Consider the following 57671-nt stretch of genomic DNA (forward strand, 5'->3'; position numbering starts at 1 on the left):
ACATCGGCACAGCGGCGCCTTGGTCAGAACCCTCAGAGACAAGCAGTAAGCTAACGAATTAACCAGACGGGACACTACGCTACCGCCGTTCCACTTCGCCACCCCGAGACCGTCGCCCCATGTCCCAAACCGGCCTTTTCCCCCTGCGCCTGCCGGCGGTCGACCGTCGTCTTTGGGCCCTGGCCTGGCCGTTGATGCTGACCAATCTCACGGTGCCCCTGCTGGGGCTGGTGGATACCGCCGTGCTCGGCCATCTGGACCAGCCCGACTACCTTGGTGCGGTGGCCATCGGCGCCAACCTGTTCACCCTGCTGTACTGGACCTTCGGCTTCATGCGGATGGGCACCACCGGGCTGGCAGCCCAGGCCTACGGCCGCCGCGATGACTTTGAGCAGACTGCGCTGCTGGTACGTTCACTGGTGCTGGCACTGACCATTGGCGGCCTGCTGATCCTGCTGCATCAGCCGCTGATCCGGCTTGGTCTGTGGCTGATGAACCCCAGTCCGGAGGTCACCGAACTGGCCCGCGACTACGCCGCCATCCGCATCTGGAGCGCCCCGGCAGTGCTGTGCCAGTACACCCTGGTGGGCTGGCTGATCGGCACCCAGTACCCTCGCGGGCCAATGCTGATGCTGATTGCCGCCAATACCCTCAACATCCTGCTGGATCTGCTGTTCGTGACGGTTCTGGGCTGGTACAGCAACGGCGTGGCCCTGGCCACCGTGGCAGCGGAGTACACCGCCTCCGGCCTCGGCTTCTGGCTGGTGCTGCGACGGGTGCCGGCAGGCCAGCGACTGGGCCGGGCGCTGCTGGGCCGACTGGCGGACTACCGCCGCATCCTCCAGGTCAACCGCTATATCCTGGTGCGCACCGTCACCCTGCTGCTGGTGCTGGCGTTCTTTACCGCCCAGGGCGCCCGCCAGGGCGATGTGGTCCTCGCCGCCAACGCGGTACTGATCACCTTCCTGATGGTCATCTCCAACGGCCTGGACGGCTTCGCCAACGCCGCCGAGGCGATGGTCGGGGAACGGGTGGGGCAGGGCGATCGCGACGGTTTCTACACCGTCTGCCGCAGCGCGCTGCGCTGGACCTTATGGGGGTCGGTGCTGTTTACCGTGGTGTTCGTGGCCGCCGGCCCCTGGCTGATCAGCCTGCTCACCAGCATCGATTCCGTGCGCCACACCGCCTGGCACTACCTGCCCTGGCTCTGGTGTCTGCCGCTTGCTGCCATGGGCGGGTTCCTGCTGGACGGCATCTTCATTGGCGCCACCCGCACCCGGGAGATGCAGAACACCATGCTGTTCTCGGCCCTGGTGGTGTTTCTGCCGCTGTGGTGGCTGACCACCGACTGGGGCAACCATGGGCTGTGGTTTGCGCTCATTGGTCTGATGCTGGCCCGGGCCGGCAGCATGGCCTGGCTGTTCCATCGGCATCACCAAAATGAAACCTGGTTCACATAAACCGCCGCGACAGGCAGTTTGGTGAAAACCAACTACACTTGCTTCAGGAGGCCAGCAACCAGTTCTGGAAACGGCCCGACGGCAGGCATGACGTGGTAGCCAGCCCGTTCGCCTGGAGCATCGACAGCACCGAACAAGGGGAGGCGCCTTGCGACCCTACTCCGTTCAGTTAACGGCATCTCCTGATATGACACCAGCAGTAGTGCTCGACATCATTGACCAGGCGCGTCGGCAGGAAGCCCGTTCCGGTGAGTTTTTCCGGCTTTTGAGACTCAAGGCGGAAGAGCTGCCTGACAGCATCGCGGTGGAGGGTTACCAGCCCGCCACCTGCCTGTTCCAGTTCGCCCTGGAGTACATCGAGATGGCGCCCCGGCTGATCGACTTCGTCGATACCTGCGCCAGCGATGCCGGCTGTGCCGATCTGTTCGTCCCGTTCATCGACGCCGCCACCCGGTACTTCACCCAGCCGTCGCCGCTGTTGGCCCGCTACGAGGGCCTGGACAGCCTGCTGGTGCGCTCCTATCTGTGCCACCGGCTGATGGAGGAAATGTATGAGAACAATCGTTCCACCCGCTCCAGCCAGCTGGTGGACATGGAGGCCACCCGGGCCAACCTGTTGGTACATCAGCTGATTGGGGAGCCATTCTCCAACGAGCTGGATCAGTCCATCGTGGTGACGGTGATGCAGATTGCCGGCACCCCGGATTACTACGAGCTGGACCTCAATCCCTTCGTCCAGCAGGCCCGCCAGGACGCCTGGGACTGGATGCGGGACTACTGGGAGAACCTGTTGGTCCGCAACCACATCCGCTTCTCCCTGGGAACGCTCTGACCCCCGGTCCCGACAGGAAGCCGACGGCCATGACACCACCGCCCATGCGCACCAGCCGATGCGGCCTCTTGCTCCTGTGCTGGCTGTTGTTGGCAGCTACCTGGTCGGCCACGGCACTGGCCAGTGGTCTGACCCTGCGCTTTGTCGACGCCGGCAGCGGTGAACCGGTGTCGGACGTGGTGGTGGTCGCGGTCTCACCGTCGGAACCCAACCCGGTCAAGGCCGAAATCGAGCAGCGCGACCGCCAGTTCCGGCCCGGAGTGCTCACCGTACCGGTCGGATCAACCGTGGACTTTCCCAACCGCGACGACACCCAACACCACGTCTACTCCTTCTCACCCGCCAAACCGTTCGAACTGAAACTGTACGCCGACCGGCCCGAGGCCCCCATCCGCTTCGATACTACCGGCGTGGTGGAGCTGGGCTGCAACATTCACGACCACATGCAGGGGTTTGTGCTGGTGACCGAGGCCGCTCAGTCCTGGCGCTCCGGCGCCGCCGGGCTGGTCACCCTGCCCAGCCCCAAGGCACCGCTGACCCTGCGCTACTGGCATCGGCGGCTGCCGGACAACACCCGGTTCCAGCCACTCACCCTGGGTGAACCGTTGCCCGCCCACCATCGGATCGCCCTGGAACTGCAACCACCGCCCCCGGCCAACAACGCTCTCGACCGGCTGCAACAGCGGTTCCGGGAGCTGTAGATGCTGAGGGTGGGGGAGATCGGATTCCGCGGCCGTCTGGTACTGACGCTGACCACCCTGGTTATCCTGGTGGGGTTGTCCATTGGCGTGCTGACGATGGTGCAGCTGTTTGAAGATGAGAAGCAGCGGGCCATCGCCCAATTGACCGTTGCCGAGCGGGTGGTGAAGGCGGTGCTGGAGAACCGCGCCGACACCCTCCAGAACCAGCTTGAACTGGTGAGCCAGGACTTCGGCTTCCGTGCAGCGATAGCCAGTGGCGAACGTGCCACCCTCGACAGCGCGCTGGCCAACCACAGCCAACGCGCCGGTGCCGATCTTGCCCTGGTGCTGGACCGCAACAACCGGCTGCTGGCAGCCACCCAGGCCCTTGGCGCGGAACTGCCGGCGCCCTTCCTGACGCTGTTGGACGCCACCGTGCCTCCGGCAAACAATCGCGGCTTTCTGGCCTGGGGCGGCGACGGCTACGAGATGCTGCTGATCCCCATTGAAGCGGCCGGACTGCGGGCCCGACTGCTGGCGGGTTTCAAGCTCAATGCCGCACTCACCAGCAACATTCGCCGGCTGGCCGGCACCGACATCGCCTTTCGCCACCATGACCACTCAACCGGCATCGATCAACTGCTCGCCAGCAGCCTGGCCAACCCACCACCATTGCTGCACAGTCACGAGCGCGACCTGCCCCACAACGACATCCATTTCTTCCAACGGCTGATTCATCTGGGACAGACCGGGGATGAGGACTTTGACGCCATTCTGATGATCGATCGGCGGGACGCCCTGAACAGCTATCGCCAGCAGGCCATCAAGATCTCGGCACTGATCGGCACCAGTCTGCTGCTGGCCATTGTGATTGCGGTGCTGGCGGCCCGGGCACTGGGTAAGCCGATTCTGTCCCTGGCCCACTACGCCGCCGACATTGGCGACAACCTCAACCCACGGGCACCGGCCACCCCAAGCTACGGTGAACTGGCGGTACTGGAAGACACCCTGGAGAAGATGCAGCGCAAGATCCTGCAGCGGGAACAGCGCATCGAATTTGCCGCCAGCCATGACGAGATCACCGGCCTGCTCAACCGACTGGCCATGGTGCAGGCGCTGCGCAAACGCCTGGAAAGAGGCGATGAGGTCACGGTGGTGGGCATGTCGGTACAGGCCCTGAGCGAGATCAACGACACCCTGGGGCTGAGTTTCGGTGACAAAGTGCTGACAGCTACCGGACTGCGCCTGCAAAGCCAGGTGCCACCCCCGGCAATCTTTGCCCGCACCGGGGCCAACGAGTTCGTCGCGCTGCAGGAGCGGCTCGACGGCCACCGTCTGGAAAACCTGATCAAGGCTCTCAAAGCCAATGCCGAACAGCCGCTGCAGATCGAGCAGACCCCGTTCTCGGTGCAGTGCCGGTTTGCGGTGCTCCAGGTCCCACGGGATGCCACCACCGTGGATGAAATTCGCCGCCGGCTCAACCTGACCCTGGAAGCCGCCGGCCATCGCAGCGACCGGGTGGCCTTCTACACCCCCGGCGAGGACGAGTTCCGGCTGCGGGAGCTGCGGCTGATCCAGGAGCTGCAAAGCGCCATCCGCAACGACGGCCTGCACATGCATTACCAGCCCAAGGTGGCATTCGACAGTGGCGAGCTGGTGCAGGTGGAGGCGCTGGTACGGTGGGTGCACCCGGAATATGGCTTCATCTCACCGGACGAGTTCATCCTGCTGGCGGAACGGTCCGGCCAGATTCACGAGCTGACCCGCTACATCCTCGGCCAGATTGCCCGCGATGCCAGCCAGTGGTGGTATCGCGGCCTGCAGATCGGCCCTGCCATCAACCTGTCGGCACTGGACCTGTCCCGTCCCGAACTGGTGGACGACGTGCTGGCCATATTCGCCAACTATCCCGGCGGGCTGTCGTCCGTGACCATGGAAGTCACCGAAAGCGCGGTGATGGAGGACACCGTCACCGCCCTGGAAACCCTCACCCGGCTGCGCAAGGCCGGGGTGAAACTGTCCATCGACGATTTCGGCACCGGGCATTCCTCGCTGTCCCAGTTACGCAAGCTACCGGTACAGGAGCTGAAGATCGACAAATCCTTTGTGCTCGATCTGCAGGAAGACGATCAGGATCAGTGGATTGTCCGCTCCACCATCAACATGGCCCACGGCCTGGGGCTGCGGGTAGTGGCGGAGGGTATTGAGAACCTGACCAGCTGGCAGCTGCTGCAAAGCTGGGGCTGTGACCTGGGGCAGGGCTATTTCCTGGCCCGCCCCATGCCGGCGGATGAGCTGGCCGGCTGGGTACGAACCCTGGCGGAGAGCCGCGATGCCCTGATCCCCCACACCAACACCGAGCCGACGGAGTCCGACTCATGACGGCCTTTCGCCTGGTGCTTGCCTGCCTGACCCTGCTGCTGAGCACCGCCGGTCAGGCCAGTCCGGGCAGCCGGCTGTGGGCCACCGGGGGCGTCACCACCATTGACGGCAGTGCCGGCGGTGGCCTGGTGCCCTGGGCCCTGCTCAGCGGTTACGCCAGTGATCGGGAATGGGGCGGTACTCTGGCGTTGTCCCGGCTGGAAAGCGACGACTACAGCCTCGATGTGGCCGCCGCCTCATTCAACTGGCGTAACCGCCTGGAGCTGAGCATCGGTCGCCAGACCCTGGACCTGGACAGCCTGGTCTTCGCCCTCAAGGAGGATTTCGGCCTGGAGCAGGACCAGCTGCGCCAGGACATCGTCGGTGCCAAACTGAGGCTTTGGGGAGACGTGCTCTACAGCCCTCTGGGGCAATGGTCCCTGGGCCTGCAGCACAAACGCAACCGGACCTTCCTGGTGCCCGAAGCCATCGGCGCCCGGGACGACCAGGGAACCGATGTCTACCTCAGCGCCAGCAAACTGCTGTTTGCCGCGGTGCTTGATCGCAACCTGCTGCTCAACGCTACGGTGCGGGCCACGCGGGCCAATCAGGGCGGTCTGCTGGGGTTTGGCGGTGACCGTAACAACGACCATGAACTGATGGCCGAGGCCAGCGTCGGGGTGTTCCTGAACCGGCACTGGCTGGTGGGCCTGGAATATCGCCAGAAGCCCGACAACCTGACGTTCGCCGACGAGCAGGACTGGTGGGACCTGTTCCTGGCCTGGGTGCCGGACCGCCGGCTGGCGGTCACCGCCGCCTGGGTCGACCTCGGTGACATTGCCGGCCTGCAGCACCAGCAAGGTGCCTATGTGTCGCTGCAGGTCAGCTTCTGACCGCCACCAAGCAGGAGGACGCCATGACCCCCATTCGCCCCTGGCTGCTGATCCTGATACTGGCCGTCACGGCAGGCTGCCAGACACCGGTCGCAGCGCCGGACGACACCCTCTACCAGGATCTGGGTGCCCGCAGCGGCATCGCCGACGTGGTGGAGGAGTTGCTGTACCTGATCGTTGACGACGACCGCATCAACCGCCAGTTCCGCGGCCTCGACGTGGTCAGCTTCCACCGCCACCTCACCGACCAGTTGTGTCAGCTCGCCGGCGGCCCCTGTACCTACAGCGGTCGCGCCATGCGCCCCCTGCACGCCGAGATGGCCATCACCGACACCGAGTTCAACGCGCTGACGGAGAACCTAGTACTGGCGATGGAACGCAACGGCATAGCCACCGGCGTCCAGAACCGGCTGCTGGCGCGGCTGATAGCGCTGTATCCGGAGGTTCGTAATCTTTGACAGCCAAGACGCCCGCGGTAAGCTAGACAGGTCTATAACCCTTCACTGCGCCGCCGTCACTAGGAGACCCCCTTGCTGGATAACGCCGATCTGGGAAAACTGATCATTCGCCTGACCCTGGGCTGCCTGCTGCTGTTCCACGGCATTGCCAAGCTGCTCAACGGTGTTGGTTTCATCGAAGGCCAACTGGCCAGCCATGGTCTGCCGACCGTGCTTGCCTACGGCGTCTATATTGGCGAGATCCTGGCGCCGTTGATGGTGATCCTGGGCTACCAGACCCGCATCGGGGCACTGATCATCGTGTTCAACATGCTGGTAGCCATCGCGCTGGTCCACACCCATGAGCTGCTGGCGCTGAGTCGCAGCGGGGGCTGGGCGCTGGAGCTGCAGGGCTTCTTCCTGTTCACTGCATTGGCGGTGATTTTCCTCGGCCCCGGTCGCTACAAACTTAAGAACTGAGCAAGGCCATCATATTATGACCCCATCCGTCGCCATCGGCCGCTACCGCCACTATAAGGGCCGGGATTACGAAGTGCTGGGCGTGGCCCGTCACAGCGAAACCGAAGAGCCACTGGTGGTCTACCGCTGCCTCTACGGTGACAACAGCCTGTGGGTCCGCCCGCTGTCGATGTTCCGGGAAACCGTGGAAGTCGCCGGCGAACTGGTGCCACGATTCGCTTACCAGGGGCCCATGCTGAACCCCAACGCCGACTGAAGCGTCCACCGCCCCCGCTTTGACTCGCGGGGGCAAATCCTGCACATTACCGCCCCGTCACTTTTGTCCACGGGGCCCGCCGGCACGGCCAAGGCTCCGACCAACACCCGGAGTCTGCCATGAATGCCGTTGTTGCCGCGGTCGGGATCATGCTCGTACTGAGCCTGTGCCGCATTCACGTCGTCGTTGCCCTGATCATCGGCGCCATTGCCGGTGGCCTGATCAGCGGCCTGTCTCTCGAAGCCACCATTGACGCCTTCAACAGTGGTCTCGGCGGTGGCGCCACAGTGGCGCTGTCCTACGCCACCCTGGGCGCGTTCGCCGTGGCCATCGGCAAGTCCGGTCTGGCCCACGCCCTGGCCGATAAAGCCCTGGCGCTGGTGGGCCGACAGGACGACGGCAAGGCCGTTACCGGTATCCGCCTGCTGATCGTGGGCCTGCTGATCGCCGTGGCGATGTCGTCCCAGAACATTCTGCCGATCCACATTGCCTTTATTCCGTTGGTGGTGCCGCCGCTGCTGTACGTGATGGCGAAACTGCGGATGGATCGCCGGCTGGTGGCCTGTGTCCTGACCTTCGGCCTGATCACCCCCTACATGTTCCTGCCGGTGGGTTTCGGTGGCATCTATCTGAATGAGATCCTGCTGGCCAACGTCAACGACAACGGTGTTGCCACCGACGGCCTCAATGTCATGTCCGCCATGGCGCTGCCGGCCCTGGGCATGCTCACCGGCCTGCTGGTGGCGGTGTTTGTCAGCTACCGCGGCAACCGCGACTACGACCTGGAGGCCATTGGCCAGACCGAGCGGGTAGACGTCAGTTACAGCGGCCGCACCCTGGTGATGGCACTGGTGGCCATTGTCGCCGCGTTCGTGGTGCAACTGTGGCTGGGCTCCATGATCCTCGGCGCGCTGACCGGCTTTGTGCTGTTCAACCTGTCCGGCGTGGTGAAGTGGAAGGAGGCCGACGACCTGTTCACCGAAGGCATGAAGATGCTGGCGATGATCGGTTTCATCATGATCGCCGCTTCCGGCTTTGCCGAAGTGATGCGGGAAACCGGCGAAATCGCCTCACTGGTGGAAGGCTCGGTCGCAGCCATTGGTGACAACAAGGCGCTGGCTGCCTTGCTGATGCTGGTGGTGGGGCTGCTGATCACCATGGGGATCGGCTCGTCGTTCTCCACCATTCCCATCATCGCCGCCCTGTACGTGCCGCTGGCCCTGGAGATGGGCTTCAGCCCGCTCGCCATCCTGGCACTGGTGGGCACCGCAGGCGCCCTGGGGGATGCCGGTTCCCCGGCGTCGGACTCCACCCTCGGCCCCACCGCCGGCCTCAACGTCGACGGCCAGCACAACCACATCTGGGACACCGTGGTGCCCACGTTCCTGCACTACAACCTGCCGCTGCTGGTGTTTGGCTGGCTCGCGGCAATGGTGCTCTGACGCGCCAGTGTCCCGATGGCACTGGCGGTGGATCGCCGTCAGTGCCAGTAGGACCAGCTGTCCATGTAGTAGTCGTGGATGGTGGGGCTGTCCAGGGAGCTGACCGCCACCGATCCCGTCGGCCTCAGGTCCCGCTCGAAGGTCAAAGCTTCTGCCACGGTGGTCTGATCCAGGTAGCGGGTTTCTACCTCAATGGGTTTTGGCGTCAACGAACCCTCAGCGACCCGAGCGTAAACAAAGCCCCATTCACCAAACGACGGCACCTGCACGTGGTAAGGCACCACCTGGGGATAGCCGGCAGCGTCCAGTGACGCCTTCACCGACCAGAACGCCTTGGTGGCGAAATACGGGCTGGTGGCCTGGGTGGTGAAGATGCCTCCCGGCGCCAGATGCTGGCGCACCAGGCGATAGAATTCCCGGCTGTAGAGTCGGGCCAGGGACACGTTGTTGGGGTCTGGCAGGTCCGCCAGAATCACATCGAAGCGCTGCTGACCGCGGTCTAGGTACACCATGGCGTCCTCCGCCACCGTCGTCACCCGGGGGTCATTCAGGCTGTTACCATTGAGCGCCCGCAGCCGCAGGTCCTGCCGCGCCAGCGCCACCATCGCCGGGTCCAGGTCCACCAGGGTGATGGTCTCCACCGCAGGGTATTTCAGCAGCTCACGCACCGCCAGGCCGTCTCCGGCCCCCAGCAGCAGCACCCGCTTGGGCGCCGGATGCTGGGACAGCGGCACGTGGACCAGGGCTTCGTGGTAGCGATACTCATCGATGGAAGAGAACTGCAGGTTGCCGTTGAGGAACAACCGCAGGTCTTCCTTGTAGCGGGTCATCACGATGGTCTGGTACGGGGTCTGTTCGCGGTAGACAATGCGATCGCCGTAGAGGCTGTTGGACCACTGATCCAGCAGCCCCTTGGAGAACACCAGCAGCAGCACCAGGAACGCCGTCACGGTCAGACCAGAGAGCCCAAGGATACGACGTCGGGGCAACGCCAGCTGGGGCGCGAAATACCACAGGTTCAGCAGACCCAGGGCGATGTTGAGCAGGCCAAACACCAGCGACGACTGGAACACGCCCATCCACGGCAACACCAGAAACGGAAACGCCAGGGTGGCCAGCAGGGCCCCCAGGTAATCCAGCGACAGCACGTTGGACAGGTTCTTCGCCAGGATGTCCTGGTTCTCCAGAATCCGCGTCAGCAGCGGCACCTCCAGCCCGGTCAGGGTACCCACAAGGACAATCAGCAGGATCATGGTGGGCTGGATCAGATCGGTAAAAGCATAGGCCAGGTACATGAACGGCACCGACAGGCCACCGATCAGCCCCAGCACCAGTTCCACTGCAATGAACGCCAGTAACAGATTGCCGTTGATCCAGCGCGACAGCCAGGACCCCAGGCCCATCGCCGCCATGTACAGGCCGATGGTGATGGAGAACTGACGGATGCTGTCACCGAGAAAGTAGGACGCGGTGGTACTGATCAGCAGCTCGTAGATGATCGAGCACAGCCCGGCAATCAGGATCGAGCCAATCAGCACCCGCTTCTGCCGCAGCAGCGCCTGGTCGGAGGTGGTCACGCTGGTCATTTGCCGTAGTGAATGCCGCTGCCGCGGTCACCGGGACCGCCCAGACTCTGGTTGCGGATACTCTGATTGGTGTAGTAGTGGCGTGGCCCGCCGAAGTACCACATCGAGGGGCCGTTATGGTAACCGCCGTAGCCGGCATAGCCGTAGCCATGGCTGCTGCAACTGAACAGTCCCAGATAGATAACGGCCAGCAGGGCCAGCGCGACACCGGTTTTCAAAGGCATGGTTTACATCCGTGTCGGTTAGTATTCGGAGATCATTTCTTGCAACTGGGCGCGGTGACGCAGCACCAGCAGCACCACCAGCAGGACAATGGCAATGATCGCACCTACCCGGTGGGGTATGGCACTCATGCCACGGGTGTCCGCCTCAACATCGAGGTAACGGCCGGCGCGCTGGCGCTCACTCAGATTGTCCTCGGTGGTGACCTGCAGGTAGTACTCACCAGGGCTGGGGACAGTGATCTTGGCGTCGTAGCGGGAATACGCCTCGCGCCAGTAATAACCCTCGGAATCCACCCCTTCCTCGAACCACAGGCTGTCGCCAAACCCGGTCAGGTAGCGCTTGTCCTGATCCAGCAGGCCTAGCGTCACCGAGCTCCAGCTGTTGATGGGCAGGTCGGCGGCCACCGAGGTGTGCAGCACGGTGTTATGGTCATCGATGTGGATCGGCCCGACCAGGCCGCCATTGAGGGACAGCTGTTCACGCTGGTGCTGATCCCCCGGCAGCCAGCCAATGACCAGCGAGGTGATCAGGCAGAGGACGCCGAACAGCAGCAGCAGTCGGGCCAGCGGCAGGTCTTCTAGAATTGAACGCATGGACTCACCCGATCATGAAGAAAAGAACTGTGGCAAAACTCACCGCCAGGGTGCACTCCAGCAAGCCGGCGCCGGCGTTGCGATCCTCGGCGATTTCCTTGTTGAGGTCGTCGTGGCTGATCACCACCCGATCGAAGAAACAGCGGACCAGGAACAGGTACAGGAACACCCCCAGCAGGTTGATGCCAAGCCAGCCCAAGTTGTAACTCCAACTGACAAAGTCACCGTTGAGGGACGCCAGAATCACCAGTCCGATGGCCACCATGCTGCCGCCAAACCCGAGGCCAGCGGCCAGGTTGCCGTCACCGATTTCCCGGTGGATGGAGTAGGGGGTCAGACGCTCATAGAGACGGCTGAACAGCAGCAACGCCAGTTGACCGACCAGGTAGAACACCAGCGCCGTCAGCACACCGCCGTCCTCGCCGTGGACCGCGCCGGCCACCACCAGGCCGGACGCCACGTAATTGGCCCCCTGGATCACTCCGGCAGAGACGTTGTGGTGGTCACGGATGGCCGTCACCATGGAGAAGCCGCGGAACACCAGACGATCGTTGAGAATCCGCGACAGGTTCAGCAGCGCCATCCCCAGCAGGGTGTAGCCGGCCACCGCCAGCAGATCCCACAACAGCCCGGCACTGGGGCCCAGATAGGCACCACAGAACACCGCGGTAAAGCCGATGTAATAGCCCGCCAGACTGGTGGCCTGGGCCAGGTTGTCCTTGCCGGTAAGCTGATGTTCCAGGTTATAGGGGGTGAGGAAGCGTTTCAGGTACTTCGCCACCAGAAACATCAGCAGGAACAGCGCCAGCATGGCCGCACTGCGGAAAAACGGGGTCACGAAAGGGGCAATAGACAGGGTCAGATCCAGATCCATGGGCTTTACTCCGGGTGGCTGGTTCGATAGACCCGAATACGCTCGGGGGACAGGCGCTGGGACAGGTAGACCCGATACTCCTGGTCCCAGCGTTCAATGCTCAGATCGTGGCGATCGTCCTCGCCCTCCAGATCCCAGAACACCAGGGTCTCCGCGCGGGCACTGTCGCCATTGGGCAGGAACCGGGCCCGGCCCTGTTCCCCCAGGTGAAAAACGCGGCCGTCGAACTCGACCCGCGCCCCCGGCTTCAGCTGTTCCACCGCCTCCGCCGCCAGTCCGATTTCGTCCAGTCGCAGGCGCTTCAGGGTCACACTGGTTTCCAGCTCGTCGTCCCGTTCCACGTCCAGCCACACGGTGCCGGAACCGCTCTGGCCCTCCAGTTCGTACCAGCGGTAACCGTCCTGGTCGTAAACATGGCGGGCGGTGACCTCGACGTCCCGCGGGTCGAGGTCGTCGCCGAAGGGGGGCAACTGGATCACCCCACCCACACCGACCTGCTCAATCCCACCGGGGCCGGTCGGGGCCGGTGCCGAGACACCGCCCCCCTGATTCGACCATTGTCGATAGGCCACGTACGCCAGCACCACCAGGACAGCCAGCAGCAACAGTTCCAGCACCATGACGATCAGGCCCCCGAATCCGTCTTACCGGATGAGGCCGCCATCTCCGCTTTCAGCTTGGCCAGGGCATCGCTGCCGGAGGCACTGCCGCCAAGAGCCTGGTCAATCTCGTCATCCAGCGAACGGGAGCTGCCGATCATGCTGCCGTAGGATTCCGCCAGAGCCTCCTCTTCCTCCACCTTGGAGCGCATTTTCTCCAGGGTGGCAATGGTGGAGGAGGAGTCCACCTGGGCCATCTGGCGGTTGATCTTCTTGGTGGCACTGCTGACCTTGGCACGGGCCTTCAGGGTCTTGAGCTCGTTCTCCCACTGGCCGATCTGGCCCTTGAGATCCTGGATCTTGTGCTCCAGGTCAGCGGCCAGACGGTCGTACTTGTCTTTCTCACCACGCTGGCGTTCCGCCTGTTGCTGAGCCTGGCCCTGCTGCTCCAGCGCCCGGGACGCCAGGCGGTCGGCCTCGGCCTGGTCGAGTTCGCCGCTGGCCGCTTTCTGTACCAGCGTCATCGCCTTGACCTTGTAGTCCTCAGCCTCGGCGGTGGCGGTTTCCAGCTCACGGCGACTGCGGATCGCAATGGCCTTGACCTCGGCCAGGCTCTGAATGCTCTTGTCCAGGTCCCGCTTCAGGTCGCGGATGGCCTGCTCGCTCATCTTGATCGGGTCCTCAAGCTGATCGAGGGCGGAATGGGCTTCGGCAGAGCCGAACTTGAACAGACGTTTGAACAGGTTCATGCGACCTCTCCTCCTTGGCGGGCGTAACGGATCAGCTGGTCGGCGTGTTCCGCCAGCATCAGGCTCAGGGCGTTGATGGAGCCTTCGAGTTCGTTCAGGTCCAGGTTTTCCAGTTGCAGGGTATCCCGGAAAATCAGCCGGGTACCGGCTTCATCCAGGCACAGCGCGCCGTGGACCAGCTCACGATTGATCTGCAGCAGGGTGCGGTAACAGTCGGCATCCGCCGCCGGCAGATCGGCGATGACCTGCTCGATCACCAGAATGTCGTCCTCGCAGTCCAGCACCAGGTGATGGACACCCTGGCGCGGGGCCTCAACGACCACCAGCTGGTCATCGGCGTCTTCACTCACTACCGTAACCGGCAGTTGCTGCAGGTACTGCTTAACGGTCTCAAACGGGGTTGTCATGGATCAGTCGCTCCTTGGTTGATCAGGGGTAGCGGTCAAGTCGGCGAGGGCCTCGCGAACCTGGTGCGCCGTGGGTATGGCTTCCTCCCGCACCATCAGGATCAGTGCGCTGGCACTGAAACGATGGTCCGGTGCCGGATGGCACTCAACATGGCCGGTATCAGTGACATAGGCCATCAGCGTGCCCATGCCAGCGGTGAGCAGCTGGCATGCCACGTCAGACCACTGCACCTGATGCAGCGTCACCGGGTAGCGCATGGTGTGATCGTCGTGGTGGGTGAACAGGTTTTCCAGGATTTTTTCCGCCCCCGGCGCCACCAGCGCCCGCACCAGGATCTCCGGATAGGCACGGACCGGTCGCAGGGTGGTGTTGGCACCGGCCGCTTCGGCCCGCCGGCGATTGTCCTCTTCCACACTCTCCGCCACGGTGTAGGGCAGACGCTGGTGGCACAGGTCGTTCAGCTGCATCAGCACATCCAGGGTGACACTGTCGGATACCCGGCTGTACTCGTCCTGGGCCAGCACGATGATGGCACGGGCGTCCGCCGGGTCCACCGCCGCCAGTGACGCCCGATCCGAGGATTCACCGTGGTAGTGAACCACACCCTGTTCCCGCAGCCTCGCCGGCAGGCCATCCGGAAAGGCGTCGGTCAGAATCAGCACCGGCCGGTCGGCAAACTGGTCGGTGGCCCGGAGCTGGTCCACCAAGCGCTGGAAATAGACCGCGGGGTTGCGCGCAGGGCTGTTCACGATCAGTACATGGTCTTTCATACGCCATCTCCACAGGCCTTTGATCATGTAGTCTTTTTGCTTGAGACGGTAATCGATGTAGTCGCTGGCCAACTGCGCCAACAGGGTAATACCGGCGAAATAGAGCAGAACGGTGGTGGCCAGACGGCCGGCAGGGGTGGCGGCCGACAGATCGCCGTAGCCAACCGTGGTCAGCGTGGTCAGGGTCAGCCACAGGGCATCCCCCGGCGTCAGTCCTTCGAGCAGGACCATAGCCAGCACATGCAGTCCCGACAGCCCCAGCAACCAGGCCAGGGCGCGCTGCAGCCGCACCTTCATGTTGCGGTCCAGATGGCGGGTGATGTTTACGTGAGCCCGTCGGCGAAGCAAGAGACGAAGGAACATGTTGACTGACACACCCAATCCCTGAGTGCTGCTGACTCCTGTCTGACATCCTGTCGTGGTGATCCATTGGTAGCGGGCAATATCCGGCCCGATGCGCGGGCCTATACTAACGCGTGCAATCCAGGTTTGCTACGGGGGAACATCAGCCACACCCGTAGTCCGGAATAAAAGGGCTCCCTAGTCCTCCTGGCCGGCCTTAAAGAACACCACCTGTTTGACAGTGTGATCGTCGCGGTTGCTGCGCTGGTTGACCCGGGTGTCGAGTTCGGCGACCTCGGCCTCACCCTGTTTGTCGTGGTAGCCGCAGGCTACGCATTCGCGGAACTGGCCGTCGTCGTTGCTGTACATCACGATCTTGTCCATCTCCGCACAGCGGGGACAGACCGCGCCGGCGATGAATCGTTTGGGGCTCGCCATCAGTCTGCTCTCATCAATTGGTGTGGTCTGCCCGGGCCCGGCACCAAGGCCGGGCCCGGAATCTCAGGCGGCGTCGCCGGTGATGCCGGACTGCCGCAGCAGGGCGTCCACTTCCGGCTCGCGACCGCGGAACGCCTTGAACAGGGCCATCGGTTCCTGTGACCCGCCTTTTTCCAGAATGTTCGCCAGGAACGAGTGGCCGGTCTCCGGATCGAAGATGCCGTGCTCCTCGAACAGCGAGAAGGCGTCCGCCGCCAGCACTTCCGCCCACTTGTAGCTGTAGTAGCCGGCCGCGTAGCCGCCGGCAAAAATGTGGGAAAAGCTGTTGGGGAAGCGGTTGAAGGCCGGGGACTCCACCACCGCGATCTCACGACGCACCTGACGGTGCACTTCCAGTGGCTGCACCGGCGACTGCGGATCAAACTCGGCATGGAGCCGGAAATCGAACAGCGAGAATTCCAACTGCCGCACCATCTGCATGCCGGACTGGAAATTCTTCGCCGCCAACAGCTTGTCCAGCAGTGCCTGGGGCAGGGGCTCACCGGTCTCGTGGTGGCTGGCAATCAGTGCCAGGGACTGCTGATCCCAGCACCAGTTCTCCAGGAACTGGCTGGGCAGTTCCACCGCGTCCCAGGCGACGCCGTTGATACCGGATACGTCCGCCACTTCCACCTGGGTCAGCATGTGGTGCAGGCCGTGGCCAAATTCGTGGAACAGGGTGGTGACCTCGTCGTGGGTCAGCAGCGACGGCTTGCCATCCACCGGCGGGGTAAAGTTGCAGGTCAGGAAGGCCACCGGCAGCTGCAGGTGGCCCTGCTGGTTGCGCCAGCGGACCCGGCAATCGGCCATCCAGGCACCACCGCGTTTGCCCTGACGGGCGAACAGGTCAAGGTAGAACCAGGCGATGGGCTGACCGTCGCGGCTGATGCGGTAGGCGTGAACGTCCGGGTGCCAGGTTTCCACTTCGGGCTGGGCCTCAATCTGCACACCGAACAGCTTCTCAGCCACCGCGAACAGGCCCGGCACCACCTTGTCCACCGGGAACCAGGGCCGCAGGGTTTCCTGGGAGATGTCGTAACGCTGCTGACGCAGCTTCTCGCTGTAGTAGCCGATGTCCCAGGCTTCCAGTTCCTCCACCCCGTAGGTGTCACGAACAAACGCCTTCAGCGCCGCCACGTCCTGCTCCGCCACCGGCTTGGAGCGGGCCGCCAGCTGGTTGAGAAAGTCCATGACTTCGTCAACGCTACGGGCCATTTTGGTGGCCAGCGAGCGTTCGGCGTAGTTGTTGAACCCCAACAGCTGGGACTGGGTGTGGCGGCGCTTGAGAATTTCCGCCATCACCTGGGAGTTGTCCCACTTGCCAGCGTCCGGTCCCATGTCGGAAGCGCGGGTAACAAAGGCCTCGTAGACGCGACGACGCAGATCACGGTTATCACCGTAGGTCATCACCGGATAGAAACTGGGGAAATCCAGGGTGATGACGTAGCCGTCCAGGTCGCGCTGACGGGCCGCCTGACGGGCACCCTCGATGGCGGTTTCCGGCACCCCGGCCAGCTCTTCCACGTCGGTAATGTGGCAGTACCAGTGCTGGGTGGCGTCGAGAACGTTGTCACTGAACTTGTTGGACAGCTCCGCCAGTTCCCGCGACAGGTGGGCGTAACGCTGCTTCTGCTCGTCCGGCAGATCGACACCGCCAAGACGGAAATCCCGCAGGGTGTTCTCAATCGCCTTGCGCTGGTCCGGGTGCAGCTCGGCAAAATCCTCCCGCGCGGCCAGGGCCTTGTAGGCGCCACACAGCTCGGTGTTCTGGCTCAGCTCGGTGCCGTACTCGGTGATCTTCTCGAGGCAGTTCTTGTAGGCCTGGCGGGTGTCATCGCTGTTCATCACCGCATTGAGGTGGGAGATCACCGCCCAGGCGTTGTTGAGGCGATCATCGAGCGCCTGCATCGGCTGGGCCAGGGTGTCCCAGGTCGGCTCCTGCTGTTGCGCCAGATCCTGGATCTGCATCCGGTTGTCACTGAGAATCTGGTCGATTGCCGGCTCCATATGCTCGGTGCGGATGCGGCCAAAGGCTGGCAGCAGGTCGTCGGTCAGCAGTGGGTTAGTCATAGGTCCCCTTCTCAGTGCTCGCATTGTCAGGTAATTTGATTGCCATCCGGCCACCCGTTTCCGGGGCGCCCGACTCCACAGGAATACAGAGGTATATGTAATGGCGAATGTCCGTTCTCACAAGGGTACCACGCCACAGTTTGGCGCACGCACCTGGGTCGATCCCAGTGCGGTGGTGATCGGCGATGTGGTGTTGGGGGACGATTGCTCGGTGTGGCCGATGACGGTGATTCGCGGTGATATGCACCAGATTCGCGTCGGCAACCGCTGTAGTCTGCAGGATGGTTCCGTGCTGCACATTACCCACGCCAGCGACTACAACCCCGGGGGCTGGCCGCTGATTCTGGGTGATGACGTCACCGTTGGCCACAAGGCCCTGCTGCATGGCTGCACCATCGGCAGCCGGGTGCTGGTGGGCATGGCCGCGACCATCATGGACGGCGCGGTGGTGGAGGACGAAGTGATTGTGGCGGCTGGCTGCCTGGTGCCACCGGGCAAGCGCCTGGCCTCCGGCTACCTGTACGTCGGCTCCCCCTGCAAGCAGGCCCGGGCACTGACGGACAAGGAGCGTTCCTTTTTCAAATACACCGCCGCCAACTACGTCAAACTGAAGGACGAGTACCTCGCCGACGGCGAGACCCCATCCTTCGGATAAAACCACGGGGTGAGTAACCACCCCGCGTTCATTCCGTTACTCCCCGTCTGCTTCCGGGGCCGGACGGTGGCTCATGGCGTCAATCCATATCGGGTTGGAGAACGCCTGTTTGCCCTCGCTGTCTTCCACCACGACGGCGTAGAAGGTGTCGCCATCGACGGTGATATCGAACTCAGCCCGGGCCTGGGTCGGCGCATCGTCAAACTCACGCTCGGCCACCACCTGGCCACCGTCACCAATCAGCTGGATCGTCGCCAGGCCGTTGGCGGCCGCCAGATCAAAGCCCAACGTGGTCTGCTCGCCCTCAGGGTAGGTCAGATCCTCGCCGAACAGGTGATCCGGATACACCAGCGGACCAAAGGTCACGAAGGCATGGCCGTCCCGCAACGACGCCACAAAGCTCTCCGCACTCACTTCACCAGCCACCTGGGCATAGGCCCGCACCGAACCGGAACGGTGCTGCCAGACGTCGTGGACATCGGAGCCGGCGCTGAGGTAAACCCGCTCACCATGGCTCCAGTGGTCCCAGGCCTTGCGCAAGGTCTTCTCATACTCGCCTTCGGCGTTGATCTCCATCAGGTCAAAACGGGGGAAGTAACCACCGGTGGCGGTGCCGTTTTCCAGATTGGTGTAGTAGCCGTACTTGATGTACGGATGGTTGACCTGAATGGCGTCGGCACCCAGCGCGTCACGCTGGGCAATGATGTCCTGGATCGGCGCTTCACCGGAATTGATCTGGTAGTCCGCGTTCGGGTCGATGGGGTAGGGATTGAAGTGGCCCCAGGACGCCGAGATCTCGATCGACGGGATGAACGGCACACCACGGGCGGCCGTCAGACGTGCGGCCTCAGCCAGGTTGCGGGTGGTGTCGTGGTCCAGCAGCAGTACCAGGTCCAGGCCGGCGGACAGCTCGGAGCGGATGGCGTACTCCGGCGGCGTGAAACCGTCCAGCACATCGGAGTGGTGGTGCATGTCGGCGGAGTACCAGTCACGGCGGTTGGGTGCGGTGTTCTGGTGAATGTCCACCACCTCCTTGGCGGTCTCTCCGGAGCTGACCTGCACCTGCGCGCGGGTGGCCTGGCTGAGGAAGTTCTCACCGTGGGCGACCTCAAACACATAGTCCCCCGGCGCAATGGCCACTTCCCGCTGGCCAACCTCGTTGAGCTCGGTGAAGTAGGTGGTCTTGCCCAGGAAGCCCACCAGTGGCATCTGGCCCTCGCGGATGGTCAGGCGCGCGTCCCGCGGCTCGCCGCTGGCGCTGTCCTGAACCTGGAACCGCACCTTGCCCGGCGCTTGCACGTCGTTGAAATCCACCTGCTGCCGGCCATCGGCGGTCACCGTGATCGCCACCGGTGTGCTGTCGGCGTGACTGCGCGCGGTGGCGTAGAGCTGATAGTCGCCAACCGGCAGCTGCAGCTGATAACGGCCCTGATCCCCCAGAGCCCAGGCATAGGGCTGGCCATCACGTTCCACCACGATCACCGGGGTGGTCACCGGATCACCGCTGGCGGTTTCCACCTGGCCAGACACCTGACCGGCCGGCAGTGCCTTGCGTTCCACCTCGGCGGCAACGGCGCGGGCAATACTGCCATCCGGCAGCACCTGAACCCAGCCTTCAAAAGTGCGGGACGCTCCCGGAGCCAGATCGTGCTGCAGGTACAGGTCGCGGGCGTCGTAATCGATGTGGCTCATGTAGGGGGCGTGCAGGACAAAACCCCAGTCCTCATCGTAAGCGGCGGACCAGTCGGCGAAAGCCTGATCGGTCGGACCTTCCTCGGCGCCGTGCATGCCTGCCGGGCCGAACAGGTGACCACCGTCCGGCCACATCACGTAACCCGAGAGGATGTCGTCGTAGGCCTTGTCACCGTCGTTGGCCATTTCGGTGACCACGTGGATGCGGTCCGACCCGGCCGCCAGGGTGTAGGTGGTGGTCAGCTGGACGCCTTCCCAGTCACGGCGAACTTCCACCACGCCCCGCTCAGGGCCGTCCTCGACGATAGTGAATTCCTGGTAGGTGGTGGGCCAGCTGGACCAGTTGTTGGGGATGAAATCAATCAGCGACACCTTGTCCCGGGCCGGCTCGCCGTTGTGCACCGGCGCCGCATCGATAATGCCACCCGGTGCCACGCCCCAGGGCGGAGCCGAATCAACGGCGATGGACGCCACCAGGTGGTCGTTGCGGAGCTGGATATCGGTGCTGGCGGTGGCATCACCACTGCGCAGGGGCGTGGGTCCGCGTTCAACCGAAACTCCGGCCAAGGTCTGGCAGCCGGCAAGGGAAAGACCCAGGGTCACACTCAGGGTTCTCGCCGTCGACTTGAATGCTGTCTGCATGAAATCTTCTCCTAGCCTACGTGTGTTGGCGGGCCGTGTTGGCATCGTTGTTATTGCTTGGTGGCAGCCCGAACGACAGGCAGGGTACGAGGCATTGAACGGTCGTTCAATGTTGACAAACGGAAATATTGATTAATCGTTCAATCAAAATAAGAGTAGATTAGTGCATTTTCGACGCAGAACCATTCCTTGATGTCGATCAAATATCAGCCATTGAAAAGTCCGCAAACCGCTCCTATAACCCCCTTAGACACGGTTCACGGAGTCCGTCCAGTAGGCGCCACTGTGATGGGGCTGTTCCGGGAACGAAGCTGATGTCTGACACACCGATTTCAGATTCGTAGGAGGAGTTTCATTATGAGCAACATTACCCGCTGGAACCCGATGGGCGAGTTCGAAGACCTGTTCGACCGCTACCATCGCTACTTCAACCTGCCCCGCACCAACGGCGAACGCGAAGGTATGTTCAGCCGCAGTGACTGGGCACCGGCGGTGGACATCAAGGAAACCGAGTCCGCCTTCACCATTGAGGCCGAGCTGCCCGGCATGAGCCGGGAGGACGTCAAGGTTACGGTCCACGATGGGGTACTGACGATCCAGGGCGAACGCCGCAAGGAAGAGGAGACCGGTGACAAGAAGCACCACCGGGTGGAACGGGTGTTTGGCAGCTTCACCCGACGGTTCACGCTGCCGGACAACGTCGATCAGGGCAACATTGGCGCCAGCTTCAAGGACGGTGTGCTGACGCTGACCCTAAACAAGGTGGAACCGCCCGAGCCCAGGGCCATCGAGGTGGACGTGCACTGATCCACCACGGACCGGGGAGCCCCTGCGGGCTCCCCATCGATTCGATCAGACGTCGGCCAGCTGTGCCGATGTCTTCGCTCCAGCCTGCTTCAGTGAGGCTACATAGGCGGCACTGCGTCGGTGTTCGGCAATATGGTCGAGAATGGTCTGACCTTCGCGGTTACGGGCGTTCAGGTCCCGGCCAGCATCGACAAAGAACGCCACCAGGCGCTCGAAATCCCCTTCCCGCAGGGCCTGGTAGGCCCGGATCAGTACAAAAAAGTCGGCGTTGTCCTGGCTGTCGTAGGGGCTCAGGTCGAGAAACCCGCGAATGCGCTCGTCGCTCAGTTCCTCACCAATGACCTTGGGTTGCTCGGGTCCACTCATGGATACTCTCTATCAGCTGTCGTGTTCGATTGGCGGCTGCATCTCATTGTGCAGTATGAAAATACCAGGGGCGACAGTATACCGGCCAGCTGCGGGTGGGGTTATATGAATTGCGTCTGAGCACCTGACCGGGAGTCATAAGTAGCGTTGCCGTCAGGGCAGAATCTCCACCGGCAGATCGTCAGTGGCCACGCTGTCCGAGCAGGTGGGGTTACGGATGGAGATTTCCACCCGGCGGTTCTTGGCGCGGTTTTCCGGGGAGTCGTTGGGGGCCAGGGGATTGGTCTCGGCGCGCCCCGCCGCGGTGACCCGCTCGGCTTCCACCTCCTGGCTCAGCACCAGCTCATGCACCACCGACACCGCCCGGGCGGCGGACAGATCCCAGTTGGAGCGGAACCGGCTGCTGTTGATCGGGCGGTCATCGGTATAACCCGCCACCAGTACTTCGCCGGTGCAACCCGACAGCACCCGCACCACCTTGTCGATGATGGGGATCATGCTGGGCTTGATCTCGGCTTCCGCCGACCGGAAGGTGGCTTCCTCGGCAAAGCGGATCACCACTTGCTGACTGTCGTAACTGACGTTGAGGTCTTCCGCCAACACCTGGGGCTCCAACTGCTGGATCAGACGACCGGCCAGGTCCACCACCCCGGCCGGTACCGTGGTGGGCGCCTCACCCTGATCGCGATCATCGATCAGCTCCGGCTGCTGGATGGCGGTGTCGGAGGGCTCTGGCAGGGACACTGTATCGGTTTCGATCAGGGTCAGGGGGGAACCGCCAACGCCGTCGTCGAGCACGTTGTTGCTGCCAAACGCCACCGCCATCGACTGGGCCATCATGCGGTATTTCTCGGCATCCATTTCAGCAAACGACAGCAGCAGGATGAAGAAGGTCAGCAACAGGGTGGCCAGATCGGCAAAGGTGGTCATCCAGGCCGGGGAACCGCCCCCCGCCTTCTTCCTGGTTGCAGGCTTCTTCAGCACCGGACTCAGGCCTCCCGTTCGGGAATCAGGCCCTGGCGTTTTTCCGGAGCCACGAAGGACGACAACAGCTCGGTCATGACCCGCGGGTTCTCGCCGCGCATGATGCTGCGCATGCTGGTGGCAATCAGCAACTGGTTACGCTGCTCGTCCTCGGCCTTGAGCTGCAGCTTGTCCGCCAGGGGCAGGGCGATCAGTTGGGCCAGGAAGGCACCGTAGAGGGTGGTCAGCAGGGCGATTGCCATGGCCGGGCCGATGGATGACGGATCATCCAGGGTATTGAGCATCTGCACCAGCCCCACCAGCGTCCCCAGCATGCCGATCGCCGGCGCCGATTCACCGATACCGCGGAACACCCGCTCGGAGACTTCGTAGCGTTCGGCGCACTGCTGGATTTCCTGGGCCAGGGCTTCTTCCACCAGCTCCGGGGCATGGCCATCGACACACAGGTTGATGGCCTTCTGCAGGAACGGGGTGTCGGTTTCGTGGCTCTCAAGGCCAAGAATGCCATCCTTGCGCACCACCCGCGCCAGCTCACTGACCTCCAGGATCAGCTCCGATGGCCGTGCCACCCGGTCGGTAAAGGTGGCAGATATGGCCAACCGGAAAGCGCTGGCTACCGACGCCAGGCGGAATTTCACCAGGGTCACCGCGATGGTGCCACCCAGCACGATCGCCAGTCCCGGCAGGTTGAGGAACGTCAGCAGAGTGGCGTTCGCCAGCATTGCCAGGATCACGATCAGGATGCCGGCCAGCAGGCCAACGAGGGTCAGTATGTCCATGGGATGCCTTTTGCCCTTACCTCAACAGCAAGCCAATTCCGCAGAAAAACAGAATGTTATCTGGCAAGCATAGCCGAACCCGGGCGCCAGTGTTAAGGCGCCTGACAATGGAGCGGCGGTCAATGGCGGATCAGCTCCGCAACGCCGCCATCACCGGCGCGGTTTGCGGGCATACCCCCCGCCAGATCCGGAACGATTCGGCGGCCTGCTCCACCAGCATGCCCAGGCCATCCACCGCCTGCGCCGCGCCCTGATCCAGGGCCCACTGGTTAAACGGCGTCGTGGTGGCAGCGTACATCATGTCGTAGACCTGGGTGTGGCGGTCGATCACAGCCTGGGACAACGGGGGCAGATCGCCCTGCAGGCTGGCGCTGGTGCCATTAATGATCAGGTCAAACGGCTGATCCGGGGTTTCGAAACCACAGGCACTCAACCCGGTCTCGCCAGCTTCGTCGGCAAACAGCTCCACCAGGGCCTGGGCACGGGATATCGTGCGGTTGGCCAGGATCAGCGAGGCCGGCCCGGCGGCCAATAGCGGGCCCAGCACGCCGCGAACCGCACCACCGGCACCCAGCACCAGCAGCTTGCGGCCAGCAAGGGTGATGCCGTGATTCACCGTCAGGTCGGTGACTAGCCCCTGGCCATCGGTGTTGTCCGCCACCAGATCGCCGGCTTGATCCCGATACAGGGTGTTGGCAGCCCCGGCTTTCTCCGCCCGCACTGCACGCCGGTCCGCCAGCGCCCAGGCCTGTTCCTTGAACGGCACGGTGACATTGAGACCACAGCCACCGGCGCGGAAGAACTCCGCTACGGTGCCGGCAAAATCGTCCAGCGGCGCCTGGATGGCGGTGTATTCCATGGTTTCACCGGTCTGCCTGGCAAACAGACTGTGAATCCGCGGTGACTTGCTGTGACTGATGGGGTTTCCCACCACGGCGTAAAGATCGTTGCTCATGGTTGCTCCTGTCAGTGGGCGGTCAGGCGTCCGCCAGCCAGTCCCGCGAGGTCAGGTAGTGTTCGGTCAGACGTGCCTCCTCACTGCCGGGCTCAAAGCGGCGATCGTAGTCCCAGCGTACCAGTGGGGGCAGCGACATCAGGATGGACTCGGTACGCCCACCGGACTGCAGACCAAACAGCGTGCCCCGGTCATACACCAGGTTGAACTCGACGTAGCGACCACGGCGATAGAGCTGGAAGTCACGCTGGCGTTCCCCGAACGGGGTGTCCTTGCGACGGTTCACGATGGGCTCATAGGCCTCGATGTAGCTGTCCCCCACCGACCGCATGAAGGCAAAGTCCTGATCAAAATCGCCGGTGTTGTGGTCGTCGAAGAACAGGCCACCGATGCCCCGGGGCTCGTCCCGGTGCTTGAGGAAGAAGTAGTCGTCACACCAGTGTTTGAACTTGGGGTACAACGCCTCACCAAACGGCTGGCAGGCGGCACGGGCCACCTGGTGCCAGTGCACGCAGTCGTCGTCGTAACCGTAGTAGGGGGTGAGGTCATAACCGCCACCGAACCAGTACACCGGGTCTCCATCCTTGGGGGTGGCGATGAAGAAGCGGACGTTGGCGTGGGACGTGGGCACGTAGGGGTTGTGCGGGTGGATCACCAACGACACCCCCATGGCCTGCCAGGGTGCCCCGGCCAGGTGCGGCCGATGGGCGGTCGCCGACGGTGGCATGGTCTCACCCATGACGTGGGAAAAATTCACGCCCCCCTTTTCAAACACCGCCCCGTCGGCAATGACCCGACTGCGGCCGCCTCCGCCTTCCTCACGGGTCCAGGCATCGGTATCAAAGCCGGCTTTGCCATCCACCTGGGCCAGGCGCTGACAGATGCGATCCTGCAGGTCGAGCAGGTAATCGCGAACGGCGGTGGTATCGGGCTGAGCGGTTAGGGACATGGAAAACTCCTGACGGATCGGCCTAGCGCAGTCGCCGGCCGGTGGTGATATCAATGATCTGGCTGGGTTGGCGGGACTCGCCAAGGGCGCCGGGCACCAGCCAGTCGAGTCGGTCGGCAAAATAGCGGCGCACCTGCCAGGCATGGCGCGCCGGTTGACGCCCTGCCGGGTTGCAGGACGTCGACACCAACGGCATGCCGGTGCTCTGGCACAGGGCCTGTACCAATGGGTGGGCGCTGACCCGGATGGCAATGCTGTGATGTCGACCCCGCACCCACGCCGGTATCTGCTCCAGCGGATCCGGCACCACACAGGTGACCGGGCCGGGCCAATGCTGCAGCGCCCGCTGACGAATCTCCGGCGCCAGTGGCTGCAGCAGGAACGCCACCTGGTCCAGGGACCCGGCGACCAGGATCAGGCCCTTGTGCCAGGGGCGCTGCTTCAACGCCAGGATGCGTTCCACCGCCTCCCGGTTCCAGGGATCACAACCCAGCCCCCAGACCGCTTCGGTGGGGTAAGCAATGACGCCACCGCGGGCGACGGTGCGGCGGACACAGTGACGTTGCCATGAGTTGAGCGAGGGGGATTGCTGGGACATGACCACCTACCTGATGTCACGAACAGTTTCTGGGGAGCCTCTGAATCGCTCCGGTGATACCCGCTTGGCACTGTCAGCGCAGGCGCTGGTAACCACCAGGCACCGACGCCACCAGCCCCTGCATTTCCAGCATCAACAGCGACTGCAGCAACTGGTCGGCGGCCAGACCGGTGGCCTCGCAGAGGGTATCGGTTGACTGCGGATCATACCCTAAAGCCTGCAGCACCGCGATTTCCCGCGCTGGCAGATCCTCCTCGGCAGCGCTGCCGCCAGCGTCAGATTCGACACTGGCGGGAGAGGGTGAGGGGACGGGGGAGGACGCCACCTGCCAGCCCCCCAGCTCCTCCTCAATATCGGCCACCGTTTCCACCAGCGCGGCACCCTGACGGATCAGGCGATGGCAGCCCTGTGCCTGGGGGTTGCGTACCGACCCGGGCACGGCGAACACCTCGCGTCCCTGCTCCAGCGCCAGCCGGGCGGTGATCAGCGAACCACTGCGCAGGCTCGCCTCCACCACCAGTACGCCGCGGCTGAGGCCACTGATCAGACGGTTGCGCTGGGGAAAGTGGGCGGCGCGGGCCGGCGTGCCCGGCGGCAGGTCAGACACCAGCAGCCCCTGCCGGCGGATCTGTTCACTGAGGGACCGGTGCTGGCGGGGGTAGTCGACATCCACGCCGGTACCGACCACCGCCAGGGTGGGATAGCCGGCGTCCAGCGCGCCACGGTGGGCGGCACCGTCGATGCCCAGCGCCAGCCCGCTGGTGACCAGGTAGCCCCGCTCGCTCAGGTCGGCGGCAAACTCATGGGCCAATTGCAGCCCGGTCGGGGTAGCGTTGCGGCTGCCCACCAAGCCAATCTGCGGCCTGACCAGCAGGCGGCGATCACCCTGCAGATAAAGCACCAGCGGCGCGTCGTGAATATGACGCAGGGGTTCCGGGTAATCGTGATCGCCCCAGGTCACCATCTCAATGCCCAAGGCCTGACAGCTGGCCTGTATCTGCTTCAGCGCAATCAACAGTGGGTGAGCAGTATCCTGCGCCTGCCAGGCCCGCAGCGCCTCACGGGTTTTCTGCGGCAGCGCGGCGGCCTGCCACACCGCTTCGGTGGTGGCCAGCAGCTCCAGGGGGTCGTCAAACTGTTGCAGCAGCGTCAGCCGACGCTTGCGGCCCAGTCCCGGCAGTCGGGCCAGACACAACCACGGCAGGGTATCGGATTGGCTGGTCAAAGCAGACGATGCGACGGGCATCGCTGGTGAGGTTGGGGGCATGGCAGCATCCTTGTTGCGTAGCGCCGTCCTGGCGAAAACCCGCAGTATGCCATAACGCAAGAGGGAGGCACCGGGCCTCCCTCTTGTTTGTTGATTACCCGTTGTTTGTTGATTACCAATTGTTGGTTGATCAGGCCACTGCGCAACCGGTCAGGGGTTGCGCACCTTGTCGCCCAGGGACAGCGGTCGGGTTGCTGTCAGGATCAGGCCGTAGCTCATCTTCTCGTAGGACTGGAACACCATCAGCAGGCCAGCACGCTCATCCGGCAGGGCGATGGTTTCCTTGGTGACCGGATCACGCACCAGGTTGCCCTTCTTGAACACCGCCAGCACGTTGCCCGGCACCAGGCCTTCACGCAGGCCGCGGTTCAGGGCCACCACGTCGAACTGACCAATCTGGGTCACGCCGTCTTCCACCGACAGCATTTCACCTTCGATCTCGTTCTCTGGCGAGCTGGGGGTGAAGGTGGTGGTGATGCTGCGGTCCTCACCGGCCAGCAGGCGATCGCCAATGCGGACTTCCTCACTGGAGCTGGTCACCCGCATGGTCAGCACGTCACCGGTTTCCTTGGTGATCTCACCTCGGGCAATCGCCCGCGCTTCCAGACCCAGGAACTCACCGGTCTGGGGATCAACGAACTCCTTGCTGCGGCGGAAGATACCAACGTTGTCGGCCGGTTTCTCACCACGGGCGTAAAGCTTGTCGCCGGCCCCTGCCACAATGCGGCCATCCTCACCCTCAAGCACGTAGGGCGAGCCATTGAGTTCGGTCACGTCGACAATGCGGGTGTCGGACAGGAAGCCACTGATGGCATCCAACGGGATTGCCGGAATCGGGGTATCAATAGGCTCGGAGCGAATCTGCGGCGACAGCTTGATCACGCCATTGCGGTTGACCTTGGTTACCCGCGGCTGGCCGTCGATGTACACCAGGGCCAGCTCGTCACCCGGGTAAATCAGGTGAGGATTGCTTACCTGGGGATTGACGTGCCAGATCTCTGGCCAGTACCAGGGGTTGTCGAGAAAGCGGGCAGAGATGTCCCACAGGGTATCGCCCTTGACGACGGTGTACCGATCGGGGTGATCATCCCGGAGATCGGGCCCGGCCGCCTGTGCCCAGGTGGTAACCAGCAGCATGCCAGCCGCCAGCGCGTACAGCAGATTCCTCATTGTGTATGTCCTTGATCGCGTGCCTTCATCGGTGGTTTTGATCGCGGGTCGTCCAACCGCCGCTCCTCGCGTCTCCCTCTACTATAGAAGAAGTGACGCAAATTGTGATGTTATCTTTTGTTCTTCCAGTAGATTCTACCTATCAACTGGTTAGTTTGTACTCAGTCGTGAAACTAAGGGATAATAGCGCTGTCTGAGCCGGTAAGCACTCATCCTGACACGAGTCACTTTGGGGCTGACGCACTTCGGGCCTGCGGCGGACAGGGCGCACCCTGATCCCCCCGCAGCCGGGACTACAGTCAGCCCGAATACAATTAGCCCGAATAGTAGTGGACGGGCGGCGAATTGACCCTCTACACCGTCGCATTTCTGGCATGATAACCGATCTCCCGCCCTGTCGGGCAGGGGCGAATCACCGTTATAATGGCCTTTTCGCCGGTCCGTACCGACACACGATCCAACAGTAAAGAACCGACACGCTATGATCCTAGACATCCTGGAATACCCTGACCCCCGGTTGCGCACCGTTGCCAAGCCGGTGACCGAGGTCACGGACGACACCCGCAAGCTGATCGACGACATGTTCGAGACCATGTACGATGCCCCCGGCATCGGCCTTGCGGCCACCCAGGTCAACGTTCACCAGCAGATCATCGTGATGGATCTGTCCGAGGATCACAGCGAGCCACGGGTGTTCATCAACCCGCAGGTGGACGTCCTCGACGGCGACTACGAGAAAATGCAGGAAGGCTGCCTGTCGGTGCCCGGATTCTATGAAGACGTCGAGCGCATCGAGCATGTCCGCATCAAGGCTCTGGATCGCAACGGCGAGCCTTACGAACTGGAAGCCACTGGCCTGCTGGCGGTGTGTATCCAGCACGAGATGGACCACTTGAACGGCAAGCTGTTCGTGGATTACCTGAGCGCCCTCAAGCGCAACCGTATCCGCAAGAAGCTGGAGAAACAGCACAAGATCCGTGCCTGATCCCGCCACGGGATCGCGCCAGAACATCGACAGCCAACAAGACCGGGTGCCAACCCGGTCTTTTCGTATCCACCGACACAGAGACCACCAACCGTGCGAGTTGTCTTTGCAGGCACCCCCGACTTTGCCGCCACCGCCCTCAAGGCCATCCTGGCCACCAACCACGAGGTGGTGGGCGTCTACTCACAACCGGACCGTCCCGCGGGGCGGGGCCGCAAACTGACCCCCAGCCCGGTCAAACAGGTGGCGCTGGATGCCGGTGTGCCGGTGTTCCAGCCACTCAACTTCAAAGACAGTGCCGATCGCGACCAGCTGGCAGAGCTGGCGGCGGATGTCATGGTGGTGGCCGCCTACGGCCTGATCCTGCCACAGGCGGTGCTGGATACCCCCCGTTATGGCTGTCTCAACATCCATGCCTCACTGCTGCCACGCTGGCGCGGCGCGGCGCCGATCCAGCGGGCGATTGCCGCCGGCGACGACCGCACCGGCATCACCATCATGCAGATGGACGCCGGCCTCGACACCGGGGCCATGCTGTTGACCCGGGAAACCGCGATCCAGGCCGACGACACCGGCGGCAGTCTGCACGACCGCCTGGCGGACCTGGGCGGCGAGGCCATTGTGGAAGCCCTGGCACACCTCGACACCGGCTCGCTGCAGGCCGTTCCCCAGGATGACAGCCTTGCCAACTACGCCCACAAGCTCAGCAAGGAAGACGGTCACCTGGACTGGACACGCCCGGCGCTGGAACTCAATCGGCTGATCCGCGCCTTCAATCCCTGGCCGGGCTGCTTTACCGATCTTAACGATGACAGCGGCCAGGCCCCTCAGCGTATTCGCATCCACGCCGCTGGCGTCCTCGATGGAGGCGGGGATGCTCGTCCCGGCACCATCCTGCGGCGGGAGCGGGACGGTATCGACGTCCAGTGCGGCCAAGGTGTGCTGCGGCTGACCCAGGTGCAGCTGCCCGGCGCCCGGGCCCAGAGCGTCAACGACCTGATCAATGGCGGCAAGGCCCTGCTGCTGCCTGGCCAGGAGCTCAACTAGATGGCCCACTCATTGCTGCCGCTGCGGGCGGTCGCCGCCAGAGTCCTGCTGGCGGTGGAACAGGGTCAATCCCTGTCCCAGGCGCTACCACCGGCCCTGGACCAGGTGGAAGATGGCGAGCGATCCTCACTGCAGGCGTTGTGTTACGGCGGTTGCCGCTGGTTCCACCGGCTCGACGGCGAGCTCGCCGAACGGCTGCGCAAGCCCCTGCGCAAACAGGACCGGGTGGTCCATCACCTGTTGGTGGTGGCGCTGTTCCAGCTCCGCTTCAGCCAGCAGGCCGACTACGCTGTCCTCAATGAAACCGTCGAGGCCTGCCGCGCCCTTGCCAAACCCCATCTTACCGGCCTGGTCAACGGCCTCCTGCGCAAGGCCCTGCGCGACGATTCCCCCGCCGACATCCGGGACAACCCGGCCCGGCACTACAGCCACCCTGACTGGCTGGTGGCCAAGCTGCAGCACAACTGGCCCGACGACTGGACCGCCATCCTTGATGGCAACAACAGCCAGGCACCGATGACCCTGCGGGTCAATGCCCGTCGTGGTAACCGTGAAAACTATCTCGCGCGGCTGCAGGCAGAGGGCATAGAGGCTTCCGCCACCCGCTTTGCCCGCCACGGTCTGCAGCTGGCCCGACCGGTGCCGGTGGACCGGCTGCCCGGATTTGCCGACGGTTCCGTCAGCGTGCAGGACGAGGCCGCCCAACTCAGCACTGACCTGCTGGCGCTGGCCCCCGGTCAACGGGTGCTGGACGCCTGCGCCGCTCCCGGCGGCAAGACCTGCGCCCTGCTGGAACAGCAGCCGGACCTGGCGGAGGTGGTCGCCATCGACCAGGCCAGCGAGCGTCTGGCGCGGGTCGAGGAGAATCTCGAGCGGCTCGATCTGGACGCCCGCCTGGTGGCCGCCGATGCCGGCGACACCGAGCAGTGGTGGGACGGCCAGCCGTTTGACCGCATCCTGCTGGACGTGCCCTGTAGCGCCAGCGGCGTGATCCGTCGCCACCCTGACATCAAGCTGTTGCGGCGGGAAGCCGACATTGCCCCGCTGGCAAAGATCCAGCTCGAACTGCTGGCCGCCATGTGGCGGATCCTGGCACCAGGTGGACGGCTGGTGTACGCCACCTGCTCGGTGTTCCCCCAGGAAAACCACCGTATAATCGAGCGGTTCCTCAAACAGCAGGACGATGCCCGGCTGGTGGACCTGGACGTGCCCTGGGGCCGCCCGATGCCCGCCGGCCGCCAGCTGCTGCCCGACCCCCTCAGTCACGACGGTTTCTATTACGCTGTGCTGGACAAACCGGGCGGGCCGGACGCGCCCGCCGACGACAGGTGAACCGTAATCCGGCACTGGCCGGTACAGGGAACTGAACCATGAAAATCATCATCCTGGGTGCCGGCCAGGTCGGCGGCACCCTGGCCGAGAACCTTGCCAACGAAGCCAACGACATCACCGTGATCGATTCAGACGGCGCCCGTCTGCGGGAACTGCAGGACCGTCTCGACATCCGCACCGTGCAGGGCAGGGGATCCTACCCCACCATCCTGCGCCAGGCCGGCGCCGACGACGCCGACATGCTGATTGCGGTGACCAACAGTGACGAGGTCAACATGGTGGCCTGTCAGGTGTCCGGGGTTCTGTTCAAAACCCCCACCAAGATCAGCCGGGTGCGGGCCAACGCCTACCTGGCCCGCAAGGAGCTGTTTGCGGACCAGGGTTTCCCGGTGGACGTGCTGATCAGCCCGGAGCATCTGGTCACCCGTCACATCACCCGACTGATTGAATACCCCGGCGCGCTGCAGGTACTGGAATTCTCCAAGGGTCTGGTACGGCTGGTGGCGATCCGGGCCACCAAGGGCGGGCCGCTGGTCGGTCATGAGCTGTCCTACCTGCGCACCCACATGCCCCGCATCGATACCCGGGTGGCGGCCATCTTCCGCAAGGACCGGCCGATCATTCCCCAGGGCGATACCGTGATCGAGGACGGTGACGAGGTCTTCTTCATCGCCGGCACCGACCACATCCGCTCGGTCATGAGCGAGCTGCAACCACTGGAGAAGCCCTACAAGCGGATCTTCATCTGCGGCGGTGGCAACATCGGCCAGCGCCTGGCCCACACCCTGGAGAACCGTTACCAGGTCAAACTGCTGGAGCGGGACCGGGAGCGCTGCGTGATGCTGTCGGAAAGTCTGCGAAAGACTGTGGTGCTGGAAGGCAATGCCGCCAACAAGGACATCCTGCTGGAAGAAAACATCGAGAACACCGATGTGTTCTGCGCCGTCACCAACGACGACGAGGCCAACATCATGGCGTCGCTGTTGGCCAAACGACTGGGCGCCCGCAAGGTCCTGACGCTGATCAACAACCCGGATTACGTCGACCTGATCCAGGGCGGCGACATCGACGTTGCGATCTCCCCCCAACAGACCACCATCGGCAGCCTGCTCACCCACGTCCGTCGTGGCGACGTAGTGAACGTTTACTCACTGCGCAGAGGCGCTGCTGAGGCCATTGAGGCCATCGCCCATGGCGATCACCGGTCCTCCAAGGTGGTGGGCAAGCGGCTGGATGAAATTGCCCTGCCGGAAGGCACCACCATCGGCGCCATCGTCCGCCACAACGAGGTGCTGATCGCCCACGACCACCTGCGGGTACAGCCCGATGACCACGTCATCCTGTTCCTGGTGGACAAGTCCCGTATCCGTGACGTCGAACGGCTATTCCAGGTGGGGCTGACCTTTTTCTGACGCCGTTGGGATACGCTTCACAGCCGTTCCGGCCCGTGCCGGCGGGGCGCGCCATCGCGGCTTAGAAAAGCCGGCGACAGCAGCGTATAATGCGGCAACTTTACATTCGCTGCGTGCCGAGGGTTCAGTCCGGTACGCCACACACAGACCGATAGCAGGCAATCGTCGTGACAGACAAGGCAACTCTCAACGGAAGCCAGGACCTCAACACCTTTCAGGGACTGATCCTGGCGCTGCAGAATTTCTGGGCGCAGCATGGCTGCGTCGTGCTCCAGCCACTGGATATGGAAGTCGGTGCCGGCACCTTTCACCCCGCCACTTTCCTGCGGGCCATCGGCCCGGAGACCTGGAACGCCGCCTACGTGCAGCCCAGCCGCCGTCCCACGGACGGTCGCTACGGTGAAAACCCCAACCGCCTGCAACACTACTACCAGTTCCAGGTGGTGCTGAAGCCGTCGCCGGACAACATCCAGGAGCTGTACCTGGACTCCCTCAAGGCCCTGGGCCTGGACCCACTGGTCCACGACATCCGTTTCGTTGAGGACAACTGGGAATCCCCCACCCTGGGCGCCTGGGGTCTGGGCTGGGAAATCTGGCTCAACGGTATGGAAGTCACCCAGTTCACCTACTTCCAGCAGGTCGGTGGTATCGAGTGCTACCCGGTTACCGGCGAGCTGACCTACGGTCTGGAGCGCATCGCCATGTACCTGCAGGGCGTGGACAGCGTCTACGACCTGGTGTGGACCCAGGGCCCGGACGGCGTGGTCACCTACGGCGACGTGTTCCACCAGCAGGAGGTGGAGATGTCCACCTACAACTTCGAGCACGCCGACACCGAGTTCCTGTTCCACTGCTTCGACGTCCATGAGCGCGAGAGCAAGCGCCTGATCGAAGCCGGACTGGCACTGCCGGCCTATGAGCAGGTGCTGAAGGCCTCCCACACCTTCAACCTGCTGGATGCCCGCCACGCCATCTCGGTCACCGAGCGCCAGCGTTTCATCCTGCGGGTACGCACCCTGGCCCGAGCCGTTGCCCAGGCCTACTTCGACAGCCGCAAGGCCCTTGGCTTCCCGCTGGCACCCGAGGCCCTGCGTCAGGAACTGCTGGCCGACGACGAACAAGCGAACGACTCTGCTAAGGGGAACGCATAACCATGGCAACACAGGATTTTCTGGTCGAACTGGGTACCGAAGAGCTGCCGCCGAAGGCGCTGAAATCCCTTTCCGACGCGTTCACCCAGGGCATCGTCAACGGGCTGGCTGACGCCGGCATCGATCACGGTGCGGTGGAAAGCTTCGCCGCCCCCCGTCGCCTGGCGGTGCGTATCCGCGATCTCGCCGATGCCCAGCCGGACAAGCCGGTGGAGAAACGCGGTCCGGCGGTCAAGGCCGCCTTCGACGACGCCGGTAACCCCACCCGCGCCCTCAATGGCTTCGCCACCTCCCTGGGGGTCACCCCGGATCAGCTCGACACCCTGGAAACCGACAAGGGTGCCTGGGTGGTTTACCGCACGGTAGAGCAGGGCAAGCCCACCATTGAGCTGCTGCCGGCACTGATCGAGAAATCCCTGGCGGCGCTGCCGATCCCCAAGCGCATGCGCTGGGGCGCCTACCGCACCGAATTCGTCCGTCCGGTACATTGGTTGGTGCTGCTGTACGGCAACAAGGTGATTGATGCCCCGATCCTCAACCTGACCCCGGGCAACCAGACCCGTGGTCACCGCTTCCATTGCCCCAAGTCGCTGCTGATTCCCACCCCCAACGACTATGAGGTGGTGCTGAAAGAAGAGGGCCGGGTACTGGCCAATTTTGAGGAACGCCGTGACGTGATCCGTGCCGGTGTGGCTGCCATCGCCAAGAATGAAGGCAACGGCCGCGCGGTGATCAACGACGACCTGCTGGACGAAGTCACCGCCCTGAATGAGTGGCCGGTACCGCTGCTGGGGCGCTTCGAGGAGCGCTTCCTGGAGGTGCCCGCCGAAGCCCTGATTTCGTCGATGGAAGAGCACCAGAAGTACTTCCATGTGGTCGACGATAATGACCGCATGCTGCCGCTGTTCATCACCGTGGCCAACCTGGAAAGCAAGGACCCGGCGCAGGTAGTAAGCGGCAACGAGAAGGTGATCCGGCCGCGGCTGTCCGACGCTGCCTTCTTCTACGAGACCGATCGCAAGACCCGGCTGGAAGACCGAGTCGAGCAGCTCAAGCCGATCGTGTTCCAGGAAAAACTCGGCAGCCTCTACGACAAGTCCGTGCGGGTCGCCGCTCTGGCGCGCAAGATTGCCGATGCCATCGGCAGTGATCCGGCGCTGGCCGAACGTGCTGCCATGCTGGCCAAGACCGATCTGGTCACCGAAATGGTGCTGGAGTTCACCGACCTCCAGGGCATCATGGGTCAGTACTACGCTGAGCACGATGGCGAGCCGGCCGACGTTGCCAAGGCGCTCAATGAGCAGTACATGCCGCGCTACGCCGGTGATGACCTGCCCACCACCCTGACCGGCTGCGCCGTGGCCCTGGCCGACCGCATCGACTCGCTGGTGGGGCTGTTCGGCATCAACCAGCCGCCGTCCGGTACCCGTGACCCATTTGGTCTGCGTCGGGCGTCCCTGGGGGTCCTGCGGATCATCATCGAGCGGGCCCTGCCGCTGGATCTGCAGACCTGCTGCGAGTGGGCAGCGGAGAACTTCACCGTGCTCAGCGAGCAGAAAGTTGCCACCACCGTTGTCGACTACATGCTGGAGCGCTTCCGTGCCCACTACGACGAGCAGGGCATCGGTGCCGAAGTCTACCTGGCGGTGCATGCCCGCCGGCCCACCCGGCCTCTGGACTTCGATCGCCGCATCAAGGCGGTGGAGGCATTCCGTCAGTTGCCGGAAGCCCAGGCCCTGGCAGCGGCCAACAAGCGGGTCTCCAACATCCTCACCAAGCAGGGTGGCGACAGCATTGGTGAAAGCGTCGACACCAGCCTGCTGCAGGACGGTGCCGAACAGGCCCTGGCGGATGCCGTGGCCAAGCAGGCCGACGCGGTACTGCCGCTGTTCGAGCAGGGGGACTACGGCTCTGCGCTGAGCTCACTGGCGGGCCTGCGCCAGCCGGTGGACACCTTCTTCGAGGAAGTGATGGTGATGGCGGAGGACGACGCCGTTCGCAACAACCGCCTGGCGCTGCTGAACCGTCTGCGCAACCTGTTCCTGCGGGTCGCCGACATCTCACTGCTGCCGACCGCCAGCTAACACGGCAATGCTGGTCATCCTGGACCGGGATGGGGTCATCAACCACTACGATGGCAGCTACATCTGCTCGCCAACCGCGTGGTTGCCCCTTCCCGGCAGCCTGGAAGCCATCGCCCGTCTCTGCCATGCCGGCTACACCGTGGCCATTGCCACCAACCAGTCCGGCATCGGCCGGGGCTATTACGACGTCGATACTCTGGAGGCCATGCACAGCAAGATGGCCGATCTGCTCAAACCGTTGGGCGGCCGTATCGACCTGATCGCCTACTGTCCTCACCATCCCAATCAGCACTGCCATTGCCGCAAACCGTCCACCGGCCTGCTGGAGCAGATCCGCCAACGGCTCGGCCTGAGCACCCTGGCTGGCACCCTTATGGTTGGCGACAGCCGCAAGGACCTGGAAGCCGCCCTCGGCGCCGGTTGCCAACCCTGCCTGGTGCGCACCGGCAACGGTCGCGAAACCGAGCACCACCTGCGGGAACGGCCTCTGGCGGGCGTGCAGGTGTACGATAACCTGGCAACCCTGGTCGACACACTGCTTGCCACCAGCCGATAAAAATTTCTCCGCTGGGCACTGGCAAAAAGCCGCTGTTTCCGTATAATACCGGCCGTTGTTCGGCGTGTAGCGCAGCCTGGTAGCGCACTTCGTTCGGGACGAAGGGGTCGGAGGTTCGAATCCTCTCACGCCGACCAATCTTTCCCTCCCTGCTTTATCCCTGTTTCATTCGTCCTGTTTCTCTACCAACCAAACCGGTTGCATGTACGTTCACGCGCGCCGCTCGTTCACACACGGCAGCCTCCGTTCACCCGCAGTCACACTTCGTCGCCAATCCACGCTAAACTGGGTGCCAGTTTTGACACACACTGTCTGTTCCCCATTGCGTGCCAGGAATCCTGGCTGATAAGGATATAGCATGAAACTGAGCCCCCAGCTGACCGGTCTGATCACCGTTGCCACCCTCCTGGCCGGTTGCAGCAGCCAACCGTTGAGTGTTGGTACCGACGATGTCTGTGGCAGCCTGCAGGCGTTGATTGCCGATTACGATGCCGACTTCGCCAGTTTCCGCGGCAAGGGGGACAGCTTCATCGCCGGCACTGTTTACCGCGCCAAGACCGAATTGATCGAAGGTCACTGCCAGATCTGGAGCTGGGGTCGTGGCGATGCCGCCTACCTGTGCGCCGCCACCAGCCCCAGTCTGGACATTGCCAAGAGCCGTCACCAGCAGGCGCTGGCGTCGGTTAAAAACTGTCTCGGGCCGCAGTGGCAGGAAGAGGGCGACTGGCGCCAGCGCGCCGGTGAGACCGACGGCTACGCCTCCCGATTCCGTGCCCCGGACAGCGACGCCCTGGTGTCGGTACAGACCACCGTACAGCTCGGAGGCCCGGTACGGCACTACACCAACTTTCTCTACATTGGCGGCGAGTCCCGGGCGGACCAGCCCCGCAGTCGGTAGGTACGTAGCCAGGTGGATAGGGCAGGGCAGTGGCCGGCCCGGACAAAGCCCTCAGATATAGAGCCACAGAATTGAAACGACAACCCGTGCAGGCATTTCCATGACCCAGACCACGAACACCACTCCCACCCACAAACCTCGTCCCTGGGTCGATCTGCTGGTCAGCATCGTGATTCCGTCCGTGATCCTGATGAAGCTCAGCGGCGACGACTACCTCGGCAGCACCTGGGCGCTGGTCATTGGCCTCGCCTTTCCGTTGGGCTGGGGGCTGTTTGAGCTGCTCCGCTACCGCAAGTACAACTTCATTGCAGTGCTTGGGGTGATCAGCGTCGGCCTCACCGGCGGTATCGGTCTGATGGAGCTGGACCCGCAGTGGCTGGCCATCAAGGAAGCCGCAGTGCCGCTGCTGATTGGTCTGGCGGTACTGGTGTCCACCCGCACCCAGTACCCGCTGGTGCGTACGCTGCTGTACAACCCGTCAGTGTTGGATGTCGACAAAATCCAGCGGGCACTGGTGGAACGCAACAGCGAAGCCGAGTTTGAAGCAAGGCTGTTGAAGGCCAGTTACCTGTTCAGTGGCACCTTCTTCTTTTCCTCCGCGATGAACTACATTCTCGCCAAGTGGATCGTCACCAGCCCGGCGGGCACCCAGGCCTTCAACGAAGAACTGGGACGAATGACCCTGGTGAGCTACCCGATGATCGCGATTCCGTCGATGGTGATGATGATTGCCATTTTCTACTACCTATGGCGCACCATCCGCCGCCTGACCGGCTACACCCTGGAAGAAGTGATGTCGCCGCACCTCCATGGCAGCGAACAGCCCGACGGCCCGTCCGAATCCAACAAGGGGCGGTAACGCCCCCTGTTGTTATTGGCTATCTATCAACAACGATCTGTTACCGACTATCTATTATCAACTACCTGTTACCCAACGAGCTGTTATCAACTGCTGGTGACCACCAGCCCGATATCACAGCGGGTTGGTGACATGTCCCCCATCGACCGGGATTACCGTTCCGGTCATGAAGCCTCCGGCCTCGCTGGCCAGTAGCAGCAGCGGGCCACTGAGATCCTCCAGTTGCCCCAGTCGCGCCATCGGAACCTGGCGCTGGATGTAACGCTGGCCCTGCTCGGTGGCAAAGAGTTCGTCGTTCATTTCGGTGCGGAAATAGCCCGGAGCCAGGGCATTGACCCGGATTCGGTGTCGGCTCAGCTCTACCGCCAGCGCCTTGGTCAACTGCACCACACCGGCTTTGGCCACCGCGTAGTGGCTAAGATCCCGACCGACCCTCAAGCCCAGGATCGACGCGATGTTGATGATGCTGCCGGGCTGCCCCTTCTCCACCAAACGGCGACTGACTTCCCGGGCCAGGAACCAGGCACTCTTGAGGTTGGTGTCCATCATCCGGTCCCAGTCCGCTTCCGTGGTCTCCAGGAACGGACGAGGGTCGCCAATGCCGGCGTTGTTGATGAGGATCTCCACCGGCCCGAACTGGTTTTCCACGGTAGTCAGGGCAGTCAACACCGAGTCACTGTCGGTCACATCCATCGCCACCGCCAGGGCCTGGCCACCGGCCTGCTCAAGCTCGCTCACCAGTGATTCCAGGCGCTCCAGACGGCGCGCCGCCACCACCACCCGGGCACCGGCCTCGGCCAGTACAGCTGCGAAATGGCGGCCAAGGCCACTGGAGGCACCGGTCACCAGGGCCACCCGGCCCCGCAGGCTAAAGCGTTCGTTTGTCATTGTTGTCTCCTTGTGACGGCATGGGGTTCCAGCAGCTTATCCGAGCCCGGCACAGGGCGCCAATGGCTATCCACAGTGGATTGCTATCGCCTTCACAAGAGCTGATTCACAGACACAAAAAAGCCGGCCCAGGAAATCCGGGGCCGGCTTTTTGTCAGTGCCGTCTAACACTGCACGGGATCAGACATCCAGATTGGTCACCTCAAGGGCATTGGTCTGGATAAAGTCCCGGCGGGGTTCGACGTCGTCGCCCATCAGGGTGGTGAAGATCTGGTCCGCGGCGATGGCGTCCTCGATGGTCACCTTCATCATCCGGCGGGTTTCCGGGTCCATGGTGGTTTCCCACAGCTGCTCCGGGTTCATCTCACCCAGTCCCTTGTAGCGCTGGATGTTGAGGCCTCGCTGGGCTTCCTTCATCAGCCACGCCAGGGCGCCCTCAAAGCTCAGCACCGCCTGTTTGCGCTCGCCCCGCTGGACATAGGCGCCTTCCTCGATCAGGCCATTCAGCGTCTCGCCCATGCGGGCAATGGCGGCGTAGGAAGCTGACTCGAAGAACTCGTGGTTGAATACATGGGCGTGGGGGATGCCATGGATGTAGATCACCACTTTCGGCAGGTAGAGCTGACGCTCCTCGTCCTTTTCCACAGAGAAGGTGTATTTGGTGCCGGTGCGGGTATCCAGGGACAGATCCTCGCCCAGGGAACCGACCCAGGCGGCAACGGTGGCTTCGTCCTTGAGGCTGTCGACGGTCAGGGTCTCGACCTTGAGCATCTCCTGCAGTACCCGCGCCGGGTAGGCCCGGGACAGCCGCTCAATCATCGCCATCACCGCCTGGTAGTCCTTCACCATGGTTTCCAGCGCGGAATCCTTGATCGCCGGCGCTTCGGTGTTCACGAACAGCTGGGCGCCTTCCAGGGCGCTCTGGGTGAGGTACGCTTCCTTGGCCTTCTCATCCTTCAGGTACTGTTCCTGTTTGCCCCGTTTGACCTTGTACAGCGGCGGCATGGCAATGAAGACGTGGCCCCGCTCAATAATTTCCCGCATCTGGCGGAACAGGAAGGTCAACAGCAGGGTCCGGATGTGGGAGCCATCGACGTCCGCATCGGTCATGATGATGATGGAGTGGTAGCGAAGCTTCTCCGGATCGAACTCCTCGCGGCCAATACCGCAGCCCAGAGCAGTGATCAACGTGCCGACCTCGGCGGAGGACAGCATCTTGTCGAAGCGGGCTTTCTCGACGTTGAGGATCTTACCTTTCAGCGGCAGGATCGCCTGGGTGCGACGTTCACGGCCCTGCTTGGCACTGCCACCGGCCGAGTCACCCTCCACAATGAACAGTTCGGACAGGGCCGGGTCTTTCTCCTGGCAGTCCGCCAGCTTCCCGGGCAGGCCGGCAATGTCCAACGCGCCCTTGCGACGGGTCATGTCGCGGGCCTTGCGAGCCGCTTCACGGGCCCGGGCAGCTTCAATCATCTTGTTGACGATCTGCTTGGACTCGTTGGGGTGCTCCTGCAGGAAGTCGGAGAACACCTGGTACATCTCCTGTTCCACCGCGGTTTTCACCTCGGAGGAGACCAGTTTGTCCTTGGTCTGGGACGAGAACTTGGGATCGGGCACCTTGACACTGATGATCGCGGTCAGGCCCTCGCGGGCGTCATCACCGGAGGTGGCTACCTTGGCTTTCTTGCCCAGACCTTCGTGCTCGATGTAGTTGTTCAGGGAGCGGGTGAGGGCAGAGCGGAAGCCTGCCAGGTGGGTACCGCCATCCCGCTGGGGAATGTTGTTGGTGAAGCAGAAGATGTTCTCCTGGAAGGCATCGTTCCACTGCATCGAGACCTCCACAGCAATGCCGTCTTCCCGTTCCTTGTTGAAGTGGAAAACTTCATTGATGGGGGTCTTGTTGGTGTTCAGGTGCTCAACAAAGGCCCTCAATCCACCCTCGTACTCGAACACTTCTTCCTTGCCGCTGCGCTCATCCTGCAGACGGATGCGTACGCCACTGTTGAGGAACGCCAATTCACGCAGCCGCTTGGCGAGGATGTCGTAATGGAATTTGATGTTGGTGAAGGTCTCTTCAGAGGGCACGAACTGGACTTCGGTCCCGCTGCGGTCGGTGTCGCCCACCACCGTCAAGGGGGCGTTGGGCACGCCGTGGGTATAGACCTGCTCATGAACCTTGTTGTTACGGCGGACCGTCAGTTTCAGGGTCGAGGAGAGGGCGTTGACGACCGACACCCCGACGCCGTGCAGACCACCGGACACCTTGTAGGTGTTGTCATCGAACTTACCACCGGCGTGAAGCACCGTCATGATCACTTCCGCCGCAGAAACCCCTTCCTCCTCGTGCAGGTCGGTGGGGATGCCACGGCCATTATCCCGCACGGTGATGGACTCATCCGGATGGATGACCACCCCGATTTCCGAGCAATACCCCGCCAGGGCCTCATCGATGGAGTTGTCCACCAACTCGAACACCATGTGGTGCAGGCCAGTACCGTCATCGGTATCCCCGATGTACATCCCGGGGCGTTTGCGCACCGCATCCAGGCCTTTCAACACTTTGATACTGGAGGAGTTATAACTCTGTTCACTCATTAGACGCTCCTAAAGCGCGGGGCTTATTCTTCCGTCAATCGGCCATGTTCCACGTGGAACATGCGGTATTCCGGCAGGCTGTCCTCCCGCCACAACTCGTCCGGACGGGGTCGTTCAATGGATGTCATGAAAACCTGACACCGAAGTTCGTGCAGCTTGTTGGCCAGCATGGCGCGGTGGCCCAGATCGAGCTCTGCATTGATGTCGTCCAGCAAAAACGTGACCTGCTTGCCGAGGCCAGACAACACCATGCCCTGGGCGATCTTCATCAGGATCACCAGGGTTTTCTGCTGACCACGGGAAAAGGTTTCTGCGACGGGACGTCCCTGATAACGTAACCGTAGATCGGCACGATTGGGCCCATACAGGGTATGGCCCATGCGCCGTTCCTGCTCCCGGTGAGACACCAACACATCGACCAGGGACTGTTTCACGTCCCATCCCGGATAGAAGTCCACTTTCAGGCCGTCCACCCAGGGCGTTTCCACCTCTTCCAACAACGTCTCAAACGCCTGCTGGAAGGCCGTAACCGCTGCCTGTCTCGCTTCCGTTACCTGCTCCGCGAGAACGCCGTACTGGCGGTCCCAGACCCGGAGCAGGTGATCGTCCATTCTACCATCTCTGAGCGCCTGATTCCGCTGTGAGGTCACTCTTTGGCACTGCTGCCAGAGACTCGCAAAGGAAGGTTCCACGTGGAACACTGACCAGTCGAGAAACTGCCGACGTTTGCCGGGGCTACCGCCAACAATCTCGAACACGCCCGGGTCGATAACCGACACCGGCAGCAGACGGGCCAGTGACGACAGGCTTCGTACCGATTCGCCGTTGTGGCGAAGCAGTGTTTCCTTGTCCGCCAGATCCCGGGCAAACCCGACGCGATGGGCAACCTCGGTGCTGACCATGTCCGAGGCATCCGTGGCGCCGTTGTTCAAGGCTCCAAACACGGTAAAGCGTTTCTCGCCGTGGCAGCACACCGCCTGATGGCGGTGAACCCGGAACGAACGCCCCAGCCCGAGATAACCAATGGCCTCCAGGACGCTGCTTTTGCCACTGCCGTTCTCTCCGTGGATAAGATTGAACGCGGGAGAGAAGTCGACGCCGTCACCGGTCAGATTACGGAAATGCTCGGTCTGAAGTCTGATCAGTGCCATTGAGACGAAACTACCTGAATGGAAGGGAAGAGAAAGGGCATCACACCGGGACTCCGGGCCAGCATCGCCGGCGCCTGATCTGACACCAGCGCGTAGACGCTGTTGCCGGGCGTCCCGGGAGCCGCTGAGGAGGTCAGGGTCCGCGAACGACTCATTCAGCCAAAACGAACACCAGGCCCAAAACAGCAGTTTACTAGATGCCATGGTCGCAAATCGAACGTTGCTGACCCTTTCGCCGCTTTTGTCTGTTCCTACCATCAACGATGCCCGGTGTACCTCTGATTGACTCCGGGTCACCTCTGGTCTTCAGAACGGCTCACACTCAATGCAGGGCATTGCAGAGGAAAACTGGCTGCCTTCAAAGAAGGTGCAACGCCGAGAGTGGTTTGTCCTGGTGGCCCCAGTGCGCTTTTTCTTATAGCGGCGGCTATCCATGCGGCCCAGACCAGTCCCGATGAACCGTACCAGCAGCTACCGCGCTCAGACCACTCAGAGCCGATCCGGAGTGAATCCGACTCATCACCGTATGTGAACCAGTTGCCTGGCTTGAACGCATGCCCGCTGTTCCCCCGATGGCCTTCCAGAGAACAGTCGCCGGTCGGCGCACTGTGATCACCAAAGGAGTCTCGAGAGACCTCCGAATCAGTTCGCTAGAACGCGACCTGTTGCGGTAGAGCGACATTCCGCGCCATTGGCGGTTGTCCTTTGGGCGGGCCACTCGTAGGGACCGGAGAACGAACGGTCCTGCGGCGGAAAACGCCCGGCCCCTTCGTTTCCATCCACAAAGCGTGGCCATCGCCGGAAATCCGGGAGTCGTACGGCCGAGACCCGGACCAAACGGCCGCATCGACCCCCACCGAATTGCTTGCTGTGGATAAACCATGGACTGGGGACTGGGGGCAGAGGAAAACCGAACACAGGCAATGTAAAACCACCGTTCATAGTTAACGAGATTCACCGTTAAACGGCGTGTCGCCCACGGACAACCTTTTCCGGACAGCGCTTCATTCATCCACAACCACCCAGATCATCTTCCTGTGGAAAACAAACCACAAACGGTGCGAGCAGAACGACGTCAGTATCCCCAGCGAGCGCTGGCAGCCCGGTAAGGTTATGCACAAGATGTTCAGGATCACAGAGCGACCCGGATCTGTCTGAACGGAACGTCCAGGCCCCCTCACGATCGGAACGGAACTCGCCCCACTGGCGGATTTGCCCGGTTTAGCCTGGATTCGAATAAGGGCAGTGACGCGAACGGTTGGCGAACACGGCGGAAAAGATATCCACAGTTATACCAGGAAAACCGGTCGGGCTACCTGGCACCGGAAAAACGCGGGTATGAACCGACAATCACCGGCCCGATAACTGCGGGCAGCTCAGGAAAAACCGTCAAGAAAACTATCCACAGCCAGCCAAACCGATCCGGCTCGACCTTGTTCTGTTGATAACCGGAAAACCGTACCGAGACGACTGTTCGGGCCAGAGCATACCCGCGCCGGAGTTTATGCTGTGGATATGCACAGTCCTTGTGGATAGACCCGGGGCTGATGATTTTATGACCCAAAATGCTCCTGAAGAGCGCCATCGACAGGTTCACTCTCCCGCAAGGAGCGGGAACACTGAACTTTCCAAACACACCGTCTGTAGGGCTGAGCTGCGGACAAACCACGGTCTGTGGACAACTGGGGCTTTTTGACGATTGAAAGACAGGACTACACACAAGCTATCCACAGAACACAAGGAATAACTGTGGTTACGCTGCAAAACGTTATGCACAGTGTCCGCAAAGCCAAAGCAGATGATCTGCGAATCGACGGTTTGTGGATAAACTTGCTGGGGGCGGAAGTCAGAGACGGATGGTGAACAGAATGTGCCAACACCGGCGGACAGCCGGCGGTTGGCAACACCCCTTAAGCGATCAGTGGAGCAGGGTGAGGCGATCGTCCATGAACACATCCATTTCCGGCGCCAGGATATGGACATAGCGATCAAAGTAGAGGAACTGCTTCAGCAGCAGGGCAAACTCGCGGGGAAAGTGCAGGCCGTGGCCTTCGCCGATCTTGACCATGTCCATCAGGATACTGTTGACGTCGTCTTCAGCCTGATCGGGCTGATAGCTATCCATGTCCGGAACCATCCGGTCCATCTGCTGATACAGTCGCCGCAGGTCGTCGGCAAGATCCGCCGCAACCACCGTCTGCCGGGTCACTCCGATACGGATCATGGCGTCGGCCACGCCTTCAAAGTTGCCCACCATCACCGCGGAAATAAAGTCCGAGACCGCTTGCCAGGTATCGGGCCGAATGCGGCCAACGATGCCGAAATCGATAAACCCGACACGGCCATCGGTCAGCACCATCAGGTTACCGGCGTGTACATCGGCGTGGAAGAACTCGCACTGGGTGAGGCTGGCAAACCAGGTATTCATCGCGGTTATCAGGGTGCGTTCAGGATCACGGGCGTAACCGCGAATACTCTCCAGATCCGTCAATGGCACTCCGTGGAAGCGTTCCATGGTGAGTATCCGCCGGGTACTGGCGTGTTGGTAGACACGGGGAACCGTCGCATCCTCATTATGAGTATTGTGAAGGAAATCCCGGAATACCTGGAGGTTGTTGGCTTCCTTGATGAAGTCACACTCCTCCATCATGGTGCGCTGAATTTCTTCCACAATGCCGGACATCGAGGTCCAGGACAGCTTTGGCGCCAGGGTCTCGAGAATCCGCGCGGACACGTAAAGAAAGTTCAGGTCGGTCAGCAGGATGTTTTCCACACCCGGCTTCTGCACCTTGATCACCACCTCTTCTCCACTCACCAGCCTGGCCGCATGCACCTGGGCGATCGACGCCGATGCCAGAGCTTCGGGCTCGATTTGGGCAAACACCTGATCAATCGGCCGATCCAGCTCGGCGGCAATAATCCGGCGAATGGTGGCAAACGGCAGGCTTGGGGTCCGGTCCAGACAGTACTGGAATTCCTCCACGTAGGCCTTGGGGAAAAAGGTGGGGGAACTGGCGATGAACTGGCCCAGTTTGATGTAGGTCGCGCCGAGGGATTCAAACGTCTGGCGCAGCAGACGTGGCGCCGGGGGACGATCCCCCAGCGCCCAGTTGACACCGGTGCGACCCAATACACTCAGGGTCTGGCCGATTCGAAACGCGCCTTTCAGGCCATTGGTCACTGCGGTCATGATGGATATCCTTGCTGCCATGATGTCTCTGTGACGCTCTCTGTCTCAGGGCCTGACACGCCCGGCTCGATTACAGCCGCATGGGCATGACCACGTACAGGCAACGGTTGTCGTTCTGTGCCTCCAGCAGGGCACTGCTGTTTGGGTTGGCCAGGGTAATCTTGACCTGGTCTTCGTCCAGCGCATTCAGGACGTCGACCAGATAGCCTACATTAAAACCAATCTGCAGGGATTCGCCCTGATACTCCACCGGCAGCGCGTCTTCGGCCTGTTCCTGATCCGGGTTGTTGGCAAACACCTGAAGCTGGTTGGGCGCCAGGTTCAGACGCACACCGCGGATGTTTTCGTGGGACAAAATGCCCGCCCGCTGCAGGGTATTTTTCAATGTCGCCCGGTCTGCCAGTACGACCTTGTCACCGCCGCGCGGGATCACCCGGTTGTAGTCCGGGAACTTGCCCTCGATCAGTTTCGAGGTAAAGGTGTAGGCGCCGATGGTGGCCCGCAGATGGTTGTCGCCAATCACCAGGGTCACCGGCGTTTCCAGATCGTCCACCAGCCGTGCCAGTTCCAGCACCCCCTTGCGGGGAACAATAACCTGGCGCAGATCGGGACAGCCTGTGGACAGTTCCAGGTGAGCCATCGCCAGACGGTGGCCGTCGGTGGCGACCGTGCGAACGTGGGAGGCGTCTACTTCCAGCAACAGGCCATTGAGATAGTAACGCACATCCTGCTGCGCCATCGCGAACGCGGTCGCATCCAGCATCCGTCCCAGTTCCTTTTGCGGCAACTCGAGCCGGAAACTCTCGTCCTCGTCTTCCACGTTGGGGAAATGCTCCGCCGGCAGGGTGGAGAGGGTAAAGTGGCTGGCTCCGCAGTGCAGGTGCAGGCGATCACCCTCCAGCGACAGTTCGATCGGCGACTCGTCGCCCAGGGCGCGGCAGATATCCGCCAACTTGCGGGCGGGTACGGTAATCCGACCCGGCTGGTCGACGTGTACCGGGGTGACCCGGCCGACCAGTTCCACTTCCATATTGGTGCCGGTCAGGGTGAGGGTATTGCCCTCGGCGTCCAACAGCACGTTGGACAACACCGGCATGGTCTGTTTCCGTTCCACCACCCCGGCGATGGATTGCAACGGGGTAAGCAGGGACTCGCGGCTGATTGTCAGTCTCATGGCTGGCACTCGGTCTACTGGTTCGATGGGTCTGTGAATAATCGTTCTGTTTACGGCTTGCCTGGCGTCGGCCGGTCCCGGCGCCGGTCCCTCAGGTGGTCAGCAGCCGCATGAAGTTCTGGTAGTCTTCGCGGATATTGGGATCGGATTCCTGCAATTCCACGATTTTCTTGCAGGCGTGCAGAACCGTGGTGTGGTCCCGTCCGCCAAACGCCTCGCCAATTTCCGGCAGGCTGTGATTGGTCAGTTCCTTGGCCAGCGACATCGCCACCTGACGGGGACGCGTCACGGTGCGGGTGCGCCGTTTCGACAGCAAGTCTGCCACCTTGATCTTGTAATACTCTGCTACGGTGCGCTGGATATTGTCGATGCTGACCTGCTTTTCATGCAGCGCCAACAGATCCTTCAGGCTCTCGCGGATGAACGGCGGCGTGATTTCCGACCCGGTAAAGTGGGCGTTGGCAATCACCAGTCGCAGCGCCCCTTCCAGTTCCCGCACGTTGGAGCGGATTTTCTGGGCAATAAAGAAGGCCGCTTCGCTGCTCAGACGAACATTGGCCTGTTCCGCCTTTTTCATCAGGATCGCCACCCGGGTTTCCAGCTCCGGCGGTTCCACCATTACCGTCAGGCCCCAGCCAAACCGGGACTTGAGCCGCTCTTCCATATCGACGATTTCCTTGGGAAAGCGGTCGCAGGTCACAATCACCTGCTGGCCGCCTTCGAGCAAGGCGTTGAAGGTATGGAAAAACTCTTCCTGGGACCGCTCCTTACGGGCAAAGAACTGGATGTCATCAATCAGCAGCGCGTCCACCGAGCGATAATAGCGTTTAAACTCATTGATCGCATTGAGCTGCAGCGCCTTGACCATATCCGCCACGAACCGTTCCGAGCGCAGGTACGCCACCTTGGCGCCCGGATTACGGCGAACAATCTCGTTGCCGATGGCGTGCATCAAGTGGGTCTTACCCAAGCCCACGCCGCCATAGAGGAACAGCGGGTTATAGGCACCACCGGGGTTCTCTGCCACCTGCATCGAGGCCGCCCGTGCCAGTTGGTTGGACTTACCTTCGACAAAGGTTTCGAAGGTAAAGCCTTCATTAAGGAAGCTCTGATGCTTGATGTCCCCTTCCACCTGCACCGGCCGCCGTTCGCTGTCATTCCTGGTTCGGGCAGCGGTGGTCTGGGCCAGCGACTGGGTCTTCGGCTCCACCACCGTGGCAGCCACACCGGCTTCCTCTTCGGTGACACTGCCGGCTTCCTCATCACTGACTGGCGTCGGCGTCTGCACCGCCGCCGGCTGGGATCGCGCCACCGGCTCACTGGCCTTGGGCGCCGAGCCCACTTTCATATGAACCCGCGGGGCCTGACCACCCTCCAGATCCTTGAGTACTTCCTCTATACGGCGGAGGTACTTTTCATTCACCCAGTCCATCACGAACCGGTTCGGGGCAAACAGCATCAGCTGCCCGTCGCGCTGATCCGACTGCAGCGGTCTCAGCCAGGTATTGAACTGCTGCGCGGGAAACTCATCCCGGAGTACTTCTAGACATTGATGCCAAATGGTCTGCGGCACGTCGCCCGCCTCCGATGCTTATAAACGCCAGCGAGAACACCTCTGGTCACCGCCAGAAACGTCGTCGTGGAAAAGGTAATCCCGGATTCTACCCTGCCAAACACCGCCAGGAAAAGGGCACCAGGGCGGTCATTCACAGCCTGTGGAAATCTATAATGATGTTTTTCAGCTTGTTGCAGACTTACCGACAGCGTTGTGTACAGATAATCCGCTACAGAAAAGTTATTCACAGGACCCTGTTGGCACCCGGGGTCAAACCCTGTGTCCAGACGTTGGACCCATCATGGCATAACTCGTCCAATTGCCCTGGTCACGTTTTATCCCCAATCCCCCCGACGGTTACCCACAGCCCTCAGAGGCACTAGTCAACCCGGTTGTCATCGTTGCAGTTTTTTGATTTAAATGGCGTTTTTACAGGTATCCACAGAATACCTGTTGCCCTATAACAGTAATAAATATCTTTAAAGAGAATAAAAAAAGACCTATTGGTTTAATTAACTGATCCTGTCACCAGCCATCGATCCCATCCCCACTGACCCGAAATTGCTGCGAACAATGTCCTGCCCTGAGCAAGCATTTCCTCACACCACACGTCATGTCACTTTTGATGACATATTAGATGATGACGGGGCCATACGATCGCTGACCTCCACCACCGGTGTTGCAGCAAACGTCCGGTCCATTGCCAATCAGGCTGACCACGGTTCCTGGCCCTGATCAAAACTTCGGCAATCCGTAACTTTCACCGCACCATCAGGCCATTGAATTAGACTTGCACTTGCCCTAGAATGCCGCTCCTGTTTTGGCTGTTCATTTTGCAGCCAGCAACTGAACATCCAACTTCTGTAACGTGAGAGCATTCCCATGAAAAGAACGTTTCAACCGAGCGTCCTGAAGCGTAAGCGTGTTCACGGTTTCCGTGCCCGCATGGCTACTGCCAACGGCCGCAAGATTCTGGCTCGTCGCCGTGCCAAGGGTCGCGCTCGTCTGTCCGCCTGATCGGACAGTCTGCAGCTGCAATGAATTCCCTGTCGTTTCCCAAGAACGCCCGTTTACTGCGTCCGGGGGACTACGGCAGGGTATTCGATAACGTCCAGATCAAGGTTCCGCACCGCCATTTTCTGGTTCTGGCATCGGCTAATGAGCTTGGTCGACCCCGTCTTGGGCTGATTTTCGCCAAGAAGAACCTGAAACACGCGGTCCAGCGAAACCGGGTCAAGCGACTGGTGCGCGAAAGCTTTCGTCAGCACCCTGACCTGCCTGCCGTTGACATCATTGTGTTGGGCCGACAGGGCCTGGCCGGCATTGAAAACGCCAAACTGCACGACATACTGGACGAACTCTGGCAACGGTTACGGCGCAAAAGCCTGGCCAGCAACCAGCCAGCACCACCGGTCAACGCCCAAACCCGCAATTCCGGGACGGCTTAGGGAACGGGTCCATGCGCAAACTGCTGCTCCTGCCCATTCGTTGCTACCAGTACGCAATCAGTCCCATGATGGCGAGTCATTGCCGTCACTATCCGACCTGTTCCAACTACGCCATCGAAGCCATCGAACGCCATGGTGCGGTTCGCGGCTCATATCTGGCGGGTCGACGATTACTGCGTTGTCACCCCTGGTCACCCGGCGGCTACGACCCGGTACCACCGTCAACGCCCACACCGCCCTCTCCGGAAGGCAGTTCCATCCGCTCTGTTAACGCCAACCAGACGACACAGTAGGTTTATGGACATCAAACGCATTGCTCTTTACGCCGGCCTGGCGATTGTCAGTTACCTGATGGTACTGGCCTGGAATGAGGACTATCACCAGCCCCCAACGGCCCAGGTAACCAGTGAGTCCAGCGCGCCAACCCTGGCTTCTGCCGACGGCAGCGAACCTGTAGCGACAGGCGATACAGCGGATGAGGAATTCACCACACCGGAAAGTACCACCACCGGTCTGGCGAACGACGCCAATGCCAGCCAAGTGTCTGATCAGCTGATTACCGTCACCACCGATGTCATGACGCTGACCATTGACCGGGTCGGCGGCAATCTGGTGGAAGCCGAGCTGCTCCACTACGAAGACGATCTTAATAGCGGTAACCCACTGAAGTTATTGCAAAATAATGACCAGCGCACCTACATGCTGGAAAGTGGTCTGATTGGTCGGAACGGCTTTGACAGCCGGCGTAATGGCGATACTCCGGTGTACGCCAGCGAGCTGAGCCACTACCAGCTCGGCGACGATCAGGATCAGCTGACCGTCGATCTGGTGTTCACAGCCGACAGCGGGGTGGAAGTCACCAAGCGGTACGCCCTGACCCGGGACAGCTACCAGGTTGACGTTCGCTATCTGGTGAACAACCAGTCCGACGCCACCTGGCAGGGCAACTTTTCCGGCAAAATTGTCCGTGATCGCAGTCCTGACCCCACTGCCCAGAACAGCATGGGCATCCGGGCCTTCCTGGGCATGGTGATGAGTTCTTCCGAGGACCCATACGACAAGCACGATTTTGACGATCTGCGGGAAAACCCCATCAACCAGACGGTTCATAACGGCTGGCTGGCGTTCCTGCAACACTATTTCCTCACCGCCTGGGTGCCGACCCAGGAACAGGCCAACCAGTTCCAGACCACCATGCGCGGTGACCTGGTGGTGATGGGCTTTGTCAGTCCGGCCACCGTGGTTGAGCCTGGCGACAGTGCCGAGATCGGCGCTACCGCCTACGTCGGTCCGAAGATCATTGATCGCCTGGAACAGGTTGCACCGAACCTGGATCGCACCGTCGATTTCGGCTTCCTGTTCTTCATCGCACTGCCACTGTTCTACATCCTGGAATGGTTCCACAGCCTGGTCGGCAACTGGGGTATGGCCATCATTCTGCTGACGGTGCTGGTCAAGGGGGTATTCTTCAAACTCTCCGCCACCAGTTACCGGTCGATGGCACGGATGCGGGCGGTAGCGCCACAACTGACCCGTCTGCGGGAACTGTACGGCGAAGACCGCCAGCGCATGTCCCAGGAAATGATGGCGCTGTACAAGAAAGAGAAGATCAATCCACTGGGCGGCTGTCTGCCGATCCTGGTGCAGATGCCGGTCTTCATCGCGCTGTACTGGGTCCTGTTCGAGAGTGTTCAGCTGCGGCATGCGCCGTTCATGCTGTGGATACACGATCTGTCGGTGATGGACCCCTATTTCATCCTGCCGATCCTGATGGGCGCCAGCATGTTCCTGCAGATGAGTCTCAACCCGTCACCGCCGGACCCGATGCAGGCCAAGATCATGAAACTGATGCCACTGGTCTTCACCATCTTCTTCCTGTGGTTCCCGGCGGGTCTGGTACTGTACTGGCTGGTGAACAACGTGCTGTCGATCAGCCAGCAGTGGTACATTACCCGCAAGATCGAAGCCGAATCCGCGGGCAAGAAACACTGACGGCAGCCTTCATCGCCGTTAGTTATCCACAGGGGCCCCTTTTCAGGGGCCTTTGTGCGTTCTGTCCACAGCCAGGAGCTGTCGATGACCACCGACACCATTGCCGCTATTGCCACTGCTCCGGGTCAGGCCGGCGTGGGCATCGTCCGGGTTTCCGGGCCAGCGGCCAAAACCATTGCTACCCGCCTGCTGGGTTTTGAACCTCGGCCCCGCTTCGCCCACTACGGCCCGTTCTGCCAGGCCGACGGGGCGGTGATCGATGAGGGCATCGGGCTGTTTTTCCCCAACCCGAACTCCTTTACCGGCGAGGATGTGTTTGAACTCCAGGGCCACGGGGGTACCGTCATCCTAGACCTGCTGTTGCGGGAAGTGTGCAGCCTCGGGGCCCGTCTGGCCCGCCCCGGAGAGTTTTCCGAACGCGCCTTTCTCAACGACAAGCTCGATCTGACCCAGGCGGAGGCCATTGCCGATCTGATTGAGAGCAGCTCCGAGCAGGCGGCCCGCTGCGCCGTGCGCTCGTTACAGGGGGAGTTTTCCCGCCGCATCGACACCCTGGTGGAGGCGCTCACCCACTTACGCATTTACGTCGAGGCCGCCATCGATTTTCCCGAGGAGGAGATCGACTTTCTTGCCGATGGCAAGGTGGCCATCGATCTGGCCGCCATCATGGCGGATCTGGATACCATCCTGGCGGAGGCCCAGCAGGGCAGTATCCTCCGGGACGGCATGAAGGTGGTGATCGCCGGTCGCCCCAACGCCGGCAAATCCAGCCTGCTCAATGCCCTGGCGGGGCGGGAAGCGGCCATCGTGACCGCCATTGAAGGCACCACCCGGGACGTGCTCCGGGAACATATCCACATCGATGGCATGCCCCTGCACATCATCGACACCGCCGGCCTGCGGGACAGTCCGGACGAAGTGGAACGGATCGGTATCGCCCGCGCCTGGGACGAAATTCGCCAGGCCGATCGCATCCTGCTGATGGTGGACGCCACCACCACGGCCGACACCGAGCCCCACGCCATCTGGCCTGACTTTATCGACCTGCTGCCGGCGTCGGCGCCAGTCACGGTGATCCGCAACAAGGTGGACCTGTCCGGTGAAGCGGTGGGCGTAGTGGAAAACGCCAGTGCACCGGTGATTCGGCTGGCGGCCAAATCCGCCAGTGGCCTGGAGGTGCTGCGGGATCACCTCAAGCAGTGCATGGGCTTTGCCGCCACTACCGAGGGCGGTTTCCTGGCCCGGCGGCGCCATCTCGATGCCCTCGACCGCGCCCGCCAGTCACTGCTCGAAGGTCAGCAGCAGCTCGACGGCTACGGTGCCGGCGAGCTGCTGGCGGAAGATCTGCGCGCCGCCCAGGATGCCCTGGGGGAAATCACCGGCACCCTGACCCCGGACGACCTGCTCGGGAAGATTTTTTCCAGTTTCTGTATCGGCAAGTGACGTGGTGAAAAAGGGTTATCCACAACAACCAAAAGTAAACCAATGAACTTTTTCTGCAGCGGCTGAGCGGCTCAACAAGAAAGCTGTCTGGGATAACCACAAAGGCCTTCGGTCAGCACTGGATGAGGTGTTCAATATCGAGGTTACGAAAGTATCGCTTGATAGGTGCGCTGTTGTTGGCACAAAGCATTGAAAGGCACCTAACTGGAACTGCAGCAACGTTTGAAATCAAAGGCAGGCGCCACGCAGTGGCTGGAAGCTGAAAGGCTCCTGAATTCAAGCTTGAATGCACGTCCCGAAAACGCGAGAAAAGCCACAAGGCGATGGGATCAGCTTGCCGGTTCCGATCAGTATGCAACAGTTACGCTGTTCTTCAGGCTTTCTTTAGCGGCAGGACATCAGGCTTTACACGTTTCACATTTTTCGCTTCCTGCTCATAGGCACGATGGCGAACATCCCATAACTCAACGGAGTGCTGGATATTCAACCAGAACTCAGGTGTGTTCCCCAGCGCAGCTGCGAGTTTAATCGCCATGGGAGCGGTTAATGTCCCTTTGTCATGCGCAATCCGACTGAGTGTATTTCTGTGCACGCCCATTGCCCTGGCAAGTTCACTGATTTCTATGTTCATCGGCTCCAGAAACTCGGTTACCAGCATTTCGCCTACCGTCACTGGACGACGTTTTGTATTCCTCATTACCATAACCTCCTCTAGCCCTTGTAAACATGCGGGTCTAGATACGTATCCTGGGCGGTGCCATCTTCCCAGCGAAAAATCAGGCGATACTGCTTGTTAACCCGGATCGAACACCAGCCAGAAAGGTTTCCCTGCAAATGTTCAAAACGGTTACCCGGTGGAATCCTCAAGTCTGACTCTTGCGTCGCGGCATCCAGAATCTGAACCTTTCTGAATAGTGCGCCTTCAATAGTGCTGGGTATCTTCTTGTGGCTTTGGTCTTCGTCGTAAAAAGCCTCCAGCCATGCATCCCTGAATTCAACCGCCATAGTAGCCTGGTTACTTTCTGTCCATTTTATGCACAGCGATGTTGTGCGTCAATGCTGTTTAAATGAGAACGAATACGTTTAGAAAGCGATGTTACTATAGTCCGTGTTGGTAGAAGGAGCTATGAAACGGTTCCAATGCTCTGATTTTATGCAGGTTGAGGCATATACAAGGCTCCCACTTACCCCAGTTTGGAATTGGGTGAGCTGGAGCCGATTCTTAAAAATTGCCAACATAGACACATTTTTCGTGCTCCACAGGTGCTCTGAGAAAATCTTAATTTATTGTTTTTTAAATATATTAATACACTATGGTTCGGCAAGTAGTTGCCTGCAACCACAGGGCACGCCGACCCATTGCCAAGGAGAGTACGCACAGATGAACCCTAGCCGCGATGTTGCTAACAGCTTTTCCACAGGTTTACTCGGACTGGTGCTGCTGGTCCTGGTGTCCGGGTGCTCCAGCCTGTACTACGACACCATGGAGAAATTCGGGATTGAGAAGCGGGAAATCCTGGTGGACCGGGTGGAGGAAGCGCGGGAAAGTCAGGATGAGGCCCGCACCACCTTCCGTTCCTCGCTGGCGCGGTTCCAGCACGTGGTGGAGACCCCGGACACCGACCTCAAGGCCCGGTACGAGGAGCTGCGGGATGCCTTCGAGGACAGCCAGAGCGTGGCGGAAGATGTCCGCGCCCGCATCGACTCGGTGGAGGACGTGTCTGAAGCCCTGTTTGAGGAGTGGCAGGAGGAACTGGGTCGTTACCAGAACGCCAACCTGCGGCGGGCCAGCGAGCAGCAGCTGCGGGACACCCGCCGCCAGTACGCCACGCTGATCCGCCGCATGCACCAGGCTGAGGCACGGATGGCGCCGGTACTGGAGGCGTTTGAGGACCAGGTGCTGTTTCTCAAGCACAACCTCAACGCCCAGGCCATCGGCGCGCTGGAGAACGAACTGGGGCGCATCCGCGCCGATGTCGATCAGTTGATCCGCGACATGGAACAGGCCATGGCCGAATCCGACGACTTCGTCCGCAGCCTGCGCCAGCCCTGAATTAGCCCACCTGACGTGAGGGCGAGTGAGGCCGGGCGGTAATCCCATGGGGCTGGTCGCGATTGCCGAGGAAACCGGGGCGCGGCCGGTTGCCGCAGAAGGGCTGGACCAGCTGGTTGTGGATACTGTTATACACGAAGAACAGGTTGCTCCGGGGCCAGGGTGACATGTTGGCGTTGGAGCCGTGGAGGGTGTTGCACTCGAATACGATCAGCGACCCGGCCCGGCCGGTTGGCGCCTGAATGCCGTGGTGATCGATCAGCCGGTCCAGTTCGGCGTCGGCGGGTACGCCGATCTTCTGCTGCTTCAGGGATGATCGGTAGTTGTCCTCCGGGGTGCGGCCGACACAGGGAACAAAGGTTCGGTGCGAGCCCGGCACCAGCATCAGTGGCCCATTGAACGGGGTGTTGTCGGTGAGGGCGATGGAGAAACTCACCGCCCGCATCCGTGGCATCCCGTCCTCGGCGTGCCAGGTCTCAAAATCCGAATGCCAGTCGAACCCCCGACCGTGGAACCCCGGCTTGTAATTGATGCGCGACTGGTGGATGTAGACGTCACTGCCCAGCAGCTGATGCACCATGTCCAGCAGCCGTGGGTCGCGGGTCAGGCGGTCAAAGCGTTCGGACATTTCGTGAATGCCGAAAATGGAGCGGATTTCCTGCTTGCCGGGCTCGGTGATCGTGCCCTCCGCCTGAAGCACGCTGTCATCCTGCTCATAGCCCTGCAGATCGGCACGAAACCGGCGCACTGTGTCGTCATCGAGAAAGTCGTTGAACACCAGAAAGCCGTCGCGCTGGTAGCGGGCCAGCTCGGTGTCACTCAGTGGACCGTTCGCCCGCTCGGCGCAATCGCTGTGGATAACCGGGTCCCGGCGTTCGAAACTGGCGTGGGGACGCTCAAGGCGGGTGGGGTAAAAGTCGTCAGATCGAATGTCCATTATCGAACCTCCTGCTTTTGGTCACCGCGTTGGCGGATGGTTGATTGACTCCTGTGTGATTGGTCGCCAGATGTGTGGGGGCGGTGCTGAAAAATTCAACACCTGCAATTACCTATGGCGCAAAAGGGGGCATTCGGTGGCGGATTACAAATTGATACAGTGAAGTGCGAAACCTTTTCATCGGACTCAAGTACACTCCGACACCCTGATCGATTTTCGACCAGTCAGACCGGCTGACACGTCTTTCACCATGGAGGTACCAATGCGACTGATTGCTGCTCTGCTGCTGGCCCTGCCAGCGTTCCTGATGTCCTCAACCGGACATGCCAGTGACCGGCTCTATCTCTACACCGAAAACTTTCCCCCCTACAACATGAGTGCCACTGGCCGAGCTTACGAGCACAACGGCAGCGGCGTGGACGGCCTGTGCACGGAAATCGTCAAGGCAATGCTCGCCGAAACCCAGCTGGATTACGTGATCAAGCTGCGGAACTGGGATTACGGCTACAGCCGGGCGATGGAG

At 61.8% G+C, this 57671-nt stretch carries 55 protein-coding genes and 1 tRNA gene (1 of these 56 running past the window's edge); 28 read left to right on the plus strand and 28 right to left on the minus strand.

What is annotated here, in order from left to right; translation table 11 throughout:
• Window positions 1-119 precede the first annotated feature (119 nt).
• From MLD24_RS15075 to MLD24_RS15115, 9 genes are all read left to right on the plus strand, one after another.
• Window positions 120-1460: an MATE family efflux transporter gene (locus MLD24_RS15075; protein ID WP_248167600.1), complete on the plus strand. Its 1341-nt coding sequence runs from the start codon at window positions 120-122 to the stop codon at window positions 1458-1460.
• A gap of 187 nt (window positions 1461-1647) precedes the next feature.
• Entirely contained in the window at window positions 1648-2292 is a 645-nt protein-coding gene (locus tag MLD24_RS15080; RefSeq protein WP_248167604.1) for a hypothetical protein, read from the plus strand.
• A gap of 29 nt (window positions 2293-2321) precedes the next feature.
• Window positions 2322-2993, plus strand: a complete 672-nt coding sequence (locus tag MLD24_RS15085; protein ID WP_248167607.1) for a methylamine utilization protein — start codon at window positions 2322-2324, stop codon at window positions 2991-2993.
• Entirely contained in the window at window positions 2994-5354 is a 2361-nt protein-coding gene (locus MLD24_RS15090) for a putative bifunctional diguanylate cyclase/phosphodiesterase (protein ID WP_248167610.1), read from the plus strand.
• The gene (locus MLD24_RS15095; protein ID WP_248167613.1) at window positions 5351-6226 is read left to right on the plus strand and encodes a DUF3034 family protein; all 876 of its coding nucleotides are present in this window, start codon (window positions 5351-5353) and stop codon (window positions 6224-6226) included. Before MLD24_RS15090 ends, MLD24_RS15095 begins: the two co-directional genes overlap by 4 nt.
• Before the next feature lie 23 nt (window positions 6227-6249).
• Entirely contained in the window at window positions 6250-6684 is a 435-nt protein-coding gene (locus MLD24_RS15100) for a group I truncated hemoglobin (RefSeq protein WP_248167616.1), read from the plus strand.
• Window positions 6685-6756: 72 nt separating this feature from the next.
• Window positions 6757-7143 (plus strand): DoxX family protein, encoded by a 387-nt coding sequence (locus tag MLD24_RS15105; protein WP_227172985.1) that lies wholly within the window; start codon window positions 6757-6759, stop codon window positions 7141-7143.
• Between the two features lie 16 nt (window positions 7144-7159).
• On the plus strand, window positions 7160-7399 hold the full coding sequence (locus tag MLD24_RS15110) for a DUF1653 domain-containing protein (protein WP_248167618.1): 240 nt from the start codon (window positions 7160-7162) through the stop codon (window positions 7397-7399).
• 119 nt (window positions 7400-7518) lie between these two features.
• Window positions 7519-8841, plus strand: coding sequence for a Na+/H+ antiporter family protein (locus MLD24_RS15115; protein ID WP_248167621.1), 1323 nt, complete (start codon window positions 7519-7521; stop codon window positions 8839-8841).
• 38 nt (window positions 8842-8879) lie between these two features.
• On the opposite strand, the gene MLD24_RS15120 is transcribed toward MLD24_RS15115, so the two are convergent.
• The 10 genes from MLD24_RS15120 to prlC form a co-directional block, all read right to left on the minus strand.
• Window positions 8880-10418 carry a polyamine aminopropyltransferase gene (locus MLD24_RS15120; RefSeq protein WP_248167623.1) on the minus strand — a complete coding sequence of 513 codons (1539 nt, stop codon included), beginning with the start codon at window positions 10416-10418 and terminating at the stop codon, window positions 8880-8882.
• A gap of 5 nt (window positions 10419-10423) precedes the next feature.
• The gene (locus MLD24_RS15125; protein ID WP_248167625.1) at window positions 10424-10651 is read right to left on the minus strand and encodes a hypothetical protein; all 228 of its coding nucleotides are present in this window, start codon (window positions 10649-10651) and stop codon (window positions 10424-10426) included.
• Window positions 10652-10669: 18 nt separating this feature from the next.
• Window positions 10670-11245, minus strand: a complete 576-nt coding sequence (locus MLD24_RS15130) for a hypothetical protein (protein WP_248167630.1) — start codon at window positions 11243-11245, stop codon at window positions 10670-10672.
• Window positions 11246-11249: 4 nt separating this feature from the next.
• A complete protein-coding gene (locus MLD24_RS15135) occupies window positions 11250-12119 on the minus strand; it encodes a DUF350 domain-containing protein (protein WP_248167633.1) in 870 nt (289 codons plus the stop codon).
• A gap of 5 nt (window positions 12120-12124) precedes the next feature.
• On the minus strand, window positions 12125-12739 hold the full coding sequence (locus MLD24_RS15140; RefSeq protein WP_248167636.1) for a DUF4178 domain-containing protein: 615 nt from the start codon (window positions 12737-12739) through the stop codon (window positions 12125-12127).
• Between the two features lie 5 nt (window positions 12740-12744).
• Complete coding sequence (locus MLD24_RS15145) at window positions 12745-13467, minus strand: PspA/IM30 family protein (protein ID WP_248167639.1); 723 nt, start codon at window positions 13465-13467, stop codon at window positions 12745-12747.
• Complete coding sequence (locus MLD24_RS15150) at window positions 13464-13874, minus strand: YbjN domain-containing protein (protein ID WP_248167642.1); 411 nt, start codon at window positions 13872-13874, stop codon at window positions 13464-13466. The genes MLD24_RS15145 and MLD24_RS15150 overlap by 4 nt, the downstream gene beginning before the upstream one ends.
• A gap of 3 nt (window positions 13875-13877) precedes the next feature.
• Window positions 13878-15008, minus strand: coding sequence for an ion channel (locus MLD24_RS15155; protein ID WP_248167645.1), 1131 nt, complete (start codon window positions 15006-15008; stop codon window positions 13878-13880).
• Between the two features lie 177 nt (window positions 15009-15185).
• Window positions 15186-15425 (minus strand): YheV family putative zinc ribbon protein, encoded by a 240-nt coding sequence (locus tag MLD24_RS15160; protein ID WP_248167648.1) that lies wholly within the window; start codon window positions 15423-15425, stop codon window positions 15186-15188.
• A 63-nt stretch (window positions 15426-15488) separates the two neighbouring features.
• On the minus strand, window positions 15489-17534 hold the full coding sequence (gene prlC / locus MLD24_RS15165; RefSeq protein WP_227172989.1) for an oligopeptidase A: 2046 nt from the start codon (window positions 17532-17534) through the stop codon (window positions 15489-15491).
• A 100-nt stretch (window positions 17535-17634) separates the two neighbouring features.
• Between prlC and MLD24_RS15170 the strand changes: the two genes are divergently transcribed.
• Window positions 17635-18189 (plus strand): gamma carbonic anhydrase family protein, encoded by a 555-nt coding sequence (locus tag MLD24_RS15170; protein ID WP_248167651.1) that lies wholly within the window; start codon window positions 17635-17637, stop codon window positions 18187-18189.
• A 36-nt stretch (window positions 18190-18225) separates the two neighbouring features.
• Here MLD24_RS15170 and MLD24_RS15175 read toward each other — a convergent pair whose 3' ends face one another.
• Window positions 18226-20523 carry a CehA/McbA family metallohydrolase gene (locus MLD24_RS15175; RefSeq protein ID WP_248167654.1) on the minus strand — a complete coding sequence of 766 codons (2298 nt, stop codon included), beginning with the start codon at window positions 20521-20523 and terminating at the stop codon, window positions 18226-18228.
• Between the two features lie 357 nt (window positions 20524-20880).
• Here MLD24_RS15175 and MLD24_RS15180 point away from each other — a divergent pair, with 357 nt between their 5' ends.
• Window positions 20881-21330: an Hsp20/alpha crystallin family protein gene (locus MLD24_RS15180; protein ID WP_248167657.1), complete on the plus strand. Its 450-nt coding sequence runs from the start codon at window positions 20881-20883 to the stop codon at window positions 21328-21330.
• Window positions 21331-21375: 45 nt separating this feature from the next.
• Here MLD24_RS15180 and MLD24_RS15185 read toward each other — a convergent pair whose 3' ends face one another.
• The 8 genes from MLD24_RS15185 to MLD24_RS15220 form a co-directional block, all read right to left on the minus strand.
• Window positions 21376-21696 carry a PA4642 family protein gene (locus tag MLD24_RS15185; RefSeq protein ID WP_248167660.1) on the minus strand — a complete coding sequence of 107 codons (321 nt, stop codon included), beginning with the start codon at window positions 21694-21696 and terminating at the stop codon, window positions 21376-21378.
• 153 nt (window positions 21697-21849) lie between these two features.
• Window positions 21850-22689 (minus strand): flagellar motor protein MotB, encoded by an 840-nt coding sequence (locus MLD24_RS15190; RefSeq protein WP_425562312.1) that lies wholly within the window; start codon window positions 22687-22689, stop codon window positions 21850-21852.
• Window positions 22686-23459 (minus strand): motility protein A, encoded by a 774-nt coding sequence (locus MLD24_RS15195; protein ID WP_227172995.1) that lies wholly within the window; start codon window positions 23457-23459, stop codon window positions 22686-22688. The genes MLD24_RS15190 and MLD24_RS15195 overlap by 4 nt, the downstream gene beginning before the upstream one ends.
• Before the next feature lie 130 nt (window positions 23460-23589).
• Complete coding sequence (gene aroE / locus MLD24_RS15200; protein WP_248167664.1) at window positions 23590-24414, minus strand: shikimate dehydrogenase; 825 nt, start codon at window positions 24412-24414, stop codon at window positions 23590-23592.
• Between the two features lie 22 nt (window positions 24415-24436).
• Window positions 24437-25363, minus strand: a complete 927-nt coding sequence (gene hemF, locus MLD24_RS15205) for an oxygen-dependent coproporphyrinogen oxidase (protein WP_248167667.1) — start codon at window positions 25361-25363, stop codon at window positions 24437-24439.
• A 22-nt stretch (window positions 25364-25385) separates the two neighbouring features.
• On the minus strand, window positions 25386-25961 hold the full coding sequence (gene tsaC, locus MLD24_RS15210; protein WP_248167669.1) for an L-threonylcarbamoyladenylate synthase type 1 TsaC: 576 nt from the start codon (window positions 25959-25961) through the stop codon (window positions 25386-25388).
• Window positions 25962-26034: 73 nt separating this feature from the next.
• Complete coding sequence (dprA, locus tag MLD24_RS15215; protein WP_282450676.1) at window positions 26035-27228, minus strand: DNA-processing protein DprA; 1194 nt, start codon at window positions 27226-27228, stop codon at window positions 26035-26037.
• A gap of 150 nt (window positions 27229-27378) precedes the next feature.
• On the minus strand, window positions 27379-28398 hold the full coding sequence (locus MLD24_RS15220) for a LysM peptidoglycan-binding domain-containing protein (protein WP_227173000.1): 1020 nt from the start codon (window positions 28396-28398) through the stop codon (window positions 27379-27381).
• Between the two features lie 481 nt (window positions 28399-28879).
• Between MLD24_RS15220 and def the strand changes: the two genes are divergently transcribed.
• From def to MLD24_RS15270, 10 genes are all read left to right on the plus strand, one after another.
• Window positions 28880-29383, plus strand: a complete 504-nt coding sequence (def, locus tag MLD24_RS15225) for a peptide deformylase (RefSeq protein WP_227173001.1) — start codon at window positions 28880-28882, stop codon at window positions 29381-29383.
• A 93-nt stretch (window positions 29384-29476) separates the two neighbouring features.
• Window positions 29477-30430 (plus strand): methionyl-tRNA formyltransferase, encoded by a 954-nt coding sequence (gene fmt, locus MLD24_RS15230; protein ID WP_248167672.1) that lies wholly within the window; start codon window positions 29477-29479, stop codon window positions 30428-30430.
• The gene (gene rsmB / locus MLD24_RS15235) at window positions 30431-31762 is read left to right on the plus strand and encodes a 16S rRNA (cytosine(967)-C(5))-methyltransferase RsmB (RefSeq protein WP_248167675.1); all 1332 of its coding nucleotides are present in this window, start codon (window positions 30431-30433) and stop codon (window positions 31760-31762) included.
• Window positions 31763-31800: 38 nt separating this feature from the next.
• On the plus strand, window positions 31801-33174 hold the full coding sequence (gene trkA / locus MLD24_RS15240) for a Trk system potassium transporter TrkA (protein WP_227173004.1): 1374 nt from the start codon (window positions 31801-31803) through the stop codon (window positions 33172-33174).
• A 167-nt stretch (window positions 33175-33341) separates the two neighbouring features.
• Window positions 33342-34325, plus strand: coding sequence for a glycine--tRNA ligase subunit alpha (gene glyQ, locus MLD24_RS15245; RefSeq protein ID WP_227173005.1), 984 nt, complete (start codon window positions 33342-33344; stop codon window positions 34323-34325).
• Window positions 34326-34327: 2 nt separating this feature from the next.
• Entirely contained in the window at window positions 34328-36409 is a 2082-nt protein-coding gene (gene glyS / locus MLD24_RS15250) for a glycine--tRNA ligase subunit beta (protein ID WP_248167678.1), read from the plus strand.
• Window positions 36410-36416: 7 nt separating this feature from the next.
• Window positions 36417-36965, plus strand: a complete 549-nt coding sequence (gene gmhB, locus MLD24_RS15255; protein ID WP_248167681.1) for a D-glycero-beta-D-manno-heptose 1,7-bisphosphate 7-phosphatase — start codon at window positions 36417-36419, stop codon at window positions 36963-36965.
• Between the two features lie 60 nt (window positions 36966-37025).
• A tRNA-Pro gene (locus MLD24_RS15260) sits at window positions 37026-37102 on the plus strand.
• 221 nt (window positions 37103-37323) lie between these two features.
• Window positions 37324-37863: a hypothetical protein gene (locus MLD24_RS15265; RefSeq protein WP_248167683.1), complete on the plus strand. Its 540-nt coding sequence runs from the start codon at window positions 37324-37326 to the stop codon at window positions 37861-37863.
• Window positions 37864-37963: 100 nt separating this feature from the next.
• Window positions 37964-38722, plus strand: a complete 759-nt coding sequence (locus MLD24_RS15270; RefSeq protein WP_248167686.1) for a VC0807 family protein — start codon at window positions 37964-37966, stop codon at window positions 38720-38722.
• A gap of 114 nt (window positions 38723-38836) precedes the next feature.
• Here the strand turns inward: MLD24_RS15270 and MLD24_RS15275 are convergent, their stop codons facing one another.
• From MLD24_RS15275 to dnaA, 6 genes are all read right to left on the minus strand, one after another.
• Window positions 38837-39610, minus strand: a complete 774-nt coding sequence (locus MLD24_RS15275) for an SDR family NAD(P)-dependent oxidoreductase (protein ID WP_248167688.1) — start codon at window positions 39608-39610, stop codon at window positions 38837-38839.
• Window positions 39611-39790: 180 nt separating this feature from the next.
• A complete protein-coding gene (gene gyrB, locus MLD24_RS15280; RefSeq protein ID WP_248167691.1) occupies window positions 39791-42205 on the minus strand; it encodes a DNA topoisomerase (ATP-hydrolyzing) subunit B in 2415 nt (804 codons plus the stop codon).
• A gap of 23 nt (window positions 42206-42228) precedes the next feature.
• The gene (gene recF, locus MLD24_RS15285) at window positions 42229-43356 is read right to left on the minus strand and encodes a DNA replication/repair protein RecF (protein WP_248167695.1); all 1128 of its coding nucleotides are present in this window, start codon (window positions 43354-43356) and stop codon (window positions 42229-42231) included.
• A gap of 1918 nt (window positions 43357-45274) precedes the next feature.
• The gene (locus tag MLD24_RS15290) at window positions 45275-46546 is read right to left on the minus strand and encodes an ABC1 kinase family protein (RefSeq protein WP_248167698.1); all 1272 of its coding nucleotides are present in this window, start codon (window positions 46544-46546) and stop codon (window positions 45275-45277) included.
• Window positions 46547-46616: 70 nt separating this feature from the next.
• On the minus strand, window positions 46617-47720 hold the full coding sequence (gene dnaN / locus MLD24_RS15295) for a DNA polymerase III subunit beta (protein WP_248167700.1): 1104 nt from the start codon (window positions 47718-47720) through the stop codon (window positions 46617-46619).
• Between the two features lie 91 nt (window positions 47721-47811).
• Window positions 47812-49293, minus strand: coding sequence for a chromosomal replication initiator protein DnaA (gene dnaA, locus MLD24_RS15300; protein ID WP_227173015.1), 1482 nt, complete (start codon window positions 49291-49293; stop codon window positions 47812-47814).
• Window positions 49294-50157: 864 nt separating this feature from the next.
• On the opposite strand from dnaA, the gene rpmH reads away from it, so the two are divergent.
• From rpmH to mnmE, 5 genes are all read left to right on the plus strand, one after another.
• Window positions 50158-50292, plus strand: a complete 135-nt coding sequence (rpmH, locus tag MLD24_RS15305; RefSeq protein ID WP_227173016.1) for a 50S ribosomal protein L34 — start codon at window positions 50158-50160, stop codon at window positions 50290-50292.
• Window positions 50293-50312: 20 nt separating this feature from the next.
• Window positions 50313-50723, plus strand: a complete 411-nt coding sequence (gene rnpA, locus MLD24_RS15310; RefSeq protein ID WP_248167703.1) for a ribonuclease P protein component — start codon at window positions 50313-50315, stop codon at window positions 50721-50723.
• Window positions 50724-50734: 11 nt separating this feature from the next.
• On the plus strand, window positions 50735-51016 hold the full coding sequence (yidD, locus tag MLD24_RS15315; RefSeq protein WP_248167706.1) for a membrane protein insertion efficiency factor YidD: 282 nt from the start codon (window positions 50735-50737) through the stop codon (window positions 51014-51016).
• Between the two features lie 4 nt (window positions 51017-51020).
• A complete protein-coding gene (gene yidC, locus MLD24_RS15320; RefSeq protein ID WP_248167708.1) occupies window positions 51021-52715 on the plus strand; it encodes a membrane protein insertase YidC in 1695 nt (564 codons plus the stop codon).
• A 78-nt stretch (window positions 52716-52793) separates the two neighbouring features.
• Window positions 52794-54158, plus strand: coding sequence for a tRNA uridine-5-carboxymethylaminomethyl(34) synthesis GTPase MnmE (mnmE, locus tag MLD24_RS15325; RefSeq protein WP_248167798.1), 1365 nt, complete (start codon window positions 52794-52796; stop codon window positions 54156-54158).
• 373 nt (window positions 54159-54531) lie between these two features.
• Here mnmE and MLD24_RS15330 read toward each other — a convergent pair whose 3' ends face one another.
• The gene (locus MLD24_RS15330; protein WP_248167711.1) at window positions 54532-54855 is read right to left on the minus strand and encodes a HigA family addiction module antitoxin; all 324 of its coding nucleotides are present in this window, start codon (window positions 54853-54855) and stop codon (window positions 54532-54534) included.
• A gap of 14 nt (window positions 54856-54869) precedes the next feature.
• Complete coding sequence (locus MLD24_RS15335) at window positions 54870-55163, minus strand: type II toxin-antitoxin system RelE/ParE family toxin (protein WP_248167714.1); 294 nt, start codon at window positions 55161-55163, stop codon at window positions 54870-54872.
• Window positions 55164-55539: 376 nt separating this feature from the next.
• On the opposite strand from MLD24_RS15335, the gene MLD24_RS15340 reads away from it, so the two are divergent.
• Window positions 55540-56211, plus strand: a complete 672-nt coding sequence (locus MLD24_RS15340) for a DUF2959 domain-containing protein (RefSeq protein WP_248167716.1) — start codon at window positions 55540-55542, stop codon at window positions 56209-56211.
• Between the two features lies 1 nt (window position 56212).
• Here the strand turns inward: MLD24_RS15340 and thpD are convergent, their stop codons facing one another.
• Window positions 56213-57148 carry an ectoine hydroxylase gene (gene thpD, locus MLD24_RS15345; RefSeq protein WP_248167719.1) on the minus strand — a complete coding sequence of 312 codons (936 nt, stop codon included), beginning with the start codon at window positions 57146-57148 and terminating at the stop codon, window positions 56213-56215.
• A 262-nt stretch (window positions 57149-57410) separates the two neighbouring features.
• On the opposite strand from thpD, the gene MLD24_RS15350 reads away from it, so the two are divergent.
• Window positions 57411-57671 carry the 5' end (the start) of a substrate-binding periplasmic protein gene (locus MLD24_RS15350; RefSeq protein WP_248167722.1) on the plus strand. Its footprint extends 480 nt past the window's final position, so 261 of the gene's 741 nt are visible here — the first part of the coding sequence; it begins with the start codon at window positions 57411-57413; its stop codon lies beyond the right edge, outside the window.

Source organism: Marinobacter xestospongiae (genome assembly GCF_023156385.1).
GTDB lineage: Bacteria > Pseudomonadota > Gammaproteobacteria > Pseudomonadales > Oleiphilaceae > Marinobacter > Marinobacter xestospongiae.

Coding starts and splice junctions, on each gene's coding strand:
- gmhB (WP_248167681.1), top strand. CDS start 36,417: ATGCTGGTCATCCTGGACCGGGATGGGGTCATCAACCACTACGATGGC.
- MLD24_RS15330 (WP_248167711.1), bottom strand. CDS start 54,855: ATGAGGAATACAAAACGTCGTCCAGTGACGGTAGGCGAAATGCTGGTA.
- MLD24_RS15265 (WP_248167683.1), top strand. CDS start 37,324: ATGAAACTGAGCCCCCAGCTGACCGGTCTGATCACCGTTGCCACCCTC.
- MLD24_RS15195 (WP_227172995.1), bottom strand. CDS start 23,459: ATGGACATACTGACCCTCGTTGGCCTGCTGGCCGGCATCCTGATCGTG.
- MLD24_RS15160 (WP_248167648.1), bottom strand. CDS start 15,425: ATGGCGAGCCCCAAACGATTCATCGCCGGCGCGGTCTGTCCCCGCTGT.
- MLD24_RS15340 (WP_248167716.1), top strand. CDS start 55,540: ATGAACCCTAGCCGCGATGTTGCTAACAGCTTTTCCACAGGTTTACTC.
- MLD24_RS15085 (WP_248167607.1), top strand. CDS start 2,322: ATGACACCACCGCCCATGCGCACCAGCCGATGCGGCCTCTTGCTCCTG.
- MLD24_RS15075 (WP_248167600.1), top strand. CDS start 120: ATGTCCCAAACCGGCCTTTTCCCCCTGCGCCTGCCGGCGGTCGACCGT.
- rsmB (WP_248167675.1), top strand. CDS start 30,431: ATGGCCCACTCATTGCTGCCGCTGCGGGCGGTCGCCGCCAGAGTCCTG.
- trkA (WP_227173004.1), top strand. CDS start 31,801: ATGAAAATCATCATCCTGGGTGCCGGCCAGGTCGGCGGCACCCTGGCC.
- MLD24_RS15140 (WP_248167636.1), bottom strand. CDS start 12,739: ATGGTGCTGGAACTGTTGCTGCTGGCTGTCCTGGTGGTGCTGGCGTAC.
- MLD24_RS15175 (WP_248167654.1), bottom strand. CDS start 20,523: ATGCAGACAGCATTCAAGTCGACGGCGAGAACCCTGAGTGTGACCCTG.
- yidD (WP_248167706.1), top strand. CDS start 50,735: ATGCGCAAACTGCTGCTCCTGCCCATTCGTTGCTACCAGTACGCAATC.
- MLD24_RS15125 (WP_248167625.1), bottom strand. CDS start 10,651: ATGCCTTTGAAAACCGGTGTCGCGCTGGCCCTGCTGGCCGTTATCTAT.
- thpD (WP_248167719.1), bottom strand. CDS start 57,148: ATGGACATTCGATCTGACGACTTTTACCCCACCCGCCTTGAGCGTCCC.
- MLD24_RS15170 (WP_248167651.1), top strand. CDS start 17,635: ATGGCGAATGTCCGTTCTCACAAGGGTACCACGCCACAGTTTGGCGCA.
- glyS (WP_248167678.1), top strand. CDS start 34,328: ATGGCAACACAGGATTTTCTGGTCGAACTGGGTACCGAAGAGCTGCCG.
- MLD24_RS15100 (WP_248167616.1), top strand. CDS start 6,250: ATGACCCCCATTCGCCCCTGGCTGCTGATCCTGATACTGGCCGTCACG.
- MLD24_RS15180 (WP_248167657.1), top strand. CDS start 20,881: ATGAGCAACATTACCCGCTGGAACCCGATGGGCGAGTTCGAAGACCTG.
- aroE (WP_248167664.1), bottom strand. CDS start 24,414: ATGAGCAACGATCTTTACGCCGTGGTGGGAAACCCCATCAGTCACAGC.
- MLD24_RS15145 (WP_248167639.1), bottom strand. CDS start 13,467: ATGAACCTGTTCAAACGTCTGTTCAAGTTCGGCTCTGCCGAAGCCCAT.
- hemF (WP_248167667.1), bottom strand. CDS start 25,363: ATGTCCCTAACCGCTCAGCCCGATACCACCGCCGTTCGCGATTACCTG.
- MLD24_RS15130 (WP_248167630.1), bottom strand. CDS start 11,245: ATGCGTTCAATTCTAGAAGACCTGCCGCTGGCCCGACTGCTGCTGCTG.
- gyrB (WP_248167691.1), bottom strand. CDS start 42,205: ATGAGTGAACAGAGTTATAACTCCTCCAGTATCAAAGTGTTGAAAGGC.
- MLD24_RS15080 (WP_248167604.1), top strand. CDS start 1,648: ATGACACCAGCAGTAGTGCTCGACATCATTGACCAGGCGCGTCGGCAG.
- yidC (WP_248167708.1), top strand. CDS start 51,021: ATGGACATCAAACGCATTGCTCTTTACGCCGGCCTGGCGATTGTCAGT.
- prlC (WP_227172989.1), bottom strand. CDS start 17,534: ATGACTAACCCACTGCTGACCGACGACCTGCTGCCAGCCTTTGGCCGC.
- MLD24_RS15110 (WP_248167618.1), top strand. CDS start 7,160: ATGACCCCATCCGTCGCCATCGGCCGCTACCGCCACTATAAGGGCCGG.
- dprA (WP_282450676.1), bottom strand. CDS start 27,228: ATGCCCCCAACCTCACCAGCGATGCCCGTCGCATCGTCTGCTTTGACC.
- MLD24_RS15185 (WP_248167660.1), bottom strand. CDS start 21,696: ATGAGTGGACCCGAGCAACCCAAGGTCATTGGTGAGGAACTGAGCGAC.
- MLD24_RS15150 (WP_248167642.1), bottom strand. CDS start 13,874: ATGACAACCCCGTTTGAGACCGTTAAGCAGTACCTGCAGCAACTGCCG.
- def (WP_227173001.1), top strand. CDS start 28,880: ATGATCCTAGACATCCTGGAATACCCTGACCCCCGGTTGCGCACCGTT.
- rnpA (WP_248167703.1), top strand. CDS start 50,313: ATGAATTCCCTGTCGTTTCCCAAGAACGCCCGTTTACTGCGTCCGGGG.
- MLD24_RS15155 (WP_248167645.1), bottom strand. CDS start 15,008: ATGTTCCTTCGTCTCTTGCTTCGCCGACGGGCTCACGTAAACATCACC.
- MLD24_RS15275 (WP_248167688.1), bottom strand. CDS start 39,610: ATGACAAACGAACGCTTTAGCCTGCGGGGCCGGGTGGCCCTGGTGACC.
- MLD24_RS15335 (WP_248167714.1), bottom strand. CDS start 55,163: ATGGCGGTTGAATTCAGGGATGCATGGCTGGAGGCTTTTTACGACGAA.
- dnaN (WP_248167700.1), bottom strand. CDS start 47,720: ATGAGACTGACAATCAGCCGCGAGTCCCTGCTTACCCCGTTGCAATCC.
- recF (WP_248167695.1), bottom strand. CDS start 43,356: ATGGCACTGATCAGACTTCAGACCGAGCATTTCCGTAATCTGACCGGT.
- rpmH (WP_227173016.1), top strand. CDS start 50,158: ATGAAAAGAACGTTTCAACCGAGCGTCCTGAAGCGTAAGCGTGTTCAC.
- MLD24_RS15220 (WP_227173000.1), bottom strand. CDS start 28,398: ATGAGGAATCTGCTGTACGCGCTGGCGGCTGGCATGCTGCTGGTTACC.
- MLD24_RS15115 (WP_248167621.1), top strand. CDS start 7,519: ATGAATGCCGTTGTTGCCGCGGTCGGGATCATGCTCGTACTGAGCCTG.
- tsaC (WP_248167669.1), bottom strand. CDS start 25,961: ATGTCCCAGCAATCCCCCTCGCTCAACTCATGGCAACGTCACTGTGTC.
- MLD24_RS15095 (WP_248167613.1), top strand. CDS start 5,351: ATGACGGCCTTTCGCCTGGTGCTTGCCTGCCTGACCCTGCTGCTGAGC.
- MLD24_RS15290 (WP_248167698.1), bottom strand. CDS start 46,546: ATGACCGCAGTGACCAATGGCCTGAAAGGCGCGTTTCGAATCGGCCAG.
- MLD24_RS15270 (WP_248167686.1), top strand. CDS start 37,964: ATGACCCAGACCACGAACACCACTCCCACCCACAAACCTCGTCCCTGG.
- MLD24_RS15135 (WP_248167633.1), bottom strand. CDS start 12,119: ATGGATCTGGATCTGACCCTGTCTATTGCCCCTTTCGTGACCCCGTTT.
- MLD24_RS15090 (WP_248167610.1), top strand. CDS start 2,994: ATGCTGAGGGTGGGGGAGATCGGATTCCGCGGCCGTCTGGTACTGACG.